Here is a 53731-nt window from a genome sequence, read left to right on the forward strand (position 1 = left end):
GCACGTCCAGGGTTACCTGGGGGTGGCAGCGGGAAAACTCGGCAAGCACCTGGGGCAGGACATGTTCGCCCAGTACCTGCGGCACGGCGAAGCGGATCCAGCCTTGTGCACTGCCGCTGAGCGCGGCCAGTTCGTCGGCGGCATCACGTTGCACATCCAGCAAGCGTTCGGCGTGTGGCAGCAGGCGCTCGCCGGCTTCGGTCAGGGTCACGGCATTGGCGTTGCGGTTGAGCAGTTTGCTCCCGGCGTTGTCTTCCAGGGTTTGTACCGCGCGGGTTACCGCGCTGGGGGAGCGCCCCAGGGCGCGGGCGGCGGCGACGAAGCTGCGCTTGTGCGCCACGCTGACGAACGCCTGGATTTCCCGCAGCATGTCCAATGCCATTGCTTGCTCCTCGTTGCAGTTTTCGCAATATGGCATTTCAACACAAGCGCGGCACTTTGATTAGCCTTGCAGGCGTCTTCACTGCCTGGAACCGCGTCATGATGGATATCGCTGTGCTTTCCGTGTTCGCCTTCGCCGCTGGGCTGATCGACGCCGCCGTGGGTGGCGGTGGGCTGATCCAGATTCCGGCCTTGTTCAACGTGCTGCCCACCGCGCAACCGGCGGCATTGCTCGGAAGCAACAAGCTGGCGTCGGTGTGTGGCACGGCCTTCGCTGCGCGTTCGTTCATCCGCAGGGTGACGCTGGACTGGGGGTTGATCGTGCCGGCAGCGCTCAGTGCGTTCGTAATGTCGTTCGCCGGTGCCGCCACGGTGTCGCTGGTGCCGCCCAGCGTGATGCGCCCGGCGGTGCTGGTGCTGATCGTGCTGATGGCCATCTACACCTTCTGCAAGAAGGACTTCGGCACGCTGCACAAACCCACAAGGATCGGCCGCAAGGAGCAGTGCCTGGCGGTGCTGATCGGTGGCGCGATCGGTTTTTACGACGGCCTGTTCGGTCCGGGTACTGGCAGCTTCCTGATCTTCCTGTTCATCCGCTTCTTCGCTTTGGACTTTCTGCACGCCTCGGCGTCGGCCAAGGTGGTGAACATCGCCACCAACCTGGCGGCGCTGGTGTTCTTCGTGCCATCAGGCAATGTGCTGTACGCCATCGCCTTGCCCATGGCGGCTTGCAACATCCTCGGCGCGCTGACCGGTACCTGGCTGGCGGTGCGCAAGGGCGCGGGCTTTGTGCGTGGGTTGTTCCTGGTGCTCTTGTGCGTGCTGATCGCCAAGTTGACGTGGGACCTGCTGGGTGGCTAGTTCACATCGCCTGGCGTTGTGGCTCGGCCTGTTCGACGCGATTGCGGCCATGGGCCTTGGCGCGGTACAGCGCCTGATCGGCGCGTGCCAGCAGTTCATCGAGGGTGGGGGCCGGCATGTCGGCGGCACAACCGGCCAGGCCGATACTGACGGTAATCTGCAGGGACTGGCCGGCCTGCATCACATGCAGGTCCTGCACCGCACGGCGCAGGCGCTCGGCAGTGAACTTGGCCCGATCTGGCGCCAGGCCCGGTAGGACCACGACAAATTCCTCGCCGCCCAGGCGAGCGAACAGTTCACCATCGTGCAACTGGTCCTGCAGGGTGCTGGCGAACTGGCGCAGCACCTGGTCACCGACCGCATGGCCATGGACATCATTGATCGACTTGAAGTGGTCGATGTCCAGCATCATCAGGGTCAGCGGCAGCGCCTGGGCGTGTTGCTGGCGGCTTTCCAGCAGCGCGTTGGCGCGGCGGGTGAAGGCGCTGCGGGTGAGCACACCGGTGAGGTGGTCGATGCTGGCCTGATGCGCCAGGCGGGCCATCAGGCTGCGGTTTGCCTGGCTGACGCAGGCCACCACCAGCGGCCCGAGCACCAGCATGGCGATGCCCAGGCGCGCCGACATCAGTGTGGTCACTCCGGGCTCGCTTTGCGGCACGCTGAAATGCATGAGGTTTTGCGCCACCGCCACGATCAGCGTGCTGCCAGCGGTGAGTGTCAGCAGAGAAACCAGGAACGGTGAGTAAGTCCAGGCGCACCACAGCAGCGCGGCAATCGGGAAGGCAATGGCCCCGGGGCCGCCGAAGGCAATGCTGAACGCCAGCGAGGCCAGCAGCACCAGCAACGGCGCCAGGCGGATGGCCTGGGCGCCACCGCGCACCAGCGCTCGTGCCGTAGGGGCTGTCAGCAGCACTGGCAGCACCAGCACGCTGGTCGAGAACTGTTCACTGAACCAGGCCAGCCAGGTGGCGCGCAACGACTGTTCGAACCACGGCGCGGCCACTGCCGCCGCCATGCTGGCAGCCACTATTGCCCCGGCGGCACTGGCGCCGAACACGCTGAGGACGCCGTGGGGAGTACGCATCCGTCGGTGCAGGCGTGGCAAGCGCGAGAGCATCAGCCAGAGGGTGACCACCACGCCCAGGTTGCACAGGTTGAACCACAGGGCAGGCACCCAGGCGCTGCCGCACAGCAGGTCGGCGCCGACCATGGCCAGCCAGACCAGGGTAAAGCCCGTCAGCGTGGCTTGGCGGGGGTAGCGCAGTAGCACCCCAGCCAGGACCGCATTGACCGGCCAGAACAGCGACAGGGATTCGATCGGGCGGGCCAGGATGCCACCCAGGGTCAGGGCGAAGGTCAGGCCGAGTAGAACGACGTAGTGCAACAAGCGCGATTGGGCTGGAAAAACCATGGGCTCGACCGGCAAGGCGGGAACGAAATCCAGGACAACGGCTTGAAGCACCTGGGGCAATTGCGCATAAGTGTGTTTCGTCAGGGGACTTGATGTCAATCTGCCGCGATCGGTCGAGATAATGCCAAATTGCCTTCATTCGTAGCCAAACCCTACAGCCCAAAGAACCACGGCACCATCAACACGGTCACCAGCATTACCAGTATGGTGAACGGCACGCCAACTTTGACAAAGTCAGCGAAGCGGTATTGCCCCGGGCCAAGTACCAGGGTGTTCACCGGCGATGACACCGGCGTCATGAAGGCCGCCGAGGCAGCCAGCGCCACGGTCATGGCAAACGGGTAGGGCGACATGCCCAGCTGCGTGGCGGTGCTGACGGCCACGGGTGCCATCAGTACCGCAGTGGCCGTGTTGGAGATGAACAGGCCGATCACCGCCGTGACCGCGAACAGGCAGGCGAGGATGGCGCTGGGGCCGGCACCGCCCAGCACGCTGACCAGGCCGCCCACTGCCAGGTCGATGCCGCCGGTTTTCTGCAGTGCCTGGGCAAAGGGCAGCATACCGACGATCAGCACCAGGCTTTGCCAGTGGATGGCCCGGTAGGCGCTGTTCATGTCGATGCAGCGGCCTGCGCCCATCAGCAGGCAGCCGATCAGCGCGGCAATGACATTGGGGACCGCGCCGCTGACCATCAGCCCGACCATCACCGCCAGGCTCAGCAACGCCTGTGGTGCGCGGGTGCGGGCGGGCGCGACCAGGTCGATTTCTGCGGGCAGGCTCAGTACCAGGAAGTCCTTGGGCTTGCTTTGCAACTGGCGCACGGCTTTCCACGGGCCGACTACCAGCAGGGTGTCGCCCAGGCGCAGCTTTTCTTCCACCAGCTGTTCTTCGATCGCCACCTGCTCGCGGCGCAAGCCGACAACGTTGAGGTCGAAGCGAGTGCGAAAGGCCAGTTCGAGGATGCTCTTGCCGAGCAGTTTCGAACCTGGTGGCAGCAATACCTCGGCCATGCCCAGCTCCTGGGACTGGTCAATGAAGTAGGCGGCCTTGAAGTGCAGCGGCTCCAGCTGCATGGTCTGGCACAGGCTGCGCAGGTCGTCGCGGTTGGCGAACAGGTCGAGCAGCAGCACATCGCCCTGGTGCAGCACGGTGCTGGAGTCGGCGGCGATCACCCGCGTGGTGAACTTGTGCTGGCGCTCGATACCGATCACGTTGGCGCCATGCCGGGTGCGCAGCTCCAGCTCGCCCAGGGTATGACCGATCAGCGGTGAATGGGGGCGGATGCGCAGGCGCCGTTCACGGCCATTGAGCTTGTAGTCCAGCACCAGGTCCAGCAGGGTGCGGCGGCTTTCCACGCGGCCGTCCTTGCGCACTTCGCCATTCAGCCAGTGCCGGGTCAGCAGCATGTAGCCGATGCCCAGCACCAGCACCACCAGGCCGAACGGGGTGAAGCTGAAGAAGCTGAAGCCCGCTTCGCCATGGCGTACCAGCTCGCTGTGTACCACCACGTTGGGCGGTGTGGCCACCAGGCTGAGCATGCCGCTGATCAGGCCGGCGAAAGCCAGCGGCATCATCAGGCGGGCGGGCGAAAGCTGCAGGCGTGCAGCGATGCTCAGCACCACCGGAATGAAAATGGCCACCACGCCGGTGGAGCTCATCATCGAACCCAGCCCCGCCACGGCTACCATCAGCAACACCAGCAGGCGTGCCTCGCTGTTGCCGGCCCGCTCGCTCATCCATTCGCCGATACGGTAGGCAATGCCGGTGCGCACCAGGCCTTCACCGATCACGAACAAGGCGGCGATCAACACCACGTTGGGGTCACTGAAACCGGCCAGCGCCTGCTCCACGGTGAGGATGCCCGACAGCGGCAGGGCGAGGATCACCAGTAGCGCGACCACGTCCATGCGTGGGCGGTTGATGACGAACAGGGTGATGACGATGGCCAGCAGGCCGAGGACCCATAGCAGCTCTTGGTTCATGGGGAGGGGGTGTTCCTTCACACGGGGGCACGATAGACAGTAGCAGCCAGTGTGCCGGATTGTGCTGAAGGGGGTGTTGATGTACTGCAGGGTTTGCAAAACAAAAGGGGCCGCATTGCGGCCCCTTTGTCACTGGAATCAGTGACGGTGACGGTGGTGCTTGCCGTTGTTGTCGCCCAGGTGGTTGCCGATGGCACCACCGGCCGCACCACCCAGGCCGGCACCCACGGTGGAGCCGGTCTTGCCGCCCACCGCGCCGCCCAGCAGCGAACCGCCCGCCGAGCCCAGGCCACCGCCAATGGCGGCTTCGGTACGGTTGCCCTTGCGTGCACCTACCGCACTGCCGGCTGCGCCGCCGAGGCCGGCGCCGATGGCCGCCCCCGTTTTGCCGCCGATCTGTTGACCGACAACGTTACCCAGAACACCACCCAGGCCACCGCCAATGGCGGCGGTACCGTCACCGGCGAAAGCGCCCTGGCACAGCAGCAGGCCGAGGGCAAGGGAAGGCAGAGTCAGACGCATGATACGAACCTCAAAGGAATCATCAGGTTAAGGTGCCGCGCAATGGGCGGCGGGCCAGGGTTGAAAAAGACGTTTCAGCGGTAGTAGCGGTCACCACGATATCGACGATAGTCGTCATCATCGTCGTCGCGGTCATGCCGATGGTGGTGGCGATGGTCACGGTCACGCCAGCCATCGTCGTCGTCATGGTAGCGATGGCTATGGCACCCGGCAGTCAGCAGGACAACAGCAATCAGTGAAAGGCTTGCAAGACGGGTCATCACGATATAGGTCCTTGATCCGCAATGGTTTACGGCACACCTCCTGAGACTGGAAAGGATCCATTTGGTTTCGCTGGCAGGCAAAAAATTGTCGTGCCAGCGAGAGCGGCGGGAGTGAAGAGTGTTGAATCAGCGGGCTGGCTGGATCGCCAGCACCACACCGTTGGTGATCTGCACCAGCACGTAGCGCCCACCCATGTTTACCCAGTGGCTTTCCTTTTCCGGTGCTGGCAGGCCCTTGGCTTTCCAGTCCTTGATAGCCTGGTCATCGCGTTTGTACTGGTCGGGTGCCTTGTCGCCGACCTTGAGCTCTCGGTTGTGGGTTTCTGGTGTGGTGACGCTTTCTTCGTTGGAGGGGGCTGCGGTGGCAGCCAGGGGCAGGCTGGCAAGGACGGCGAACAGCAGGTGGTGCAGTTTCATGGTTATCTCCTTGTGACGGAATGCCTTATCTGCGACAGCCACCTGAGCGCGACAATTCACTCGCGATGCTTGCCAGTGCTAGAGTCGCCTTCTTTTTTATCCTGAGGATGGAACATGCGTGCGATTCTGCCGATGGCCGCGGCGTTGATGCTGGTCGGTTGTGCTTCTGCGACCATGGAAACGGCCCGAGGCGGCAAGCCGACCGCGCAGCTCGACTCGCACAAGGCGCCAGAGCTGGTGGCCCAGTGCATCCAGTTCAGCTGGCAGGAAGAGAAGGTATTCGGCGACGACGCCAGTGGTTATCTGGAACCACGCAAGCAAGGTGGCTTCACCGTGTATACCCGTGAGGCCGAGGCGTTCGTGGACGTGTACCCGCAGATGGGTGGGGCGCGGGTGGATTACTACGCGCAGAAGAACGACGGTGTGGCCCTGCAGCGCCGGGCGGCGGCGGCGACCTGCCTGTAACGGCTGGCGACTTCACATGGCTGGTTGACTTGGCAGGGGCTCTGTGGGGTCGGGTGGGAGCGGGCGCGCCCGCTCCCACAGTGACCGCGCCAGCTTTACAATTTTTAGCAAGGCAGTCCTGTCGCAGGGAGATTGGTGGGGGCTAGCATGAGCCCCCACGAATCAAGGAAGACACCATGGACCGCTCACTGCAACTCAACCGCGCCAGCTGGGATGAACGTGCCCCGCTGCACGCTGCTTCCAACGACTACGAAGTCGAACGGCTCGTCCAGCATCCCGAACACCTTTCCGAGACCGTACGCTTCGACCTGCCATTGCTTGGCAATATCGACGGGCTCAACGCCGTCCACCTGCAGTGCCACATCGGTACCGATACCCTCTCGCTGGCGCGCCTTGGTGCCAAGGTCTGTGGCCTGGACTATTCCGCGGCTTCGCTGGCCGAGGCGCGTGCGTTGGCCCAGCGCTGTGCGGCACCCATCGCGTATGTCGAGTCCGACGTCTACGCCGCCGACAAGGTGTTGCCGGCCGGCACGTTCGACCTGGTCTACACCGGCATCGGCGCGCTCTGCTGGCTGCCTCGCATCGAGCCGTGGGCGCGTACTGTCGCGGCCCTGCTGAAGCCGGGTGGTCGGTTGTTCCTGCGCGACGGGCACCCGATGCTGATGGCAGTCAACGAAGACCACCAGGACCGCCTGCAACTCGAATACCCGTATTTCGAACACGAAGAGCCGACGGTGTGGCACAACGACCAAACCTACGTCGAAACCGAGCAGCGCCTTTCCCACACCGAAACCCACGAGTGGAACCACGGCCTGGGCGAGGTGATCAGCGCCTTGCTGGCCCACGGCCTGCAACTGACCGTCCTGGTCGAGCACCAGAGCATCCCCTGGGAGGCGCTGCCGGGGCAGATGGTCAAGGGCGACGACGGTGAATATCGCCTGCGCGAGCAGCCCGCACGCCTGCCCCTGAGCTACACCCTGGTTGCAGTAAAAGCCTGATCAGGACAGGTAGCCACCGTCGACATTGAGTGCGGTACCGGTGGTGTAGCTGGAAGCATCGCTGGCCAGGTATAACACGGCGCCGGCCATTTCCTTGGGGTCGGCCACGCGCTTGAGCGGGATCTGCTGCAGCGCGGCGTTGAGGATGGCGTCGTTCTTCACCAGTGCCGAGGCGAACTTGGTGTCGGTCAGGCCTGGCAGCAGGGCGTTGCAGCGGATCCCGAACTGCGCGCACTCCTTGGCGAAGACCTTGGTCATGTTGATGACTGCCGCCTTGGTCACCGAGTAGATGCCCTGGAACAGGCCGGGTGAAACCCCGTTGATAGACGCCACGTTGATGATGCTGCCGCCACCATGCTCGCGCATCAGCTTGCCGGCCTCGACCGACATGAAGAAGTAGCCCCGGATGTTCACGTCCACGGTCTTCTGGAAAGCACCCGGGTCGGTATCCAGCACGTTGCAGAACTGCGGGTTGGTAGCGGCATTGTTGACCAGGATGTCCAGCCGCCCGAATTGTTCGCGGATGCCGGCAAACACCTGCTGGATCTGCTCCAGTTCACCGATGTGGCAGGCTACCGCCGTTGCCTTGCCACCGGCGGCGATGATGGCGTCAGCCACCTGCTGGCAACCGTCGAGCTTGCGGCTGGACACGATCACATGGGCACCTTGCTGGGCCAACAGGTGGGCGATGGCCTCGCCGATACCACGGCTGGCGCCGGAAACGAAGGCAATCTTGCCGTCGAGGTCGAACAGGTGGGTCTTGGACATGCTGTTTTCCTTGTTATCCGTCGTCGAGGTCGGGGCTCAGAGGCTGGACTTGGCGATGACCTGCAAGGTCATCTGCTCCAGCAAGCGGTTCATGTGGATGAACTGGGCAAAGCGCTTGTCCTGGGTCTGGCCGTGGTAATAGCGGTAGTAGATCTGCTGGACGATGCCGGCCAGGCGGAACAGGCCATAGCAATAGTAGTAATCGAAGTTGTCCAGGCGGATGCCGGCGCGCTCGGCGTAGTAATCGACGAACTGGCGGCGGGTGAGCATGCCCGGTGCGTTGCTCGGCTGGCGACGCATCAGCTGCACTGGCGCCGGGTCGTCGGCCTCGATCCAGTAGGCCAGGCTGTTGCCCAGGTCCATCAGCGGGTCGCCCAGGGTGGCCATTTCCCAGTCCAGCACACCGATGATGCGCATGGGGTTGTCGGCATCGAGGATCACGTTGTCGAAACGGTAGTCGTTGTGCACGATGCCGGGCCGCGGGTGGTCGGCGGGCATTTTCTCATGCAGCCAGGCGGTCACCTGTTCCCAGCGCGGGGCGTCAGGGGTCAGGGCCTTTTCATAGCGGCTGGTCCAGCCCTCGATCTGGCGCTGCACATAGCCTTCCGGTTTGCCCAGGTCGGCCAGGCCGCAGGCGTTGTAGTCCACCTGGTGCAGTTCCACCAGGCGGTCGATGAAGCTCTTGCACAGGGCCTCGGTGCGGTTGGCGTCAAGGTCCAGCTCGGCCGGGATGTCCGAGCGCAGGATAACGCCCTTGACCCGCTCCATCACATAGAACTCTCCGCCGATCAGGCTGCTGTCGGTGCAGTGCACATAGGCCTTGGGGCAGTAGGGGAAGCCGCTGTTGAGCTGGTTGAGGATGCGAAACTCGCGGCCCATGTCGTGGGCCGACTTGGCCTTCTGCCCGAACGGTGGACGGCGCAGCACGAAGTCGCGGCCCGGGTAGCTGACCAGGTAGGTAAGGTTGGAGGCGCCGCCAGGGAACTGGCTGATGCTCGGCAGGCCATCCAGGCCGGGGATGTTGGCTTTGAGGTAAGGGTCGATGACAGCCGCGTCGAGTTCTTCGCCGGGGCGTACCTGGGTGGACTGGTCGGTGAGCGTCATGCGTTTTCCTTATTCTCGATCGCAAGGACTATTGGCTAATCTAATGGTCCGCCGGGGATGGGACAAGCGTGCCAGATGCCATATAGGTGAGGGTGTTGCTGTTTGATCAACTGCCTTGATAGCGCTCACTTGTTTTTGTGGAAGTGCCCACAAGCCAGGCGGCCTTGTGCGGGCTGTTGGGCACGGGCAAAAAAAAACCGAAGCCGGTCAGGCTTCGGTTTTTCGATCATCCGCTATTTCCAGCCCTCAGGACGGGAACAGCTCGCTGAGCTTCATCGACAGCATCATGTCGCCTTCAACGCGCAGCTTGCCGCCCATGAATGCCTGCATGCCGTCGGTTTCGCCGCTGACGATACCCTTCAGGGTTTCGCTATCCATCACCAGGGTGCAGTTGGCATCCGGGTTTTCGCCTTCCTGCAGGTCGCAGGTGCCGTCCTTGACGATCAGCGCGTAGCGCTTGTCTTCGTCGGTGATGTTGAAGCCGAACACCAGGTCCAGGCCGGCGGCAGCGGATGGGTTGAACTTCTCTTGCATCTTTTTGACGGCATCAGCTACGGAGGTCATGGCGCATTCCTTATAGAGTGATTTACACGTCCCCGCAGGGACACAACAAGCCGGGCTCATCGATAGGTGACAAGCTCCGGCGCCCTCAACAGCTGCACATGGGCCTGGCTGTTGAAGGAAGCCAGTGCCACGTCGCGGCCGCGGAACTTCAGCTGGCTGAGCGACGTGTTGATGATCTGCCAGTTCAGCGCGAACGCCTGTCCGGGGGTAATACGGGTAACCAGGTGGAGCAGGGCGGCAATGGTACCGCCCGAGGTGAAGATGGCGATATTGTCGCCGCTACCGGCAGCATCCAGTACGCGCTGCAGGCCGCCTTGCACGCGGGCGGTGAACGCCTGCCAGGTCTCCAGGTCATCGTCGGCATGTTCGCCATCGTGCCAGCGCTGCACCATCAGTGCGAACAGGCGCTGGAACTCGCTGCGGTGCTGCGCGCCATTGCGCAGGATGTGCAGGGCGTCGGGCTCCTGAGGCAGCAGCCCGGGCAACAAGGCGCGGATCACACCATCGGCATCGAACTCATTGAATGCTGTATCGGTCTCAACAGCCGGCACCGGGCAGCCATTGGCGTGCAATGCATCCAGGGCTAGGCGCGCGGTATCCTGCTGGCGGCGCAGGTCGCCTGCCACGCAGCGGTCCAGCCTTACACCGAGCTGGGCCAGGTGCTCACCCAGGGCCTGGCTCTGGCGCACGCCCACGGGCGAGAGGACATCGTAGTCATCGGCGCCGAAGGAGGCTTGGCCATGTCGGATCAGGTAGAGGTTGCCCACGAAAGGTTCCGGCCTGTTGGAGGTTGCTGCGAGGTTAGGATGCGGCACACGGGCTGTCAACGAAAAAACATACAAGCGTTTGAAAAGGTTGTTTGAAAGGTGTTGCCAGCGTTTGCCACGGCTGGCAGCACCTCAGGCGCAACGGTATGCTTGCTACAGTTACGCGCCGTAGTGGCGCAAGTCTTTAAGGAGTCAACGTGGAGTTTCTTGCTGAATACGCAAGCTTTCTCGCCAAAACCGCCACCCTGGTCATCGCCATCCTGATAGTGCTGTCGGCCATCGCCGGGCTGCGCGGCAAGGGGCGGCGCAAATCGGGTGGGCAATTGCAGGTCACTCGCCTGAACGAGTTCTACAAGGACCTGCGCGAGCGCCTGGAATCCGGCCTACTCGACAAGGCCCAGCTCAAGGCCCTGCGCAAGCAGCAGGCCAAGGCGGAAAAGCGGCAGAAGAAGGGCAAGGCCGAGGAAAAGGGCCGGGTCTTCGTGCTGGATTTCGATGGCGACATCAAAGCTTCTGCCACCGAAAGCCTGCGCAACGAAATCACCGCGCTGCTCACCCTCGCCACCCCGCGCGACGAGGTGGTGCTACGCCTTGAAAGCGGTGGTGGCCTGGTGCACAGCTATGGCCTGGCCGCATCGCAGCTGGCGCGCATTCGCCAGGCCGGCATCCCGTTGACCGTGTGCATCGACAAGGTAGCCGCCAGTGGCGGGTACATGATGGCCTGCATTGGCGAGAAGATCGTCAGCGCACCGTTCGCCGTACTGGGTTCCATTGGCGTGGTGGCGCAGCTGCCCAACGTCAACCGCCTGCTGAAGAAGCACGACATCGATTTCGAAGTGCTGACCGCCGGTGAATACAAGCGCACCCTGACCGTGTTCGGCGAGAACACCGAGAAAGGCCGGGAGAAGTTCCAGGAAGACCTGGACATCACCCACCAGCTGTTCAAGGACTTCGTTTCCCGCTATCGCCCGCAGCTGCACATCGACGAAGTGGCCACCGGCGAAGTCTGGCTGGGCGTCGCGGCACTCAACCGCAAGCTGGTGGACGAGTTGCAGACCAGCGACGAGTACCTCAGCGAACGCGCGCGCAACGCCAACCTGTTCCACCTGCACTACGCCGAACGCAAGAGCCTGCAGGAGCGAATCGGCATGGCTGCCAGTGGCACCGTGGAGAACACAGTGGTGGGCTTGTGGAGTAAACTCGGCCGCCTGCGCTAACACCTTGAACCCGTTGAAATTTTTTTTCGTTCAGGGGGTTGCAAGGTTAAAGGAATGAAGACATAATGGCGCCCATCGAAACGCAGCAAACTTTGAAAAAGGTTCAGCGTTTCAAGGAGATAGCGAAGCGCAAGCTGCTAGATCCGACATTTGAGGCCGAGTAGCAAAGTGGTTATGCTCCGGATTGCAAATCCGTCTACGCCGGTTCGATTCCGACCTCGGCCTCCACCATTCGAAAGCCCCGCAACCATTGAGGTTGCGGGGCTTTTTTAATGCCTGCGGATTTTGTTGACCCCGGCCATTTGGGACAATCCTGGGGCTCACGGCTGATACCTCTCATCAATCCAGCGCCCAGGCGCCAGAGCGGGTGTAGGTTCGGGTTGGGTTTCGTGCGGGGAAAGCTGGAGCTGGTTGCCGGCCTGCAGCTGGCTGTCGGGGATGCAGCTGATGCCGTCGCGCCAGTCGAAACCGAAGGTCCAGCAGGTTGCGCCGCGCTCGTCGTCCTGGAAGGCGTCAACACCTTTGCGCAATTCGCCTGCGCTGGCGCCGGTGGCCAGCAGCAGGAGGCAGAGGGCGAGGCGGGTCATTAATAGTCATCCCAGTTCAGTTCTTTGATGAAGTCGCCACCCGAGCACAGTCGCTCGTCTGCAATCGCGTCCACGCCATTGAGATCTTCCAGAGCAGTCTTGGCACGCTCCATGGCGAGCTGGGCATGTCCGAGCTGGTGCCGCTTCCTCACTTTGTAGGAATGAAGGGCCTTCGCTTTATCCGGATACGCAAACCGGCGCCTATCCCGTCAGTGCTAATCTCGTCGATATAGCGGAAGTGGTCCGGCCAAGCCGGTTGCTGTCTTCAGGCATGACTTCGTCCTTGGCCGCCATATCGCGGCAGTTGGCGAAAAAAGTTTAAGTTCTGGTGACTTTAATCTGTGGCGGGGTGTCCACCGGTCACGAGGAGTGCTTCGCTCCTCATCAGCGGTGGATCACATGAGCTCTATTAGCAAGGATCAACAGTTTCATGCGTACGAACTGCTTCGAAAGCTCGATACCTACACGGCTCAAACGATGAGTCAGGTTGTGTATGGTGTGACGTCCTCCTCCAACTGGCGATCGGATTGCGACCAGCACCGACGCATTTTTGAAGAATGGATGGCTTTTGCTGCAACGATGCACCTGCCTGAGCCGCCGGACGAAGGCTGATCGCCGCTTGTCCGATTCAGTTTTCAGTATCTCCCGCTGCGGTTGATAACCGCTTCGTGTTCGCTATTGTGAACGTTCACCTATCGCATACAACTAAAGTCGTAGGAGATCGACATGAGGATACGCGGTGAAGTTTTCTGGCAATGGGCTGATCCTTCGCTTCACCACCGCACTCATGACGAGACCCTTGGCGATGGAACGCACATAGATGTCCAGGTGCGACTGTCGCGCGCAGGTAACACGCAAATGTTCATTGGAGTCTATGCCTCGACGGGCATGGCCCTTCACGAGGAGGCGTTCGATTCCCGTCCCGGTGAATCAATGACCAGGGCTTTAGCCTGGGGCGTCGGACGGGCTCGCCGCATTGCCACAGAAACTCTCCCAAAATCCGACCAGGTAGCCTGCTCGTGATAGGGGAGAGGGGTTGCTGGTGCGTTTCGCGGTAGCCAGCCAGGAACAGCAGGTAGTCGCTGTGGGTGCGCTGGTCTTCGAAGCCATTACTGTCCTTGCGCAGTTCTTGCTCGCTCAGGCCTAGCGGGTTGAGCCTGATGAGCACATCGCGTGGGTCGGTGTTGCTGGATCGGTTTTCTGTGGGCTGGGAAAGCCTCAATTATAAGATGCGCGCCTGTCGCACGGAGGACGCGCAATGTCGGGAACTGATAGCTTTAAGAATCTGTACAAGAAGATGGATGCCACGTCGAAAACTAGGTTTCATGCCTCTCGGCGCCTGCGCCTGCATGCGAAGCTTTCGACCTATACGGTCGTCATCCTGTCTCTGGTTCTGATCCTGGTATCTCTAATGCAGGCCTACGATCTAGGCGCAAATATCAAAAGGAAGGAGGTAGTCCTTCTTCAGGTTTTTGCATCGATCGCGGTGCTTGTGTATTCGCTGCTGATCGAGAAGAACGACTTTTCCAACAGGTCAGAGAAGATGTATTCCTACGCCTCTAAGCTAGGCGAGCTGAAGCAGGAGGCTCACCCACATAAAACTGCAGGTACCTTCGACCAGAAGAAATATGACGAGAGCTGGAAGGGGTACCACGACGTCCTGAAGCTTTACGAGACCCACTCGAACAACGATTTTCGAGGCGATTACCTCCGGGCAAAGCTTGAAATGCCTGAGGACTACCCTATGGATGGGTGGCAGAAATTTACGATGTCGGCAAAGGTTTGGGGCTCTTACGTCTTGAATTTCGCAACCTACCCCATGGTTGCTGCTGTTTTGGTTCTTGCTCTTTATTGGGTCTGGGTTGGATTTGGGCCTGCAACTGGTGAGTCTGTAGCGACACTTCAGTCCCCACAGAAGCAGTCGATGTCTTCGGCTAAGTAGTCGAAATCAAAATCCGTCTGCCTGGCGCGTTGGTCCGCTGACCAGGCAAGCGACCGGTAATTAGGGCGGTCCTGTCTGAACACCTGGCCGAACCGTTCTTCGGTGCCGGACCACCAGATCACCCGGGAAGGATCTTCCTGGATGGTCCTAATCAGCTTGGCCTCGTTCTTCTTCCAGCAAAGGTCGCAGTTGCCGTAGTCCGAGTCCATGCCAAGGTCAAAAGGTTGCTCGGCCCAGAAAGCTGCCACGTCCACCTTGATGACGCCGGCGACGTAGGATGGGCATACGCATCGGCGCTGAAGCCCAGCATGGACAGGGCTTTCTTGATGGCGTCGGTCAACGACTTCTTCGGCGCCTCACCATCAGAGGTCATGCCGTACTTGGTCTTGTACTGGTGCCGGGTGCACCCGTACTGCTCGACCTCGCCGCGCTGGCCGTCCTGCATGAACCAGAGCTGGATTTTGACGGTGTGGCCGATCTCCCGGCCCAAGCAGATTCGCTTGTCGCCTTCGCCGGAAAACACCTCGTGACCGTCGTCGAATCGCTCCTCAAGCACCTTCCAGCCCCAACCGATACCGACCGGGCCGAACATTTCGGTCGCCTTCATGACCATCGCGGTGCCGTTCAGGTTGGTGATCTTCTGGCCGCCGACCTCGGCGTTCTTGGTGCAGCGGGTATCGGTGGTCTGCACCTGCTCCCAGATGCGCATGTTGGTTGTGGGCATTGGAAAACCTCGCGCCAGGCCGGCGCCGTCAGTTGAAATAGGGGAAATGCCAGGTCAAGCCCTGATGTAGGCCAAGCGGCCTGTGCGTCGGCTATGGTTGTGCGCTATGGCGGGCATTTGCGCCTCACCGGGACGCGAAGAAAAGCGGCGATAAATGCTTGCAGATGCTGCGCTATAGCGGCGGCGGATGGTTTGGTTTACGGATTTCTAAACAAAACTTGCAGGATTTTGCGTTTATTATGTCGGCATTTTTCAGTATCTTGCTCTAATTCCCACGGGTGCTTCAAATTCCCTGTATAGTGACTGCGTAGCCGTTTTCTGCGGCTTCTCACTTAAGAGGTAGCTTTTATGCACCAGGCCATATCCCCAGAGACGCAGCGTGCCCATGAGCGCTTGAATGAACAGACTGACTTGTTCATCAAGCAGGGAGGCCAAATTGAAAGCGTTCCTTCTGGAGTCAGCGGCGTGCTAGCGAGCAAGCCGAAGGTCGTTTGGACGAACCCTCACACGGCCAAGCCGATTCACAAACGATAGCGCGCCCAGATGCACTGCTTGCTCGCTCCATGGTGAACGTGAGGGTGTTGGCGCTGATGGAAAATTGACCCACCCTGCCGATTGAAATTTGACCCAGGGCGGATTGCTGATTTTGTTACCAGCAACTGTGGATAAGTCTACCAGCGCAGCTGCTGTTGCCCCCACTCCTTCGCTAGCCCAGTTCAGTTGTTTAAGACCTGCCACACGCAGCCATGTAGCAGGCCGTCGTCGCCATGAAATCAGAACGGCTCATCGTCCTCCGGTTCCTGGCCGCCCTTACGCTTTCGCTCCCGTGATTTGATCTTGGCCTGGGCCGCCAAGCTACTGTGTTGCAGGCGATAGGACTCGTTACCGGTTTCGACGATGTGGCAGTGGTGGGTCAGCCGATCCAGCAGGGCGGTGGTCATCTTGGCGTCGCCGAACACGCTCGACCATTCGGCGAAGCTCAGGTTGGTGGTGATCACCACGCTGGTGTGTTCGTACAGCTTGGACAGCAGGTGAAACAGCAACGCACCGCCAGCCTGGCTGAACGGCAGATAACCCAGTTCGTCGAGGATGACCAGATCCATGCGCAGCAGTGCCTGGGCGATCCGCCCGGCTTTGCCGTCGTGTTTTTCGCGCTCCAGCAGATTGACCAGATCGACCGTGGAGTAGAAGCGCACGCGCTTACCGTGCCGGGTGATGCCGGACACGGCCAGCGCGGTGGCTAGGTGGGTTTTACCGGTGCCTGGCCCACCGATCAGCACCACGTTCTGCGCGGTGTCGGTAAAGGCCAGGCTGGCCAGCTCGCTGATCAGGCGTGCGTCGGCGCTAGAGGCGTTGAAATCGAAGCTGGCCAGATCGCGGTGCATCGGCAGCTTGGCCATGTTCATCTGGTGGCTCACCGAGCGCATGGCGCGATCTGTGTGCTCTTGTTCCAGCAGGTGTTCGAGCAGCCACTTGGATGAGGCTGTGTTCGACTCACCCTGTGCAGTTAACTCCGCCCAGGCCGTGGCCATGCCGTGCAGGCGCAGTTCCTTGAGTTCCGCCATCAAATCACGCATGACCGATCTCCTTGGTCTGGCCACGCAGGCGGTCGTAGCGCGCCGTGTTGGCGACGGGGGCTTCCTTGAGCGACAAGTGGGTTTCGACGCTGGGCGGCGGTTCGGATGCTGTCAGCCGTGCCACGACATTGAGGATGTGTTCGGCGCTCAGGCTGCCGCTCTCCAGTACCAGCTCAACGGCTACCAGCACGGCATCGAGTCCGGCGACCGGTACGGCAGCCAGGACTTGCGCCATGATCCGGTCACCGCCGGCATGACGCCCCAGACCGTGCTTAAGCTGACGCAGCGGCGCTGGCAGATCAGTAAAGGGCGCTCCGTTGCGCAGCGCGCCGGGCTTGCGCTCAATCAGCGGGATGTAGTGCTGCCAGTCGTAGCTGACCTGTTCGCGATCCAGCAAGCGCGCATGGCTGGCAATCAGCGCATCATCGGCCACCACCTCGATGCGGGTCGGATACAAACGGCTGCTGACCCACTTACCCGCGTACTCACACGGCACCGAGTAACGGTTGCGCCCGACACTGACCAGGCAGGTGCTGGAGACCCGCGCAGGCCGCTCGACGTAACCGTCGAAGGCCGCGGGCATAGGCATCAGTTCGGCGCGCTCCAACTCCAGTACCTCGGCCACACTGAGCCCGCTGTATTGAGGGTGCGTCAGCTCGTTCCAAAGCGCGCGGCAGCGCTGGCCCAGCCAGGCATTGAGTTCCTCGAAGGAGTGAAACTGGCAGTCCTGGGCGTCTAGCCAGATACGCCTGCGGCTGTCTTGCACGTTCTTTTCAACGATGCCCTTTTCCCAACCAGCGGCGACGTTGCAGAAGTCCGGATCGAACAGGTAATGCGCGCACATCACCGCAAAGCGCGCATTCACCGCCCGGCCTTTGCCCTTATTGACCTTGTCGACGGCGGTCTTCATGTTGTCGTAGATGCCCCGGCGCGGCACGCCGCCCAAGGAGCCGAACGAGCGTGTATGGGCGTCAAATAACATCTCATGGCCCTGGCTCGGATACGCCACAAGCCAGAACGCACGGCTGGCACACAGCTTCAGATGTGCCACCTGCATACGCCGGTAAATGCCGCCGACCAGCAAGCCTTCCTCGCTCCAGTCAAACTGAAACGCCTCGCCAAGAGCAAAGGTCAGCGGCACAAAGGCCTGCGACGCCTTGCCCTGTCCCCCTCGCCAGGCACGGATAAACGCGGTGAGCTGGCTGTAGCCACCGTCATAACCTTCGGCTTTGATTTGCGCCAACAGCGCCTTGGCACTGCGCCGCTGTTGCTTGGGCCGCAGCGAATCGGCTTTTAGCGCCTGCTCCAGCGTGGCGTGAAAAGGGCTGAGTTTGTTGAAGATCGCGCGGCGTTGGTAGACCGGCGGCTTGGCCTCAGGTGCTCTGACCCACTTGCGAATCGTGTTGCGCGCCAACCCGGTGCGCTTGGCTATCTCATGCAGCGACAGCTTGTCGCGGAAATACATCCGGCGAATTTTGCCCATCATTTCCATACTGATCACCCTGTGTTCTCCTGCTCAAAAATTGAGCAGAAGCAGTTGAACACCTGGGTCAGTTTTCAGTCGGCAGAACAGCCTCTACTGGGTCAGTTTTCGGTCAGCAGCAACACGTGAGGGCACAACCTTGTTTGATGCGCCAAGTGATTCAGATATTGCCGTGCGGATTGGAGTGAGCGAGGCGGATGTAGCTCTTTACCGGGGTGATACATTTCGATTGAAAGATGGTTCGTGGCTCATCCATTTTTCCTTCGCAATGCCCCAAGAGCTACGGCAAAGCCTTACCGGCAGTTTCACCCTCCTTTTCAAAATGAAAGAAACAGGCGACAGGCGTATGAGTGAGCTGGATTGAGCATACGATCTGGATGCCAACTCAGCCCAAGCCCTGTCCCAGTGGTCCGCTTTATCTCTTCTGGAAGAGTGGGAAGCGCATACTCAAATAGCTCAGGACTTCTGAGCATTGAGAGGTGTGTATGTCCAGAGATAGGTATGGCGTAGATAGTGACAGACAGGTCAGTCAGCCAGCCGATAATGAGGGGCGGCTACAGAGATCAGTCGATCAGAGTGAGAGCGCTTTCCAAGAGAACTGTGACGACAATTTCGACAGCCCTCCCTTTCGAAGAGGGCAGAAGCAGGGCCCGCCGGACCCATCGAGGGTATCCCATGCAGAGCGTTATAGTTATCACAAGCGCCCATTGGAATAACGTTCAGCTGTAGATGGGCCTAAATGTAAAAGCCTGGCCCGGTGCCGGGCTCTTTGGGTGTTGATTTCGCGCCAAATGACCAAGTGGCGGGCCCGCTGGTAGGAGTTCACACCCGAACCTCGTAGCCCAAGGTCGACTCTCCGCAGATGCAGGCCCGGCAGTTCCAGGCCTGCGGATTTTCGATACTGGCCAGTTCGGCCTGGTGCATCGCGGCCGCGAAGGTTGGACCCTTGAACAACATCAGCACCCGGTCGCCGGGCATTGCCTGACTCTCGGGCAGTTCAGCGACCTGCTCATCAATGAGCGTGGTGATCAGTGGCGTTGTCATGCAGCCTCCTTGCGCCGAACGGCAATACGCCGAATGCGCTCGCAGTAATGTTTGAACTCGTTGGAGTCGATGACGAGGATCGAGGATGGAGAAGTAGGCGACGACCATCGTCTCCGCCTTCGCATCCTCCACCGGGCCAGACCCGGTAGAAGCATCGTCTCGATTGCTGCCTCGATGGCGCTCACCGCCACGCTGTGGGGATTCATTCCGCGTCCTCGGCCTGGGCCAGCACCGCTTCCTTGGCAAAAGGAGTGCGTAGCTGCCGAGCTATCTCTTCAAGCTGGCCCATCGCGAACTCATCCACCGCTTGGGCGAAGCGCTCGTAGGTCACGCCACGCTGGTGGAAGTTGCGCTGGAAGACTACGTTACGGCGCGCCAACAGCATCCGCGATGCCATCGTCGAACCAGCGCGCCTCAGCTTCCTCAGCCGCGCTCTCGCTCACCGGAGGCGGCAACTGGTTGTCGTACTGCCATTGTGCTGCTCGAAGTGCGCCCATGGCGGTCCTCCTACACAGATGGGGTGGATGGTAGGTTTGTTTGTGGGCGGGGTAAGTCGTGAATAGCGCTCGGATAAAGTCGCGTAGTGCGCTGATGTATGCAATTGCCTTAGAATGCTCGCCTTTCACCCCTCAAAGGAATGAATACGTGGTGAGCAATAACGCAATCTGCTGCCCGCAATGCCAAGGTCAAAACGTCCAGCTTCTGTCTATCATCCATGCTGCTGGCACTTCTCACATACAAGCAACCCACCAAGCGCAGTCCCAATCCGGATTCGGACCAAGCGTGACCGTTGAAACTTCAGGTCGGCATCAGACCAATTTGGCGGCAAGCGTCGGTCCACCTCCAGGTAAGCGCTTGCTTGGCCCGGTCATCCTTACGGGGGTTGGTGCAATCATCTTGTACGATGGCCTCAAGCTTATGAACACCTTCTGGGGCGTTGATTGGTCAAGGTTCTTCATAGGCGCGATATTTATCACCGTCGGTGTAATTGGATTCGTTCGCCACTGGAAATTCAACGTCGCACAGTACGACAAATTGGAAGAGTGGCGCCGCACTTGGATGTGCCACGCTTGTGGCACTCGATTCATTCCGTAAACGGTATTGAGAGGGCACCTGCGGGTGCCTTTTCTTTTGGCAGAGCTGTTCAGTATTGCGCTGGAGGAGAGGAACAATGCCGGACGCTATCGTCCCATGGCATCCGTATCAGCGAACCCTTGATCAGCCTAAATCCCCCTCAACGATAAGCAACTCACGACGATAGGCGCGTAATGCCATCGCCTTTGCTTGCGAATAGGCGGGATCGGCATAGCACGCCTGGGCCTGGGCATAACTGTCGAACTCGACCGCCAGCGCCCGTGTGCTGGTATGCGACTCGACCAGCGCTGTCGAATCGAGAGCCTTGAGCCTGGCGCCATAATGCTCGGCGATTGGCGCCCACAACCGGCCATATTCCTGCTGCGCCTGCGTGTCGGTAACAGCAGTCCCCAGAATGATCCAGTAACCTTTCATCAATTACTCCTGTTTGCATGTTCTGTACGAGAAGCCTGCCTCAGGGAGCCAGCCAGCAGGATTGCCACAATCCTTCATGGCGCAGGAAGCGCGCCCGTTGCTGAACGGGTCGTGTGAGATCCAGCCACTCCAGCGCTCGCGGCTCGATGCATAGGATTGCGAAGTGCTCGAAACCGCCCTGGATGCGTTCGTAGGCGACTTCAGGGCTTTCAATCACCTGCCCCGGCACAGCGCCATGACGGAACAATGCCTGTGTCTTGTCACGCGCCGCCGACCAGCAGCGTCGTCGATACTCGATGTCCTCGATCAGGGTGGCAAGCCCCTCCATGCGCACCTGGGTCAGGCCGCAAGGGCTCAGTGCCGTTAGTGCAACGCGTGGATCAACGGCAATCTGCGTGCATTTTGCCGAGCGCCTGTCCGCGTAAAAGTACAGCGCGCCTGCACGGGCATCGGCATCTCGCAGTACAACTGTCCTGGAGACGGGCCATCCTTGCTCGTCCAGGGTGGACAGTTGCATGAGCCGATAAGGGTTGCGCACCGGGCCGACCGGGATCGCCAGTTGCGCCCATATGCTCTGAAACAGATCGTCCAGCATGAAAAAACCAGGCTCCATGAAACGAGGGCCGCAGCAATGCTGCGGCCACGGACGATCAAATGCTGCGTGTTACGCCGCCATCGACCCTGATGTTCTGCCCAGTGATGTAGGCCGCGCCTTCGCTAGCAAGGAACGCAATGGTCGCAGCGATTTCTTCGCTGGTGCCGTAGCGCTTGAGCGGCACGCTGTCGCGGCGTTGCTCGGTGCTCGGCAAGCTGTCGATCCAGCCCGGGAGGACGTTGTTGATGCGCACATTATCGCCGGCGAAATTGTCGGCGAAGATCTTGGTGAACGCGGCAAGGCCCGAGCGGAATACAGCAGAAGTCGGGAACAGCTCGCTGGGTTCGAACGCCCAGGCAGTGGAGATGTTGATGATCACTCCGCTCTTCTGACGCTGCATGTAAGGCGTCACCAGGCGAGTCGGGCGAATGACATTGAGCAGGTAAGTATCCATGCCCTTGTGCCAATCCTCGTCGCTGATTTCCAGGATTGGCGCGCGCGGACCATGGCCGGCGCTATTGACCAGCACATCGATACGGCCCCACTTCTCCACGACAGCATCGACCAGGCGTTGCAGGTCTTCAACCGACTGGTTGCTACCGGTTACACCAATACCGCCGAGCTCGGCAGCCAACGCCTCGCCCTTGCCCGAAGAGGAAAGAACCCCAACCTTGAAGCCTTCGGCGGCCAGGCGTCGCGCTGCTGCGGCGCCCATGCCGCTGCCACCTGCCGTGATAATCGCAACTTTTTCTACTGACATGCTGCCTCCAATCTCCCAATGCTGATTTTTCAGGTGCATTCACCTTAGCAGCAGCCCCATTGGTGAGGGAGACAGCTAAACTTCACTATTACGATAGATTAACTATCGGCAGCTTGTTGCTTGAGCCAGCGTTGGACCACGCTCAACGAGTCCGGCTGTTTCATCTTGCGTGGCCAGACCAGATAAAACGACTTGTCGATCCTGAGTTGCTGGGTAAAAACCTGCATCAGCCGGCCTGCGGCAATGTCATCACCGACGAACGCAGGGCTGGCCAGGGCAATGCCCTGACCGCTGATTGCCGCTTCAATGGCCAATGAGGTCTGATTGAAACGCAGGTTTCTGGCTGTGGGCTGCATGTGTTGTGGGAACAGCTCTGCAAGGAACTGAGGCCAGAAATTATGGGCATCGTGCAACATGACGAAATCCTGCAATTGCGCAAAGCTTGCAGGTATTTCGCTGCCTTCGAACAGCTTTGGGCTGGCCACCGCAACGATTAGCTGCTCCATCAGCAGTTCGCTATTCAAGCCCGCTCCGAACTCGGGCTTGCCATAACGGACAGCGATATCCACACCATCGGTGCTGAAGTGCGACAGCCGATCGGTTGCCAGCACACGCAAATCGATGTCTGGATGACTCTGCGCAAAATTGCCGAGCCTGGGAATCAGCCATTTTGAGGCGAAGGTAGGTGTAACGCTGACTGTCAGGTGAGAAGTCTGTGGCCGAAGCAGGCGTGTTGCCTCGTCGATCATGGCCAGTGCACTTCGAATGCTCCCGCTATAGCCCAGGCCTGCATCAGTCAACGCCAAACCGCGGGGTAGGCGTTCAAACAAACGCAGATCCAGGCTCGCTTCCAGCCCGCGTATCTGCTGGGCAACTGCCGCCTGGGTCACACCCAGTTCCTCGGCAGCCACACGGAAGTTCAAGCGGCGAGCCACCACTTCAAAAACACGCAACGCGTTCAGTGAGGGCAAATCAGGGAAACCGTCTGGCATGGCAATGAAAATTCTATCGAGTTGTGCAGTTTTTCTGTTTCTCTGATGCCTTCACAAGGTTGATAACCTGATCGGGCTCGAAAGATTCACTGTGCCGAGGCTACTCCCCGAAAATAGCTAAAGAAACCCGTGCCAATCGAAAGCATCGCTTGGCTAGCTTGCTGAAACGTTTCTTCGAGTCTATAAAAGGGAACAACTCCAAGAAAGGCAACCTGCCATGCCCCTCCTCAAACTCTTCGTTGCGCTTGGCGCCCTGACTGCGGCTTCCAACACCCTGGCCTGGGATTACGTTCTGCTCGACACCGACAAAGCCGCCCAGAACTGGCAGATCACCAGCCAGCAACTTGGCGTAAAAACCGACAAGCCCTTCAGCGTTACCTTGCGCACCTTGCACGGCGGTCGGCAAGAGGGTGTCAGCATCGTCGACATCGATAACGGTACGATGAAACTTTCGGTCGTGCCGACCCGTGGAATGAACGTCTTGCAGGCGTCGGTCGGCAATGTGCGCATGGGCTGGGATTCGCCGGTCAAGGAAGTGGTCAACCCGTCCTTCATCGACCTCAACGGGCGCAATGGCCTGGGCTGGCTGGAAGGTTTCAATGAACTGGTCACCCGCTGCGGTTACGAATGGGTCGGCCACCCTGGCGTCGACAACGGCGAACTGCTGACCCTGCACGGTCGGGCTGCCAACACTCCTGCGAACCAAGTCACCCTGCACATTGATGAGAAGCCCCCTTACGCCATTACCTTGCGTGGTGTAATGAAAGAGCAGGCATTCAAGAAAGTCGACTTCTCCGTCGTGACCGAACTGGTCACCGAACCCGGCAGCGTGAAGTTCGCCCTCAACGACACCTTGACCAACAACGGTGACTATCCGAAGGAATACCAGGCGCTTTATCACAGTAACTTCAGCACCCCGTTTCTGGAGCAGGGCGCTCGTTTTGCCGCGCCAGTGAAGCAAGTGTCGCCATTCAACGACAAGGCAAGGGCAGATCTGCCCGACTGGCAAACCTACCGAGCGCCGACCAAGGACTATGACGAAACGGTTTACAACGTGGTGCCGTATGCCGATGACCAGGGCAATACGTTGACCGTGTTGCATGACAAGGCTGGCAATCTGGGCGTTTCGGTCGGCTTCAATACGCGGACACTGCCTGTATTCTCCCTGTGGAAAAATACCGATACACAAGGCCAGGGTTATGTAACGGGGCTGGAACCAGGGACGAGCTTTTCCTACAATCGCCGTTATCAGCGGCCTCTGAACCTTGTGCCGACAATCGGACCGAAGGAAAACAGGCAGTTCCACATCAGCTACAGCTTGCTGGTGGACAAGGTTGCAGTGGACAAGGCCTTGAAGCAGGTTGGCGAGATACAAGGAGGGCGCGAAACCGAGGTACTGCAGGCGCCATTGGTTGATCTGACCAAGGGTTGACGCCGGTCAGGGCCAAGCAGATAGCTGTGGCTTCAGGTAGTGCTGCCGGGTAGGTGGGTGCCCAGAACACTCTGGCGTGATGCTGGTCATTAAGATCTGAGGAATTGCACATGCCCTACATCATGCAAACGGTCGCCCTACTGATTCTAGGCGCGATCGTCGTTCAGTTTCTAAAACCATACCTACTACGCAAGTGGCTGGGTTTGGTTTTACTGGCAGCGGGATTGGTTGAAATCCTCAACGTCGGCCAGCAGCAGGTCCTGGGTTTTGACTTAGAGCTGCTGGCGTTGCTGGCCGTACCGTTGGGCGTGGTACTGTTTCTGACGCGGCGGCGTTTAGACCAATAATGAACCCACTCACAGGCTAGCCTTCAGGCGGGGATATCCCACAAACGAATTCATCCGATCCCAGGCGGTGCGAGCCGAACTCCACAACATAGCCTGCCCCGCGGCGCACCGCCTCGGCCCTGGCGGTCCTCTGGTCGGCAAACACATCGACGAAATGCCAGGGATGCCGGTCTCTCAGTACGCCCCATCCAAGTACCCAGCCGTCATTGTCCGGGTCGGGTGGCAGGTTTTTCGCCAAGCTGCGGATGCCCATACGTTCACTCCGATGTGCTAGCCAGTCTTCTGCTTGCGAACCGACTACAAACCACGACTTGGATAAAATCGTGTATCAAGCATAGCGCTTACCTGAAACCAGGACCTAAGGCGCGCCCATTTAAGGGTAGTGTGCGCTGCACCAACAGCCAGCGCACATGGGTCATCACCCCTCGAACTGAATCACCATCCGCCCTTTGATCTTGCCCTCCAGCATCTCATCGAAGATCTGGTTGATATCCTCGATCGGTCGCAGAGTCACCTTCGGCACCACTTTCCCTTCCGCCGCAAACTGGAAAGCTTCCTGCAGGTCCTGGCGGGTACCGACCAGCGAGCCGATCACTTCGATACCGTCCAGCACCAGGCGAGGGATGTTCAGGTTCATGGCTTCCGACGGCAGGCCGACCGCAACCAGGCGGCCACCCGCACGCAGGGCGTCAACGGCCGAGTTGAAGGCAGCCTTGGCAACGGCGGTAACCACGGCGGCATGGGCGCCACCGGTCTTGGCCTGGATGACCTTGGCGGCATCTTCGGTGCGTGAGTTGATGACCAGGTCAGCGCCCATCTCGCTGGCGAAGCGCAGTTGCTCTTCGTTGACGTCGATGGCGATCACTTTGGCGTTGAAGACGTTCTTGGCATATTGCAGGGCAAGGTTGCCCAGGCCGCCGAGGCCGTAGATGGCGATCCATTGGCCGGGGCGGATGTTGGAGATCTTCACCGCCTTGTAGGTGGTGACGCCGGCGCAGGTAATACTGCTGGCGGCAGCGGAGTCGAGCCCGTCGGGCACTTTGACCGAGTAGTCGGCCTTGACGATGCAGGCTTCGGCCATGCCGCCGTCCACGGTGTAGCCGGAGTTCTTCACTTCGCGGCACAGGGTTTCGTTGCCGCTGTTGCAATACTCGCAATGCCCGCAGCCCTGGTACAACCAGGCCACGCTGGCGCGGTCGCCCGGTTTGAGCGAGGTGACGCCTGGCCCTACTGCCTGGACCACGCCGATGCCTTCGTGACCTAGCACCACACCGGTCTTGTCACCGAAGTCGCCATTTTTCACATGCAGGTCGGTGTGGCACACACCGCAGCATTGCATCTTCAGCAGCGCTTCACCGTGCTCGAGGGGGCGCAGGGTTTTCTCCACCACTTCCACGCGACGGCCTGGTGCAACAACAGCAGCTTTCATACGAGCCTCCGTATCCTGTTCCGAATGGGCTTGCTTATCGCCGGCTAAGCATAGCCCTGGGCCGATACGGTAAAACTGCCTCAGGTCATGGTCAGAGGCACTGTGCATGCCACAAAAAGAAAAGCCCGCGGCAACGATGCGGCGGGCTGTAAGAACATAGGGAGCAGGGTTAGTGTGCCCAGCGGGATGTCAGCATTTTGTGAAGCTCAGGTGATGGACTTGTCATGCATGGCTCAGCTCGAGTGTGGTCAGCATGGGCCGGGTTCCATGTGATTTCACTGCACTGGACGCAGGGGGAGTGGCAGCAATAAAAAAGCCCGCCGGGTATGGCGGGCAAGCAACGTTTGAAGGGAGAGCCTGCAGCTTGGGTCCGGCCGGTTAACCCAGCATTAAGCGGTAATGCATTGACCTGTGCAGCCGATCCGCCTATACAGGCCTGCCACCAGCCCAGGAGTCAGCATGCGCGACGAAGATGACCTGCACGAACCCGAACATGATCACCTGCTTGATCACGAATTCCTCTACGACGACACTGAGGCAGAAGCCGATGCCCGAGGCGTCGAGGATGACATCGAGGAAGACGAAGAAACGCTGGATGACCTTGATGAAGAAGAGCGTGGTCACCCAGCCTGGTTCGACGACTGCGAAGACGACTGAGTCAGCGCCCGTCCACCGAAAAACGCCCGGGGCCGCTTACCGCCAGTAACAACATGCCGCCCATGATGCTGAGGTTTTTCAGGAACTGGGTCATGTTGGCGCTGCGCTCAGGGTCGACCATGTTCCAGAACGGGTGGCCCAGCAGCGCCGTGCCCAGCACGAACAACGCAAACAGGAAGGCCAGCGGCCGGGTGTAGAATCCGAGGATCAGCAGGATGCCAACGGCGAATTCCATGAGCACGGCTACTGCCGCTGCCAGCATGGGGGCAGGAGCGCCCAGTGAAGTCATGTAGCCGACCGTGCCTTCGAACCCGGTCAGCTTGCCCCAGCCAGACAAGACGAACAGGATCATCAGCAGCACACGGGCAATCAGGATAATGATGTCGCGTTGACCATCGAACAGGGAGTAGCGCATGGCGGCGTTCCAGTGGACGGGTTCAAGCTCCACTCTAGCAGCTGCGCAACACCTTGCAGGCGGGCAGCAAAAAGGCGCCGCGAGGGCGCCTTTTGCGAAGAAATTTGGTGCGAGTGGCGGGACTCGAACCCGCAAGGCTCACGCCGACAGATTTTAAGTCATTCTGCCCCTCATTCCGCTTACGAGAGCTGTTGAGAGCTTACGAGAGCTGAGCATGGCTTACTTGAGCTTAAAAGCTTTGAGATTCAAGGCTTTGAGGCGAGTATTGCACCGCTGCCGAGGGCTTGTGAGAGCTGAGCAGAGCTGTTGGGAGCTGAGTTGAGCTGCTGGCGCAGCTACCAAGCCAGCTACCAAGAGCTACCAAGCTATCGAGTCGGATGCATTGATCGTTATTTAGGCAGCCTCAAGGCATGTGAAGGCCCACATAGCTTAGGCACAAGAGACAGATCAGTGGGAAAGCGGCGCTGACGGATTGGTATTGCGAGGGAAGGGGTGTTTCGTGGTGCCCCGAGCCGGACTCGAACCGGCACACCTTTCGGCGGCGCATTTTAAGTGCGATGTGTCTACCAATTTCACCATCGGGGCGCGATGTGAAGCATGGGATTAGACACGAAAATCATGCGGAAATCAACGGTTTAGACCCTGGGAAGGAGTGTGGGCGTGGCATTGAAGATCAATTTTACTAAGGATGCGCTTAGAGACCTGGTTTGCCCGGAGGGTAAGTCTGAGATTTATGTGTATGACACTCATACAAAGGGCCTAGCTGTACGCGTCACTAAAGCCGGTGGGAAAACGTTTTATGTCATCCGAAAGGTTAATGGCAAAGATCAGCGGCGCAAGATTGACGTCTTCGACTACAAGTCGACGAAACTTCCAGTTATCAGGGAGGTTGCGGAAAAGACCTACGCTAACCTCGATGTGATTTTGATTGAGGAGCATAAAAAAAGTCTGAGAGAAAGCATTACCGTTAATCAGGCGTTTGAATCAATGATTGCTAATAAGGCTAAGCTTGCTAAAAGCACAATTGGCGATTATACGAAAACCTACGATAACTACATCAGACACATGTATGGTGATCTAGCGTTGATCGCTGTGACGAATGACGTTGTCCTTGAATTACATGCTAAAACAACTGCCCCGGTTATGAGGGTCAGTGGGAAAATGAGTCCGCCGCGCAACCGTTCGGCTAATAAGGCGGTTTCGTTATTGGGCGCAGTTTTCTCATATGCAATCGTTTTTTATAAGGATGAAACAGGGGCGCGTATTTACACTTACAATCCAGTGGATATCATGACTGCTCTTGGCAATTGGCATGACAACAAGCGTGACAAGATTCGTGTAAATCCAAACGAGCTTGGAGCTGTTATCTCAAATACAATCGAGATTGGTGATGCTCAGCCACAGCGCGAAGTCCCAACCTCATTTAAAACTGCATCAGCAGCTGTTCTCTTTATGCTTTTTTCGGGTGTTCGCCCTGGTGAAATCGAGAAGATTAGGAAGGACTATGTTTGCCATAAAACCAGGTCTATTGTATTCCCTCCTCGCGACAAAGCTGATGAATCTGATGCGCTAAAAAACTCCGAGGAATTCCACTTGGTACTTAATGACTCTGCGTATTGTCAATTGCTATATGCGATGAGGCAAGCTAGCGGTGATTACGTATTTGCTGGAGTCGACCAGCCTAAGATTAGTGAGTCGAATGTCAGGGATTTTTTGTCTAAAGTTTCTAAAAGTCTTATCGATAGGAAGCATCTCCCACGGAAAATTCTTCGTGCCAGTTTCATTTCTATTGCTGAGCGTGCTGAGGTTGGAGCGTTTTATATCAAAGTCCTCTGCAATCATGATGGTAAGGGGCAGTCCGTGGACGTTACCGACGGCTATAAAACTGCATATCTCTCAGAGATTCGGCGAGCTACAAGTAGGGTCGAAGATGAGATTTATTCCAACGCCAAAGTTGATAAAGAATACGTTTGTCGCGGCCTTCTGCAAACCTTGAGACCACTCGAAACTAAAATACTTGACGCAAAGTCAGTATCGCTCTAGCACCGGTTCGCACTACCTGTAAGCGAAATCGCAATAGTTGCTTGCGACGTCGCAGTATTGTCTTGTGATTTCGCACTTGGTTGCTGTTATTCCGCTTTGTGCTCTTGCGGTTTTGCACTCTTGCACTGCGATTTCGCATTCACACCTTGCGAAGGTTTGGTTATACATGAAGCTTTCTAGGATTAATTGTTGAGACACCAAAATCTCCAATTGCACAATAAGTCTAGAGCTTCTTTTAGCCAGTTGTGTCTGTGGCAGACAATTAAGGCTACTCACATCCCTTCGGGTGTTGCGTTAGAGCAAAGCTCATATAAAAACAATAAAGGTGAGCCAGATGAAAAACCAAGTTAAGCAAAACAAAGACTTAAGGGTCACGATTAGACTCACAAGGTCAGAGTTACAGATCCTTGAAGCCAAGATGACTGAAGCTGGCTACAAGTCCGCAAGCGCGTTTATAAGAGACTTTGTTGCCAATGGTCAGGTTAAGCCCAAAGTCACCCAAGATGTTGTACAGATCGCCCGCGAGCTGATGAACCTTGCATCCATGATCAACTCCGACCGCCCAGGCAGCGAACTTCGGGAAAAGGTGAAGTACATAGCCCAGGTAAACCTTGAGGGTGTGCAATGATCGGCAAGATCTTCCCAAAAAGCGCCGGCTCGTTCAAAGGCCGTATCAGGTACATCTTCGGCTGCACAAAGCACGACCATGAAATCTCCGGCATCCGAACGATAAGCTTTAACACAATGAGCAAAGACCCTCTGCCTGCTGTGCTGCAGGGGGATGAGTCAGACCTGTCCGAGATGATCAAGGAATTCGACCAAGTAGAGGCCCTCAGACGCCTGTCCATAGACTCAGAAAAGCCCATAAAGCCTGTCTTTCACGCAATGCTATCCCTACGCCCTGGAGAGTCGCTGACAGTTGCTCAGTGGCGCACAGCTGTCCAGACGTACCTAGCAGATCTGGGGTTTGACGAGACAACCCAGTACGTAGCTGTAATGCATCAAGACAAAGATCACCAGCACGTCCACATCGTCGTAAACCGCATCCGCCTCAACAACGACTTCGGAATGGTCAAAGATAGCAACGAGCGAAGCGTGAGTCTTGACTCCGTTTCTCGGATCGAAGACCGCCTTGGCCTGCATAAGGCGCCGAAACCCAAAGACACATGGGGCGTATCGATTACCCATGCCGAACTGCAGGCATCAATCCGCGACGATGATCTACCACTGAAGCATAAGATGATCGCGAAAATCGCCGGAGCAATCGAACGTACCCAGGCTACCAATGGCGACATGTTCGACTTCGTCCGGGCACTCAGAAAGCAAAAGGTATTCATCAACCTGACTCTAGACGAAGAAGGCCAACCTAAAGGCATCTCTTTCGAGTTTGACGGCAAAAATATAAGTGGCAGAAAACTAAAACGTTCAAGGCTGACGTGGCACAAGCTAACGATTCAAGAGGGAATTCACTATGATCCAGAAAGAATTCACGAACTTCAGATTGAGATTGCTAAAAGAGATAGAGAGAAGCAAGAAAGAGCTCGATTCTACTACTACGAGTTCGCAAGTAGAAGGCGAGGTAAAAGGCTATACATTAGATACACCGCTAAGCAAGTTGAAATCTTCAAGCTGATTGAGGATATGCTTCGGCTGCTTAATTTGTTCTTTGGTGAGGGTTTTAGGGCGAGGTTGATGCAGCCTGCTAGCTATTTCGTTGAGTATTACCCTGGGCGTGACAAGCAATATTATGAAGGGCTCATGTCGAGTTTTTCGCCTCACTTATAAGGTCGAGCTGTATATGAAGATGAACTTAGATTTTGATGTGGCCGGTTTCATGAGATTGAATGTATTGCTTTGTTGTGTAGCATCATTGCTTGCTTGTGTCACGGCTGTGTCGGTAAGTATTGGGGTGTATGCGCTAGTTGAGAATAAAGGTTTTGCACTGTTGTTTGCGTTCGCTGCTGTGTTGCTTGACTTGTTTAAGTGCCTAGCGTGGTCAGTTATTCCAAAACTCCGCAGCATCTTGACGATTGGCGGAATCGCGATCTCAGCAGTCATCTTGAGCGTGGTTAGTGGTTGGGCTACATATGACCGTCTGATGTCATCGATTCTGGATAGCCAGAGTCAAGTTAAGGCGTTGTCTGAACAACGAGCTAGTTTTTTGGAGAGTCGTGTGGCAAGTGATACAGCACTCATCACTCGCTTAGACTCAGAAGCCGAAAGTGTCCGCAAACAAGCCGCTGGGCTCAGGTCTACTGGGGTTGTTTCCAAAGCGCTGTCCTACGAACAGTCTTCCCATGCTCGAATTTCCAGGGAGCGAGATAGTGCTATTGAGAGAATGAATCAGGACTCATCAGAAATTGCGCGAATCCAATCTGTGAATGGCAAAGCATCATCTATTAGTCCTGAGTTTTCTACGTTGCTATGCTTGGGTTTCTCCCTGGCTCTGGAAATCGTGCCTGCTCTGATTTTGATTTCTCTTCGTGATCTGTCGAAATCCAAAGTTTCTTATAATTTCTCACCAGATCAATTTATGCAAAGTTCACAGCCAGAGCACTCTCTGGAGACGCCAGCCTTTCCGCAGTCGGACGACCTCCGAGAAACGCAAAAAACTGTAGAAACTGTACCGTTGACTAATGATGAGTTTTTGGTTTCTCTGCTAAAAGATTTGAGCATCATGGAAACTGGTACGCCGGTTCCGTTGAAAGAGTTCGCAAAAAATAACAGGATCGGAAATGTTAGAGCTGGGGTTGTTTTTAAGGCCGCAGTTGCTGAGGGTAGGCTGCGAAAAACAACGGTCGGTTATGTCGTAACCTGATTTTAAGTGAGCGAGCGATACTTAATGTTATCGCTCTCAATCTAGAGCTTTTCAAGCTGAGCTATTTATGGTTTTTGTTACTAGCTCTTCTAGCCAATCTTGATGGCCATTGATCATCGGGTTTGGATTGGTGCGAGCCAGCTCTTCAGCTGGTTTGCCGTTCTGAGTTTCTTGGGTAAGAATTCGCCCTCGGCCACCACTTAGATTCTCAATCAACCAAGCATGATGAACATCAAGGTGCGTTTCGCGTTGACCTGCCCAGCCATGCCAAGCAATTCTTCCTGGTTGTCGGTTAACGGTGAAACGTATTTGTTACATTGAGCTTCGACGGGGAAGCCAAATGTTTCGAAGCAAAAAGCGCGTTCAGTCAGTCAAACCTGGGCCATCTTGGTCATGGAAACGGATTGAGGATGGAGCAGTAACGATGAGCTTCCATCTGCATTCCGGATGGCCGATGTAGAAATGGAAGCCATCCAAATAGGCCGTTGATGTCCTCGATGCGCGGCTTGGATTGCAGGGTCGCAGCACCGGCCTCCAGCAACCGGGTTTTTGGCGACTCTGGTCGGCCTGGGGTCTCTACTGGAGACTTCGTTTCGTGAGCGGAGCAAGGCCACAGCAGAGTGCAGGCGAGGGGAAGAGGTATTGATTGGAATAGCTGTCGCATGGGAAAGGCTCTAGCTTGTTTCCTTTGAGGACAGCCATGGCCAATGAAGCGGACAGCCCAATGAACGAGTGGCTCGAGTCGATGAGGATTGTGGGCAAAAGAAAGCCCGCTGCTAGTCGGGCAAGGTCTATCACACGTAGGGATAGCTAACGTTCCCACACCGCATGTGAAAAGGACGTGAATATGCGGTGTCAGACGACAAGGACAGTGACTAGCCCTGCACGACGTTGGAAGTCAGTCGTCCGAGACATGATGCCAAAACCGACGCAACGTCGACTCCGGCATCCCTAGCTGCCTTGCAGCCTCAATCTGAGTGAGTCCTTTTGCTTTTAGCTTTTGGACTGCCTCCAGCTTTTCCCTTGCTCCTGAGATGTTCATGGGAGTCAGCCGTTCTGGCTCGGTGGGGAGAGAGGCGTCAGCTAGATCCAGGCCCTCAATCTCAGCTAGCGAAGCAAGAAGAATTTCTCGAGCCGTGCGACGGTCGTAAGAAGCAATGGTCAGGGCTACGAGGGTGACGGCCTCAATCTCAAGCCCAGCAGCGAGCTTATAGCTGGTTTCAAGGGAAACGGAGCTCTTAGCCAGCTCCAACTTACTCACTGTCTGCTGATTCACATGCTTGGTCATGGCAGGCTGAGTTATCCCTTTACGCAGGCGCATCAACTGAAGCACAGCAGCGAAGGAGTAGCGGAGCGACATTACGAATCCCCAAAAACCAAGATGTATGCCCCGTTTGCCTGCCGCCAAACAAACGTCTATAGTTGTTCCTTTGGCGGTACACTGACCTAGCCGGCAATTTATGGTTAATGAAATGCGGGGATATGCTTGATGGAAGGCCCACTCAGCCACGTGCTATTGGGGGAGGGAGGCGTTGACCTGGTCGGCTCTGAACTGCCCCTTGAAGATTTGCTCCTCGCTGCCCGAGAACATTACAAGCGGATGCCTCTTTGCGTGGTCGAGGATTGGGTGATCCTGGACGCCATTCTCACGGATGATGAGCAGGGCAAAGTAGCTGCGGCTGGATGTCAGCCCATTTTCTTGTTTGCCCACAAGGTCGTACATGACGAACAGCGGCGCTTCGAGCCTGGTCACTGGGTGCGGTCGACAATCGCTAGAACCTTCAGTGATGGCTACCTCTTCGAGACCAGGAATACGGTCTATGTGCTGAAGGGCCCTGGTTACCGTAAGTCCTCGAGCCTGCAAGGCATCTTCTCAATCTTCTAGGTGTCACGGCTCTGTTCGTGACGACTCGACTGTTTCAGAGATCAAGATATGTTTCGTTCTCACCAAGCTGACCTGGCCGGTCTCCCTGGCATGTTTGGCGACGGGCTGATGCATTGGCACGGCGTTTCCCGAGCTCTCGCTACCCACTGGTACCACGTGAGCGTTCAGCGTCTCCATGAAGGCCAATTCAGGAATTATGAGGAGATGTTCAACGATGAGGCCCGGCTCGTTGAGTTGCTGGTAGCGCAGGACGAGAGTCTGGTTGTGCAGGAAGTCCAGGCCGTCACCCCATCCTGGATGAACAAAGATGGTGGCTGGAAGATGGAGAAGCTCACGTCGCTCTCGATGGGACACAACCAGGCTGGTGTGGCCGTCTGTGTTCTGGAAGTGGAGGGTGGTGCTGTGTACATCGATACACATGAGCAGGGCCTCGGTGTCGACTCGCTGAACGGGGTCAAAGAGCTGTATCGACGGGGTATGGCTCAGGCCCATGCTTCAGAGCCTCGGAGGGCTTAGGGATGTCAGAGGTCAATACGGTGAAGGTGGACTACCACGTGAAGCGCTACAGCGATTTCGATCTGCTGCGGATCGCTCGGGCTGTGGGCCAGGGGTATGACGGCGAGATCACTGCGTTTCTGGTGAATGTCCACATTCATCGACTCAGTGCCGTTGGCGTCGTCTTCGGGCATGTGCGGCAAGGGCCTCATGGCCGATTCGCCGATGGGCACTTGATCCAGACCTCCGACATCGTGGCTATCAAAAAGGAAGGTAAGTTTTGGGTGATCACGACCATGAACTCGAAATACGTCGTGGCCACTTTTCGCCGTGATGGTGGGCGCCGGAGCCTGAGGGATTTTTGCTGCCTGGTTGGAAACCGTTTCCCCAATTTACAGCTGCACTGATTTAGATCGAGCCTGAGCACGCCGAGGTGTGCTCAAGGCTTTCCCCTGCCTGTCATTCAGGAATTGAGCAAGGAGCTGCAAGTGTTTATAAAGTTTGAATATTTGAAATTTTCAGGGTGTCTACAAGACATACGAGTTTTTGAGAGCTTCTCAGATAATGTGCAAGTCATCATGAAAATAGATGACGTTCTAATTCCCAATTTCAGAGTGCCGACTCGGATTTATGAAGAGTTGGAAAACGGTAGTCGGTATGAGTTTTATGGACTTGTTCAGAAGTCTAGAAATAAGCAAAAAAATACAGGATTTGTAATGGCTGTTAAGGCCGAAGACGGGAAAGTCCTAGAGCAGCCTAGCTTGAAGTACACAAGCCAGTTAGGCATTTGGGTGAACGGTGCGGTAATTGCGGGTGTTGTGTTTCTGTTATCGTGGATTGCGTTGTTTTTTGTAATCGGCCTGTTTGATAAAAGTGGTGGATCGTACAATGGTTTTGCTCGGATCGTATCAGATCTGACCCATTATTCTCTTACGATTGCTGGTTTGGTGTTTGCTGGTTTCGTTGGCATAGGCATCAATCTATTCCGTAAGGCAGGTGCGCTTGCAACTTGGCAGTCCATTACACCTGCAAATCTCGTTCAAAGGTTCAGCAAGATGCATCGCTGATACTTGGGCGTGCCCCTCTGGGGCCGGCTGTCGTAAACCAAGCCCCGCTGCAGCGGGTCTTGGCCCTGCGGGCTTCCATCCTCACGCCTGCGCGCTCCGCTTGCGGGTTTGGAGGCAAACCATGATTCCCAGGATGTAACGTGGTTTTTGGAATGTAACATTGACGGTGTTACATTCCAGGAAGAGCGTTACAGCCCCCGATTCTGAAGGGCGGGCCGCGCTACTGTGCCGTCGAGTTGCCGCGCTTGGATGACCTGATATTGCGAAGACTTTTGCCAGCTGATTCTGTAATCTTGCAGGTTCATTAGCCTCCTAGGGAACACGCCTACATGTCTCGTCTTGCCGAATTTCGTCGTCTTGAGCTGCAACTTGCCCAGCAGTTGGCCGAGTTGGAAGCAATGAAAAGCGACGGTGCTATCCAGGCTGAAATGGAGTTTGAAAACAAGCTTCGTGCCCTGCTTGGTGAGTACGGTTTCAGCCTTCGCGAGGTGATCAGCATTCTTGACCCTCAAGCTCGCGGTCGTGCTGCGGCTCCAGTTTCTCAGGCGAAAGCGACTCGTAAGCCACGTGAAGTGAAGACTTACAAGAACCCGCACAACGGCGAAGTGATCCAGACCAAGGGCGGCAACCATGCCATCCTCAAAACCTGGAAAGCCGAGCATGGCGCCGAGACCGTGGAGTCGTGGCGTCAGTAATCTCCGCACCTTTAGCGGAATGGCTGCGATCCGCAGCCTAAGTGTCCGGCGACAAAACCTCTCTGAGGAAAAGACCTCTTTAACGACAACCTAAATCTCGTCGTGGAGAGCCGGAGACCCCGAGCAGTACCTTATGAACCGCCCCTGTTGGCGGTTTTTTTCGCCTGGAATTCAAGTAGGTCGCGACCGGGTCGAGCGTCTGGACAGCCAATCTTCTTCGTCTACCTTGCTCATCGAACCTTTTGCCGTTTTGGGTGTGAGTAAAGATTGCGTAAGGGCGTTAAGCTTATCTAGCTTGCGGGAAGCGTTTAAATACTAGGATCTACGGCTCATTCAACGGCACGCTAAATAGCTAGGCCATACCCAACCCCCCATGCTTTGACCCAGGCGTTAAGCGGCTATCGTTCACATTGGAAATCACTGCGTGATTACGGAGATTTCGAGACCACGACCCCAAAGGACGTTATTGTGCCGGCGAGGTGATTACCTGGTACCCCGACCAGAAGATCATTCAGATGCGTGGATAGATAGTCTCAGCTACAAAGATGAGAAGGAGAACTATTCATCTCAAAATTTTTTCCTTAAGCCTAAAGAGTTAAACGATTCAGCCGATAAGCATAAACTGGTGTGTAGGACAGAGGTTTATATGAAGTTTCGTGATATTAAAATAGGGCCGCGTGCGGCGCTTATTTTTGCAATTATTGTCGCTGTGGTTGTTGTGATGGGGCTACTTTCTGCTAATAAGTTGGAGAGGCTTCGTCAAGCAGAGCAAGATGTTGAAACAAATTGGATGGCCAGCATTCGGCTAGCTGGGCTTATAAACTCAAGCGTTCTTAGGCTAAGGTTGGAAAGTCTTCGAGCAACTACTACGAATGATCCTGTAGTTCGTGATCAGACAGTGAAAACTTTTCCGGACTATCGGCGGGAATTCACAAGCCTCATAAGAAAATATGAGTCTGTGGTAGCGAGTCCTGAAGAGCAGTCACTGTACGATAAGGTCAGGGCGAGCGCTGATCGTTATGAAGGTTTCCTGAACCAGTTAGAGCCAATGCTCCTCTCTGGTGACAATGCGGCTGCTTCTGCGTTGATTAGTTCGACTATCCGCCCCCTTACCAATAGTCTCGTTGATCAAATTTCTGATTTGATGGATTACAATGATCAAGGAGCAAAAGCAGCGGGGGTGTTAACAGGTGAAATCTATCATAGCGGATTAGTCACAATCTATGGTCTGCTTTTGGCCGTGGTGACGCTTACAATTGTTTTGGGTTACATGCTGGTGCGAAGTGTGACTCAGCCTCTGGACGAAGCGCTTTCAATTGCCAAGGTTATCGCGAATAAGGATCTATCGCAGACTTTCAAGGTTTCAGGTCGAGACGAGGCAGCTGCGATGCTGGCTGCTATCTCTCAAATGCAAAATAACTTAAAAGACACATTGACCCATATTTCCGATAGCTCAACGCAACTTGCTTCGGCTGCTGAAGAAATGGCGGCGGTCACTGAAGAAAGTAGTCGAGGGTTGGTCAAGCAAAACGATGAAGTCAACCAAGCTGCCACCGCTGTCAATGAGATGAGTGCCGCAGTTGATGAAGTGGCCGTCAATGCTGCGGAAGCCGCTGATGCATCCGGGCGAGCTCAACAACTCACCAAATCTGGGCTCGAAAATGTTAAGAGAACTTTAGGAGCTATACAAGCGCTATCCTCCTATGTTGAGTCTACGGGTGAGCAGATCCAAACGCTTTCTTCGCGAGCTCAAGACATCAGTAAAGTCATCGAAGTGATTAGAGCCATCGCTGAACAAACCAACTTACTGGCGTTGAATGCCGCAATTGAGGCCGCAAGGGCTGGGGAGCAAGGTAGAGGCTTTGCAGTAGTTGCAGATGAGGTTAGGGCTCTGGCCCATCGTACTCAACAATCCACTCAAGAAATTGAGCAAATGATTGGCTCTATCCAGGACGATTCGCTTCAGGCTGTTAAGGCTATGGTCGAAAGTCAGAAAATGGCTGATGAATCTACCTCTGTAGCACAGCTGGCTAGTGAGTCGCTAGAGGAAATATCCCAGTCAATCACTATGATCAACGAACGTAATATTTTGATTGCGACTGCTTCAGAAGAGCAGGCGCAGGTGGCACGAGAGATTGATCGAAACCTCACAAGTATTCGTGATTTGTCTACTCAAACCGCAGCGGGTGCGAGCCAGACGGCGAGTGCTAGCGGGGAAGTGTCCAGCCTTGCTGTCGGCTTAAATCGTGTAGTCCAGGACTTCAGGCTTTAAGCTCTAGGTCTATATTTGTTTTTGGATTTATTTTAGCAGGGATGCTTTTTTATAATTTCGCGCAGGGGTGCAGGTGTAAGTATGGTTTGTGGTTCTGTTTTCTTGTGCGTTGTCATGTGTTGCTTTGGGGGATTTTCCAAGTTGTAAGCTCTGTTTGGGGTGCCAAGGTGTGCCGAAACTAACTCTTCTAACTTTGTAACCTGCCAGGGCTTTGGCAGAAATATAGCGAGATCAGGTAGAGACTTGATTTCAAACTCGTAGTATCCACTCATGACAATAATTTTGGCATCATGGTGTTCCTCGTTGGTAATCCAGGCAATGTCCACTCCGGTGAGCGAGCCGGGCGTCTGCACATCAGTGAGCACTAAGCGCCAGCCTGGTTTTCTTAGCTGCTCACGGGCTTCATCGGCAGTGCTTACGGCTGTAACCGCAGCACCCCAATCTTCCATCAGTAGTGTCAGTAACTCCCGAAGCGTTGGTTCGTCCTCCACAATGAGGACGTTAGGGCGGTGTATCTCCTCTACTGGAAGAAAGTCTTTCATACTAGCACTCGAACATATAGCTACGGTTACAAAAATCTGAATCCACTTGCCGCTTCAACGTATCGTGGACAGCTCGTCACGCATACGACATGTGAACTGTACAAAAAATTCACTTGATCATCAGGGGGCAATACAGCACTGATCGGTGGAAGTGCTCGCTATTCTCCTGGATGATTGGCGTGGCTTCAAGAACTGCTGCGGGGTTATGGCAAAGCCTGGACTTCAGTTTTCCTGACTATATGATCAAGTTGGCGAGTTCAATTCCGTTCGTATCTGGATAGCCGGTCGGCTATGGCTTTTATAGCGCGATAGCACAAGCTTATTCAGTTATGCAGGTGACACAGGCATCGACCCTAGCCGCTATGCGGATAGCGATGTGCTCTCAACTCACACTGAAGGCCTGACTTCCTACATGATGCGTCCTGATGGAAGCGGTAAGCCGCTGACAGCGGGTGATGTGAGGCAGCGCTTTGCCAACGTCACACGAGGTACTGATCTGATCTTGGTAGGTACGCCCGAACAAATTGCTGATCGAGTCGAGGAGCATGCTCGCATCTCGGGCACCAGTGGCTACATGCTTAACCCGCTCACAAGCCCTGGCACGCTTGAGGATTTCGCCGAGCTGGTCGTGCCAGCGCTCCAAAAACGAGGCCTCTATCGCACTCAGCCGCAAACCGGCACTTTTCGATCTCGGCTGAGGACTGACGGCTCTAGTCGGGGCTACCGCCATCCGCCTATGGGGCTTGTTTTCGGGATCGTTGATATGAAAATCCTATGATCGGATAGCCAAGCCTCGGGATGGTCACTACCGGTGTGGCCTACTGAGGAGGCGTTCGACTCGGGGCTAGGGGAATCTATGACACAGGCTCTGTCATCGTGTGTTGCGATGGCCCAGCGAACAGCTAATCAAGGAGCCTGAGTGGTTACTCGACCAGCCGCTTCTGGGTAAAAGTCTCCTGGATAGCTCGGTATCCGTCCTGAGATAGCCTTCGCCGGCTGCTTTCACGGCAGGGAGCGTAAGATGTGCGATGAGATCAGAACTACCCATTTGCTTTGATGTCATAATGATGCACAGGGACATCGGCACGTATCCTCGAGCCAGCCCTTCAGGACATCAGTCCAATGCTAAGCAACGACGATTTTCGGTACACCGCTCATAGGCATCTCCTCGAATTGGATGCTTCAAATTCCAGGCTCAGGCACCTAATTTCTCGGGGCGAAATCAACGGTGTCCTCTGGGACGATGCTGTCCGATGGCATCAACACTCATATGAAACCTGGGCCATTTTCTTGAGCCAAAATACTCAGCCTTCGTTGCCTTCCTGATCTGCAATCGCAGCGAGATCTTCGATTTTCGGCGGTTCCACTTCACATCAGTCCTCCTCCCGGTGAGGGCAACTGCGCCTCTAGAGGCTCTCTTGTGTCAGAGCCTGGAAATCACAGAGCTGTCTGCGCACCACCCTCCCAACCCGATCAAAAACTGACTGGCCGCTCAAGAAAAATTGGCCTGTGTCGATAATTGCTGATTCAGCACGTGTGGAGCCTAAAATTGTTCAACCGCAAACTCAAAAAAACGCTGCAGGAGCAGAGTGCGGAGCTACATCTGCTACGTCAGCAGGTCGAGCAAATGGACAGAGGGATGCTTTCCATAAGACTTGATGCTCAGTTCCGGATCTGTGCAGTCAATCGAATTTTCTTAGAAACCCTGGGGTACTCGAGCGACAGTCTGCATGGCCGTCCGCTTTCGGAGATCGTTCCGCCTTACGTCAAAAATCTCCCTTGCTTCCACGCCTTCAACCAAGCTGTGGCGCGATTCGAACCCGTCAATGACGAATATCGCTACCTGCGGGCTGACGGTACTCTGGCATGGTTGAAAATCTACTGGCTTCCTGTTCGAAATCAAGACGGGAGCTTGGCTCATGTCCAGGGCTACGGCAGTGAGATTACTCGTACCGTTGAGGAGGCCAAGGAGAACCAGGCTCTGATTGAAGCGCTGGTTAGGTCAACAGCTGTCATTGAATTTAAATTGGATGGCACCGTCATCACGGCGAACAAACAGTTCCTCGATGCCATGGGCTACTCACTGGGCCAGATAGTAGGCAAACACCATCGCATGTTCTGTTCCGCGCAAGAAGCGGCATCCGATGAGTACGTAAATTTCTGGAAGACACTCAACCGTGGTGAGTACGTCGCGAATCGCTTCAAGCGAGTCGACGGGCATGGCAACGATATTTGGCTGGAGGCAACCTACAACCCTGTGCATGACACCGAGGGCAACCTAGCTAAGGTCGTGAAATTTGCGAGTGTGGTTACCGAGCAGGTAGCTAGAGAACAAGAAGTTAAAGATGCCGCCGGCGTTGCTTTTGATGTCTCGCAACGAACGGACTCGAGTGCCGAGCACGGCGCTGTCGTGGTAACGCGAACGGTAGACACGATGCGAAGTATTGCTGAGCAAATGAAGCTCGCAACCGACAGCATCGAGGCGCTCGGAAAGCAATCTGCGTTGATCAGCTCAATCGTTCAAACCATTGGCGGTATTGCGTCGCAGACCAACCTTCTTGCCTTGAATGCGGCGATTGAAGCGGCACGTGCCGGAGAGCAGGGGCGGGGCTTCGCTGTGGTTGCCGATGAAGTCCGAAAGCTCGCAGGCCACACCAGCTCGGCGACCGAAGAGATTGTGAGCGTCGTTCAGCAAAACCAGGAGCTTGCTGATAAGGCCGTCGCCCAGATGTTCAGCAGTCGTGCGAAAGCTGAGGAGGGCTTGGTACTCGCCAACGAGGCGGGTACGGTTATCCTTGAGATTCAGAATGGAGCAAAGCAGGTTGTAGAAGCTGTTGGGCGCTTCGCTAGCGAGGTGAAGTAGACGCGCGTCAATTGACGGTCACTACCGATGTGCTTCAGTCACGGACTGGCCAACGCAAAAGGCACGCCCTTTGTAGTGTCTTTGCTTTGGGCAGTCATGTGGCTGCCTAAGGTGTATTCCTCTATCACTCCGTTTCTAGACGATTCCTCCAATCTTCGTTTCCCCTAGCTGGCTTTCGCAACGTCTCAAAAGCGATGCAACTATCGCACCCTGGTGTAAACCAGCACGTTCCGATCTCGACTGACATCTGATGACTCCAGCCGCCTACCGCAATCTGTAAACGGCGCAGACCCCGCCAGCGTCAGGCGGATGGGCGCTTCCGAGGTGATCTCTCATCGAAGCCATTGCTAATTTCGCGGGTTCCGCTAACTTATACAAAACCTGTACAAGATTGAGGTGTTGTACATGTATTGCCAGTGGCCTTTGACCCTTTATTTTGACGGTGCCTGCCCATTGTGCGCCAGGGAGGTGGCCTTCCTGCGCAGGCGTTCAACTGCAGCAAAGCTCATCCTGATCGATATCGATGGCGATGACTTCGATCCCATAGCTCTTGGCCTGTCGATTGAGCAAATGAGATCGTGCTTGCACGCAAGGTTCGCGAACGATCATTGGGTAACAGGCTTGGACGCTACCCTTTGGAGCTGGCGTGCTGCCGGTGTTGGGATGTGGGCCGCTCCACTGGCTTGGCGTCCGCTACGTCCTTTGCTTTCAGTTCTGTACAGGTTGTTCTGTCGTTTGAGGCCAAGTTTGGCCTGGTTACCCCATCCCGAGGGTAGGCAACGTTGCAAAGGTGAGGAATCCAAATGTCACATTCGCTAGCCGAGCATTATCGTGAAATCCTTGTTGGCGTTGGTGAAAACCCGCAGCGAGAAGGGCTCTTGGATACCCCCCAACGTGCTGCCAAAGCGATGCAATATCTATGCAATGGCTATACCCAGAGCCTAGCTGAGCTAGTCAATGGCGCTTTGTTCGAAAGTCAGAATGATGAGATGGTGGTCGTTCGCGATATTGAGTTGTACTCATTGTGCGAGCATCACATGTTGCCGTTTATTGGGAAAGCGCATGTCGCCTATCTGCCAACAGGACGAGTATTAGGGCTTTCCAAAGTGGCGCGTTTAGTCGATATGTTTGCCCGCCGTTTGCAGATTCAAGAGAATTTGACTAGACAGATTGCGTGTGCCATGCAGGAAGTGACTGATGCGGCAGGTGTTGGCGTCGTTATCGAGGCCAAGCACATGTGCATGATGATGCGAGGTGTAGAAAAGCAGAACTCAGTGATGATTTCATCGGTAATGCTGGGTGAGTTCCGAGACTCCCCGACTACCCGGCACGAATTCCTTAACCTCATTGGGCGACATACCTGAAATATGATAATAGCCGCATAGGAAGAACGTGGCCATGAGTGCAGTTTTCAATACGTTATCTCCAAGTCGTTTTAAAGTCTTGGGCTATAGTGGCTTGCTGCCGTTTGTTGGTGTGGCACTGCTGATTTGTTTAGCGACTGATTACCGAGATTTTCTATTTGTTGCTTTGGTGGGCTATGGGGCTGTGATACTGAGCTTTGTCGGGGCCTTGCATTGGGGTTTCGCTATGACGCTACAGGGCTTGTCTGCAAATGGACGACAGGAGAGGCTCGTGTGGAGTGTTATTCCCGCCCTCATCGGTTGGGTTAGCATGTTGCTACCTGTGTCATGGGGCTGCTTGGTATTAGCCTGCGGTTTCATTGTACATCTGTGGCAAGATCGCAAATTGGTCAATATTTTGCCTGGGTGGTACTGGTCTATGCGAGTACGTTTAACCATAGTCGCAAGTGTGTGTTTGCTAATTGGTGTGCTTGTACTGTCTTTTTTTGATTGAGCTCATTATCCCGATGGCAGCGGCTGGGCAACCATTGAGGCGGTACCACCTAGACTAGGTCAGCCCTGTGCGTGACGGCTTTTAGGGCTTTCGCTTGCCAGAGGCGCTTGCTAACTAATCGGTCTAGCTCTTGGCGGGTTTTGCAGCCCATCAATGAGTGACCTTTGATGTGTAATTCGGCAGCTCGGGATGATCCAATGCCGAGTATGCTGGAGAAATAATTAGTAAAATTTTTCCTCTTGCAAGGTTGTTTGATTGGATAAAATCTTAATGTGTGACGCCGGGCCCCTCTGACGGTTAATTAGCCGCCATGTCGGAGTCATAGTTGTTGAACTACGACTATATAGGAGGGGCTCATGACTGCCCTAAATGCGTATCTCTCTCAGGATGTCCTGGGCACTGATCTGTGGCTCTGGCTTTCCTTTTTTGCTGTGGTTTTAACTCTGCTAGCGCTTGACTTAGGGGTTCTCCATCGAGGGAATCGAGAGATTGGCGTCAAAGAGAGCTTGCTGCTGTCAGCTGGTTACATCAGCATGGGCCTACTGTTCGCTGTTTGGGTTTACTTCCAGAAAGGCAGCGACGCAAGTATGGACTATGTGACTGGTTTCCTGATTGAGAAGTCCCTGTCGATGGATAACGTATTCGTTATCGCATTAATATTTAGCTTCCTGGCCATCCCTAGAGAGTTTCAGCATAGAGTGCTGTTCTGGGGGATTATGGGAGTCATCGTCTTGAGGGCCATTATGATAGGCCTGGGGGCCGCGCTCATTGCGCAGTTCAGCTGGATACTTTACTTTTTCGGAGCTTTCTTGGTTTTCACTGGGATAAAGATGCTATTCGCTCGTGTGGATCATGCGCCTGATCTGGAGAATAACCGGTTCGTCAAGTATCTCCGTAGTCATTTGCCCATAACCAAGGAATTGCATGGTCAGAATTTCTTGGTGCGGCTGCCCAATGACTCAGGTAAAAAGGTGTTATGGGTAACACCGCTATTTCTTGCTTTGATTCTTATTGAGTGTGCTGACTTGGTCTTCGCTGTTGATAGCGTTCCCGCAATCTTTGCTATCACTCAGGATCCCTTCATTGTCTATACCTCTAACATTTTTGCCATACTCGGATTGCGGGCGCTGTATTTTGCGCTGGCGGCGATGATAAGCCGCTTCGCTTATCTTAAGTATGCCTTGGCCTTGGTGCTTGTCTTCATAGGTACGAAGATTTTCCTTCACGATATCGTGGGCAAGGTACCCGCAGAGATTTCTCTGAGCGTTACAATTGGTCTTCTGATTGGCGGTGTATTGCTGTCGCTTTGGAAGACAAGAGAGCCCGTCAAGTTTTAACGTACTAGCTTTTATCGTTGCTTTTAGCGAGAGGAAAGCGCGGAAGCGTTATGAATTACAGGACAATGCAGTAAACCTGTAGATCTAGGATTGGGCGTCCGCCATTACACCGCTTAAGCTTCCGCGTGTAATGGCTGGATGTCTACATTCCTTGAGCACAAGCGCCCAGGCTAGCCGCTATTGCAGCAGGCTCTCCAAGCGATCCGTGACCATGAGCAGGCGGTGGATGAAGGGAGGCCAGCCGAGGAGATCGAAAGGCTCCGTCACGAGGCTGATCATCTGTATCAAACCGTCATCGACTACCTGTTACACAAGGCCGGTACGCTAGGCCGATAAATCCACTGAGATGGATTGGGTAGGGGGAGATTGGCTTGAGATGCAGATTCAAGCATTCTGCAAAGCCATACTCCGTAACCTCGACGATATCCCATGAGCAAACCTGTTTTCCCTCAGCCCTTTTTAGCGATTGGATGCTCCCAATGTCGTGACCTTGCTAGCCTGAATTTCGAAATTACCATGGCGTTCCAGCCCATAATCCATGTGCCTTCAGGTAGGCCGTTCGCCTATGAGGCACTGGTTCGCGGACTGAACGGTGAAAGCGCTGCGGACATTTTGGCCAAGGTATCGCCCGACAATCTGTACCGTTTTGATCAGGCCTGTCGCGTGAAGGCCATCGAACAAGCGGCTGGGCTGGGCTTGGGTCGGCAGAAAGAGTGTAAATTGAGCATCAATTTTCTGCCCAACGCCGTATACCGTGCTAGCACCTGTATCCGGGCTACCTTAGAGGCTACTCGAAGATTCGACTTCCCCGCCAATCTGCTCATGTTCGAAGTGACCGAGGGCGAGCGGATAGAAGACACTGAACACTTGAAATCGATCTTCAAGGAGTACGAGCGGCAGGGCTTCACCACTGCAATAGACGATTTCGGCTCGGGGTACTCAGGGCTGAATCTACTCGCAGAATTTCAGCCTGCTGTACTCAAGCTGGATATGGCTCTCACTCGGGGAATTAACCAGGACTCGGTTCGCCAGGCCATCGTCGCCGGTATCGTTTTGGTGGCCGAGCGGTTGGGCATTACGCTTATTGCCGAGGGGATTGAGACTGACGAAGAATGCCAAGCGCTGTTGGCGCTGGGGATTGATTTGATGCAAGGGTATCTATTCGCTCGACCGCAAGTAAACGGATTGCCTTTGATTGAGCGGCTTTCTTGACCTTGACCTGATAACGCCCCCTTATCCTAGCCTTCGTGAACCCCGTGCGGATTAGTCACCAGTCTCTTGGCTTCAGTTGTAATGGAGCAGTCCCAAGCAAGCGGAGCGCGCCGGCCCCGGACGGGCCAGAGGCGTGAGGATGGAAGCCCGAAGGGCCGCAACCTAGCGAAGCCAGGGTGCGGTGTGCGACAGCCGTACCCCGGAAGGGGGAGCGTCCAGGGTGGTGTCTACCTCCCTTTGATCGCTTACATTTTCAACGGCAGGCTATCGATTGATGACATGGGTTTGACCATTCTCGAATGTCAGGTGCGGAGTTTGAGCTAAGCCGATACCGCTAGGACGTCTAAGCTCCTCCAGACCCGGTACGCCACCGTCACCATCCAGGTTCTCAATTTCCAAACGAAGTTGTTCGATAAGCTCCGCTGATGATTTCCCGGTGTCCAAACTGAGAGTAAGCGTCAGCAACGTCAGTGGGCTCAACTCCAGGCGCTGACTCACCTGATCGAGCTTATCCAGAGTCAGGCTGGATTTACCCCCTTCGAGTTTTGACACGAATGTCCGACTCGTATCACCGAAATCCCGCTGCGTGATGTTTCGCTTGCTGCGAAGCGCACGGAGAACAATGGAGAACGACGACTTAAGTGACATGTGCGACCTCTGCGAGTGGACGTGCCTTTGATAAAATCACGGAACATAGACTGGCCATCAGGTAATAGCTTCCCTATCCCAGGTCTGGCGTTGAGCAGGGGCCGCCCACCCCGTCGATTCGCTGTTAATGTATCCAGTATATCCCGCAGAGCTCAGCAGGAGAACATTTGTACTTCTCTAGGCAAGACGAGCGATATGGGCTTTCATTTTCCCGCCTGTGTTCCGCTTCCCTAGTCTTTTTACTGGGGTCTTGGTGTGCAAGTGACTAAGGCAGCGAAGGAGGGTGTGGAGCGGGTGCACCGGGAGTGCTTTCGCTGCAGCAAGGCAGAGGTTCTGCTGCTCGACCTCAGTCAGCCCTGGTCAAGAGATCATGGAAAGACTCTGCTCCTAAACCGTCTGAAAAGGCAGGATCTGATCTCTGCCAGTAAGCCTCGACCCGACCCCGCCGCTGTGCGACCGCCGTATCTACACAGCGTGCCGGCGCCAGGTAGGTGAATTCGTGAACCGGTCAAGGTTCGAAAACGGCACCGGGATAGATTGTCATTGTGGCAAGCGCGGTCGCTTGGGTGCGCGAGAACGGCGAGGCAATGATTAGGTCAGGAGCGTTCGCATGGAAATGAGCGACTATTTGGGCTTGCTCCAAGCCTTTTGCCGTTAAAGGGAGGCTTGTGTGATCCCTGGTGGCCCCGCCAGCGTTGGCGTATCAGCCTGACGTTCTCCATGCACTATCCTTACTCGGCTCACGTTGCTTGGATTGCGCATGCTGGCATGGCAGCGAGTGAGATAGCCACGTCGAAAGGAAGAGATCGTGAAAAGAGATCTGAGCAAGGTACTGATGCCCGACGACCCCTTGTACACCGAGGCTGTGGAAGCGCTGAAGGTTTACCATCAGGCCCAGGCTGATGGAGTCGTGGGGATTGAGCTCGAGCGTCTGAGGTTGATGGCTGAGCATCGTTTTCAAACCGTCACTGATTATCAGCTTCGAGCCCTTGGCGGGCCGGCAGAGAAAGGCCATTGAGTCTGTGGCCGACCACGTCTCGCCTATCAACGATTCAAGGCCTGCTGTACGGCGTCTACCGTACCGATCCAGTGACGGCCATTGTCGCGTGGACTGAAGCCCAACCTTTCGGCGAACGCTGATGCGTTGGCATTGGCAGACTCGATGGCCAGGTAGCGATAGCCGAATTGGGGAGCCAGCTCCACCAGGCGCTGCACCAACGCTCGACCATGCCCAGCACCTTCCTTCGTGAAGCCGATCCGAGCCAGGACGGGGCGCTCCGTTGGCCAGTAGTCATTTGGCTACACAAAGATGCGGATGTAGATGTCGAACTGCAGACTCAGGGCCGACACGGTCGCGAAAGTTCGCCATATCACGGGGCTCTGGTAGGGGACAAAACAGGAAAGTATTGCCAAATGTTACAGCCCGACGAGGCTGAAACCTGCATGCTTGAAGGGCTGTGCATCCATACAGCACGATTTTGGGATCCAACTAACAATTTGCGCACAAGTTATCCACAAGGGGGATACCTTGCATTGCCAAAACGACCCCATTATCTTGTATCTCGTTCCGCCAGAAACCCCACATCTTGTGTTTTTGGCGGGCACGCTGCGGATTCAGAAATGCAGCGGGTATGCGTGCAAAGTTTGGTCGCCGAGCACGCATAACCGCCTTCCCTGAGCCAATGCGGACATTGGTGGGACGCGCATTAGAGAAAAACCGAGTCTGGTTGTCAACCATCCAGCCCGGTTTTCCGCTCAAGGGTTGCTCCTGCCTATTTGATCCAATATCGATACAGGAGCACTTCATCGTGCCGAAAAATACGAAGCAAACCTCCTCCACTGTAGCCACCCTGGCTTCCGAAGTCCTTCGCAGCGGCAGTTCGTCTGCGATCCAGAAGGAGCTGGCCGGCTCGGCTATGTCGCAGGCATCCACTGGTAAGCAAACCAGTGCCGAAATGGAGACCAAAGCCAGTCGGGTTCTGGAAAGCGACAAGTACAACGCCACCACCAAAGCCCTTGCGGGGTCGGTGCTTTCTCAGTCGAACAAAGAGCGAGGCAACTGACATGGCCCAGTATTTCGTGAACCGGAACAAGCAGGCCAATGGTGACCATGAAGTGCACACCAGTGTCTGCATCTATCTGCCAGCGCCTCACAACCGTCTTGACCTGGGCTACCACTTTACGTGTGCCACCGCTGTGCGCCAGGCTCGGAATGTCTATCCCCAATCCAACGGCTGCAAATACTGCTCTACCTTGTGCCATACGCAGTAGTCCTGGCCTAGCTGAAGACCAAACCAGGTGCTGCCCGCTTCATGGCGGGCCCACCTTACGGCAGTCGAGCTCACCGGGGAGAAAAATCCATGAGCTATCTCGTGTATTGCACGTTCGATCTGAAGAATGCGTCATCGAAGGACTACGAAAAAGCTTACGAAGAGTTGAAGGGGATAGGGCTCGCCAAGGTGGTCAAGGCGGATGCCGGCCATAATGTGGTGATTCCAACCACTTCGACGATGGGCTTCTTTGACGGATCGGGAGCGGGCGCAGTCCGCGATTCAGTGCGCAACTCCGTAAAGAAGGCCTTTGCCAATCGGGGGCTCACCTCCGAGATTTTCATTGTCGTGGGCGGTAACTGGGCTTGGGGTGGGGCCACTACTTAACGGTTCATGGCCCTACGGATGGGGCCCTACCAAAGCAGGCTTGGACACCTCGCATCGCTATACCGAGTCTAATGAGGCGCTTGAGCTCCGGAAAGGCGGGCCTCAAAATGCTGGTTCGCCGGGGGCATCAATGAGCGCCTGTGGCTCAAGGAGAAAGGCATGAGGCCCACTGACGCGATACGAGGAAAGGAAGGGGACATCCGACGCCTGATCGAGACCTATGGCTTCACTGAGCCCAAACTCTTCGGGTCTGTCGCTCGAGGCGATGATCACGAAGGGAGTGACCTCGATCTGCTCGCCACCATCCCTCCAGCAATGGCCGGCAGGATTACCTTGTTCGACATCGCCGAGCTCGAGGACGAGCTCCAGGCCATGGTGGGGGTGCCAGTCGACTTCCACGTCTGCAACAACATGCCCGAGCACCTCAGGCAATCCATTGAGCGTGAGCTGGTTACGCTCTAGCTGTGAACATGCTTGCGATGATCCTGGCGTCCAGCAGGGCATGGTGAGGCAATTCCTCCCCATCGTTCGTCGCAGTTAGGGTCGTGGCATCAGTGGGGAAATTCCTCACGTTCTGGGGCCATTTCCCATCGTCATAGGCGAGCTCGCAGAACAGCTCCCAGTCGTAGGCAGGTGCGTCAGTGACAATCTCGAGCTCTTCGTCATAGGTTGCCAGGAACCCTAGGAGCGCCGCTCTGGCCTCGATAATCAGCATGGCGTACTCGCCTCCCCAGAGCTGCGGCAGTACGATCTCCTTCACGAACTCACTGCAGTCTTCTTCTCGCCACGCGTCCATCACTTCCACGTAGAATTCCCGGCGATCCTCGGCGACCAATGCCAGGGAGATCAGCTTTGCCTGCGCGGTGAGCTGAGTGAACTCACAATCGAGAAAGAGCCTCATCTTTTGGAACCTCTGCAATGACTAGGGCCCGCCTGAAGTTGTCCCAGGAAGGCTGCCTGTGGGAAATCGCCTTGGCGTATTTCGGCCCCGAAAAGCTGTTGGAAACGATTGTAGATCTGTGGGACGGTGCGAGCGCTCCCGCAAGGCCGACCGTCGAGCACCTGTCGACCGAAACGCTACACGCAGATGTCGTGAATATACTGAAAATTGCACAGGTGCGAGTCGGGGCCCTCGTTCCCGGTCGCGTGCCTGTACCCGGTGTTGTCACGTTGTACGCCCGGCACGCCAATGACCTCGCCGATGGAATCCTGGCAAGCCTGCCGAGAGACGAGCTCACCCGTACCTTGCGGGGATCGCAGTTAGAAGTCGAACTTGGCCTGTGACGTCCACCTGCGGCAGGGAGAAGTGATGTGACGATTGATCATCGACTGCGCAGCCTGGAGACCGCGAGGCGCAGAGCGCTGTGGGCACTTGCCGATCTTCAGCCTGGAGATGCACGCGCTGAAAAGGTGCTGGCCGAACTCGACGAGGTTGACCAGGGCCTGCAGGACATCGTGAGTGCTAATCAGCTCTCCAGCCAGGAGCTCGTCGATGTCGTCATCACGAAGCTCCACAACGGCGTTCAGCTAGTTGTCGAGGAAAGTATCCCTGAGCCGTGGCTGCAGCGCTTCCAAGCGGCGAGTGTTGGATCTACCCGCCTGGTAGAAGGGCCCTATCTGCGCGACTTCGAGAAACTCGTGGAGGTGTGGCACCAAGAGCTTCAGCACCTGAACGCCCATCGGGCCCACAGATCCAGTACGAGGTCGCAGTGAAAAGAACGATCCTGGGTATGGCAGAAGCCGGCGAGCCGCTATTGCAGCAGGCTCTCCAAGCGATCCGTGACCATCAGAGGGCTGTGGACGAGGGGCAACCAGCCGATGTGGTGGAGCGGCTTCGCATCGAGGCTGATCACCTGTATCAAACCGTCATCGACTACCAGCTGCACAAGGCCGGCACGCTTGGGCAGTCAGTTCACTGAATGCAGTGATCTCTAGACGCGACGGACTCGTTTAGTGAAGAGATCGGCTTGATCTCGTCCCCGCTTTGGCCACGTAGTCCAACGTATAGGTAGGTGAACGATGTCCTGTGCACGGCGATCTATCATGCTCATTTTCAGGTTGCCCAGGTGCACCCCATGAATGACACGGGCTTCAGTCATTGGCTGCAAGCGGAGCGCGCCGGCCCGGAGGGCCAGAGACGAGAAGATGGACGCCCGCAGGGCCAAAACCCGGCGCAGCCGGGGGTTTGGTTCACGACAGCTGTGCCCGCAGGGCCGAACTAGCAATTTTGCGGATTCAAGGAATCCCTGGGATCCTCGGCACGCCTGGCTTACAGGGCGAAAGACCCCTAGTTTTTTCGGATTTCTTTGCGGATTTTCCGAACACTGCGCGCAGGTCAAGGCGCATCAGGCGGCACTAGGTTACAGACCGGCTTTCCATTCCTAGTGATCACGAATGAATGGCCTTCCTGGAGGAGCCTCACGAGCCGCCTGAAGCGCCTTCTTGCCTGCGTTAAGCTGATCACCTGCATCTCGACCTCTTCTAGGATGATGTGCTAATTCCAAACTTTAGAGTCGCCTGCAAAGGTATCTGAGGAACTCGATAAAGGCGAGCATTAAGAACTTTACTGGATAGTAAAAATCAAGAAGTAAAGTTAAAAGTAAGGGCTTTGAGTATGCTGTTAAGCCTGCTGGCGGTGACGTCATAAATGTGTCGAGCCTGCGGCATACTCACAACTTGGCATCTGGGCCAGCGCGGCGATAATCTCCGGAGTGGCTTTTATTGTAGCTTGGGTCGCGTTTTTCTATGGCCAGGGCTCGATTGTCGATGGTTGTAATTATGGCTTGAACGGGTTCGCGGAATATACTGGAGATGTGGCGCGTTGCGCATTCACGCCTACCTACTTAATTGCGGTGTTTTTTGTAAGGGTTGAAATTTATATATTCTATAAACCACCGTACTTGAAGCGTGGCAGTCGATTGCTCCTGCAAGGTTAGTAGAGCACTTCAGTAAGCTGCATCGATAAGCTATTGCGACCGCTTCGCGGAAGGCTAGCGTGAACCAAATCCCGCCCAAGGCGGGTTTTGGCCCTGTCGGGCTTTCATCCTGCCGCCTGCGCGCTCCGCTTGCTTGTGAATATCGTGTGTGTGGCCATCGAGACTTAAGGCAGTGCGGCTGCCGGTTATTTTGGTTTAATGAAACACTATAAATAGCCATGACAGCTATTGCTGTCATGGCTAGGTTAAAGCAAAAGTATCTATAGATCTCGACTCAAAGATTGTCCAGTGTTCGCATATGCCGCCTTAGAGTCGCTCTCAACAACTCCTGCCCAGACAGAATATTTGTAGCGGGGCAGAATATTTCGTCTTGGATAAGAAGGTAGTTTACGAACGCCCCCGAGATTTTGCTCCAGTCATCTCTGTCGAGTTTTCGGGCGGCAAAAAGTCCGCGCAAAGTAGCGAGGTGCTCGCCGGCCCGTATTGGCGTCGCAAGACCAACATGTTCAATGTAGGTAATGTCATCGGAACCAAGCTCAATATGAATTAAGCCGGATGGGCTAATTTTAATCTTGGTGTTTTCATCCAGTGCCTCGCTTGTTGGGTCATAAGCCTCAACCAGTCTGTAGGAAAATAATGCCTCTAGGTGCCTGATAATAACTTTTCTAGGGATGCCAATCGGCTCTAAATAAATGACTAGCTGATTGACTTCGATGAATTTTGCCTCCGCATCCTCGGATTGGAAATATTGCTGCTTTAGTGCCTGAAGAATGCTGAGTCTAGCAAGGGGGGTCGAGATATGATCTGAGTACGTATGATAGAGACTTAGGATGAAGTTATTGTCGTCTTGGGAGAATTGAGAGTAGTCTCCCAAAAATACAGCCTTCTTTATCTTTTGGGGTGCTATCCTCAGCTTGTTAGCTTGAGACAGGTAAGTTTTTACTAGGTCGTCCACAGCGATGTGTGGGGATGTGAGCGTTCTTTTAGTAAGTTCAAGGCTACGACGAATATCGTGGTTGCATAATGAGCTGATAAGGCGTGAAATGAAGTCCGTGTCAATGAAGATGCTTTCAATGCAAGCAACGAATGCATTCAGGTCTTGAACACTAACTCGAATTCCTTTTGTCAGGAAGTATTGATCTTGATTTGTGTTGATCGTGTGATCGATTTTCGACTGCAGGAAAATCGCCC

62 protein-coding genes, 2 tRNA genes and 9 pseudogenes (2 of these 73 only partly in view) are annotated in these 53731 nt (G+C 55.9%); 39 read left to right on the plus strand and 34 right to left on the minus strand.

Going from position 1 to position 53731, the window contains the following annotated elements; translation table 11 throughout:
- Positions 1-382 carry the beginning of a LysR family transcriptional regulator gene (locus IMX18_RS07545; RefSeq protein WP_100412884.1) on the minus strand. The gene continues 524 nt to the left of window position 1, outside the view, so the window shows 382 of its 906 coding nt (coding positions 1-382); the start codon lies at positions 380-382; its stop codon lies off the left edge, out of view.
- 98 nt (positions 383-480) lie between these two features.
- Between IMX18_RS07545 and IMX18_RS07550 the strand changes: the two genes are divergently transcribed.
- Positions 481-1242 (plus strand): sulfite exporter TauE/SafE family protein, encoded by a 762-nt coding sequence (locus IMX18_RS07550; protein WP_015270913.1) that lies wholly within the window; start codon positions 481-483, stop codon positions 1240-1242.
- Position 1243: 1 nt separating this feature from the next.
- Here IMX18_RS07550 and IMX18_RS07555 read toward each other — a convergent pair whose 3' ends face one another.
- The 5 genes from IMX18_RS07555 to IMX18_RS07575 all read right to left on the minus strand — a co-directional run bounded on the left by IMX18_RS07555 (position 1244) and on the right by IMX18_RS07575 (position 5837).
- The gene (locus IMX18_RS07555; protein ID WP_015270912.1) at positions 1244-2668 is read right to left on the minus strand and encodes a GGDEF domain-containing protein; all 1425 of its coding nucleotides are present in this window, start codon (positions 2666-2668) and stop codon (positions 1244-1246) included.
- Between the two features lie 137 nt (positions 2669-2805).
- Positions 2806-4635 carry an SLC13 family permease gene (locus IMX18_RS07560; protein WP_039614496.1) on the minus strand — a complete coding sequence of 610 codons (1830 nt, stop codon included), beginning with the start codon at positions 4633-4635 and terminating at the stop codon, positions 2806-2808.
- Positions 4636-4773: 138 nt separating this feature from the next.
- Positions 4774-5157, minus strand: a complete 384-nt coding sequence (locus IMX18_RS07565; RefSeq protein WP_013973215.1) for a glycine zipper domain-containing protein — start codon at positions 5155-5157, stop codon at positions 4774-4776.
- Between the two features lie 74 nt (positions 5158-5231).
- Positions 5232-5417, minus strand: a complete 186-nt coding sequence (locus tag IMX18_RS07570) for a hypothetical protein (protein WP_217190161.1) — start codon at positions 5415-5417, stop codon at positions 5232-5234.
- Between the two features lie 129 nt (positions 5418-5546).
- Positions 5547-5837 carry an RcnB family protein gene (locus IMX18_RS07575; protein ID WP_100412883.1) on the minus strand — a complete coding sequence of 97 codons (291 nt, stop codon included), beginning with the start codon at positions 5835-5837 and terminating at the stop codon, positions 5547-5549.
- Positions 5838-5951: 114 nt separating this feature from the next.
- Here IMX18_RS07575 and IMX18_RS07580 point away from each other — a divergent pair, with 114 nt between their 5' ends.
- Both IMX18_RS07580 and IMX18_RS07585 read left to right on the plus strand, forming a co-directional pair.
- Positions 5952-6302, plus strand: a complete 351-nt coding sequence (locus IMX18_RS07580) for a hypothetical protein (RefSeq protein ID WP_100412882.1) — start codon at positions 5952-5954, stop codon at positions 6300-6302.
- Positions 6303-6478: 176 nt separating this feature from the next.
- A complete protein-coding gene (locus IMX18_RS07585) occupies positions 6479-7300 on the plus strand; it encodes a class I SAM-dependent methyltransferase (protein WP_061304094.1) in 822 nt (273 codons plus the stop codon).
- Here IMX18_RS07585 and IMX18_RS07590 read toward each other — a convergent pair whose 3' ends face one another.
- The 4 genes from IMX18_RS07590 to IMX18_RS07605 form a co-directional block, all read right to left on the minus strand.
- Positions 7301-8068 carry an SDR family oxidoreductase gene (locus IMX18_RS07590; RefSeq protein WP_015270905.1) on the minus strand — a complete coding sequence of 256 codons (768 nt, stop codon included), beginning with the start codon at positions 8066-8068 and terminating at the stop codon, positions 7301-7303.
- A 36-nt stretch (positions 8069-8104) separates the two neighbouring features.
- Positions 8105-9172 carry a phosphotransferase family protein gene (locus IMX18_RS07595; protein WP_061304092.1) on the minus strand — a complete coding sequence of 356 codons (1068 nt, stop codon included), beginning with the start codon at positions 9170-9172 and terminating at the stop codon, positions 8105-8107.
- A 246-nt stretch (positions 9173-9418) separates the two neighbouring features.
- Positions 9419-9736, minus strand: coding sequence for an SCP2 sterol-binding domain-containing protein (locus IMX18_RS07600; protein WP_102083443.1), 318 nt, complete (start codon positions 9734-9736; stop codon positions 9419-9421).
- Positions 9737-9792: 56 nt separating this feature from the next.
- Entirely contained in the window at positions 9793-10503 is a 711-nt protein-coding gene (locus tag IMX18_RS07605) for a histidine phosphatase family protein (RefSeq protein ID WP_015270903.1), read from the minus strand.
- Positions 10504-10700: 197 nt separating this feature from the next.
- Between IMX18_RS07605 and sohB the strand changes: the two genes are divergently transcribed.
- Complete coding sequence (sohB, locus tag IMX18_RS07610) at positions 10701-11720, plus strand: protease SohB (RefSeq protein ID WP_015270902.1); 1020 nt, start codon at positions 10701-10703, stop codon at positions 11718-11720.
- A gap of 154 nt (positions 11721-11874) precedes the next feature.
- Positions 11875-11948 (plus strand) — tRNA-Cys (locus IMX18_RS07615).
- A gap of 92 nt (positions 11949-12040) precedes the next feature.
- On the opposite strand, the gene IMX18_RS07620 is transcribed toward IMX18_RS07615, so the two are convergent.
- Positions 12041-12307 (minus strand): hypothetical protein, encoded by a 267-nt coding sequence (locus IMX18_RS07620; RefSeq protein ID WP_139657808.1) that lies wholly within the window; start codon positions 12305-12307, stop codon positions 12041-12043.
- Between the two features lie 399 nt (positions 12308-12706).
- Between IMX18_RS07620 and IMX18_RS07625 the strand changes: the two genes are divergently transcribed.
- From IMX18_RS07625 to IMX18_RS07630, 3 genes are all read left to right on the plus strand, one after another.
- Positions 12707-12919, plus strand: a complete 213-nt coding sequence (locus IMX18_RS07625) for a hypothetical protein (RefSeq protein WP_139657807.1) — start codon at positions 12707-12709, stop codon at positions 12917-12919.
- Positions 12920-13033: 114 nt separating this feature from the next.
- Positions 13034-13330 carry a hypothetical protein gene (locus tag IMX18_RS27955; protein WP_043935719.1) on the plus strand — a complete coding sequence of 99 codons (297 nt, stop codon included), beginning with the start codon at positions 13034-13036 and terminating at the stop codon, positions 13328-13330.
- Positions 13331-13565: 235 nt separating this feature from the next.
- Positions 13566-14249 carry an SLATT domain-containing protein gene (locus tag IMX18_RS07630; protein ID WP_015270898.1) on the plus strand — a complete coding sequence of 228 codons (684 nt, stop codon included), beginning with the start codon at positions 13566-13568 and terminating at the stop codon, positions 14247-14249.
- Between the two features lie 283 nt (positions 14250-14532).
- Here the strand turns inward: IMX18_RS07630 and IMX18_RS07635 are convergent.
- Positions 14533-14973: pseudogene (locus IMX18_RS07635) on the minus strand (Rad52/Rad22 family DNA repair protein); the annotation flags it as partial.
- 348 nt (positions 14974-15321) lie between these two features.
- Here IMX18_RS07635 and IMX18_RS28395 point away from each other — a divergent pair.
- Positions 15322-15507, plus strand: coding sequence for a hypothetical protein (locus IMX18_RS28395; protein ID WP_015270896.1), 186 nt, complete (start codon positions 15322-15324; stop codon positions 15505-15507).
- Positions 15508-15746: 239 nt separating this feature from the next.
- Here the strand turns inward: IMX18_RS28395 and istB are convergent, their stop codons facing one another.
- The 8 genes and pseudogenes from istB to IMX18_RS07675 all read right to left on the minus strand — a co-directional run bounded on the left by istB (position 15747) and on the right by IMX18_RS07675 (position 22933).
- Positions 15747-16550, minus strand: coding sequence for an IS21-like element ISPst3 family helper ATPase IstB (gene istB / locus IMX18_RS07640; protein WP_011911830.1), 804 nt, complete (start codon positions 16548-16550; stop codon positions 15747-15749).
- Positions 16543-18042, minus strand: a complete 1500-nt coding sequence (gene istA, locus IMX18_RS07645; protein WP_116826081.1) for an IS21 family transposase — start codon at positions 18040-18042, stop codon at positions 16543-16545. Before istA ends, istB begins: the two co-directional genes overlap by 8 nt.
- 813 nt (positions 18043-18855) lie before the next feature.
- The gene (locus IMX18_RS07650; protein ID WP_015270895.1) at positions 18856-19077 is read right to left on the minus strand and encodes a hypothetical protein; all 222 of its coding nucleotides are present in this window, start codon (positions 19075-19077) and stop codon (positions 18856-18858) included.
- A gap of 202 nt (positions 19078-19279) precedes the next feature.
- Positions 19280-19574, minus strand: a pseudogene (locus IMX18_RS07655) (hypothetical protein).
- A 721-nt stretch (positions 19575-20295) separates the two neighbouring features.
- The gene (locus tag IMX18_RS07660; RefSeq protein WP_015270891.1) at positions 20296-20586 is read right to left on the minus strand and encodes a DUF1330 domain-containing protein; all 291 of its coding nucleotides are present in this window, start codon (positions 20584-20586) and stop codon (positions 20296-20298) included.
- 40 nt (positions 20587-20626) lie between these two features.
- Entirely contained in the window at positions 20627-21181 is a 555-nt protein-coding gene (locus IMX18_RS07665) for a pyridoxamine 5'-phosphate oxidase family protein (RefSeq protein ID WP_217191291.1), read from the minus strand.
- A 55-nt stretch (positions 21182-21236) separates the two neighbouring features.
- Complete coding sequence (locus IMX18_RS07670; protein WP_015270889.1) at positions 21237-21941, minus strand: SDR family oxidoreductase; 705 nt, start codon at positions 21939-21941, stop codon at positions 21237-21239.
- A 98-nt stretch (positions 21942-22039) separates the two neighbouring features.
- The gene (locus IMX18_RS07675) at positions 22040-22933 is read right to left on the minus strand and encodes a LysR substrate-binding domain-containing protein (protein ID WP_054572100.1); all 894 of its coding nucleotides are present in this window, start codon (positions 22931-22933) and stop codon (positions 22040-22042) included.
- A gap of 217 nt (positions 22934-23150) precedes the next feature.
- Between IMX18_RS07675 and IMX18_RS07680 the strand changes: the two genes are divergently transcribed.
- Together IMX18_RS07680 and IMX18_RS07685 are read left to right on the plus strand one after the other, a co-directional pair.
- Complete coding sequence (locus IMX18_RS07680) at positions 23151-24365, plus strand: aldose 1-epimerase family protein (protein ID WP_191472421.1); 1215 nt, start codon at positions 23151-23153, stop codon at positions 24363-24365.
- 110 nt (positions 24366-24475) lie between these two features.
- On the plus strand, positions 24476-24712 hold the full coding sequence (locus IMX18_RS07685; RefSeq protein WP_137137584.1) for a hypothetical protein: 237 nt from the start codon (positions 24476-24478) through the stop codon (positions 24710-24712).
- 16 nt (positions 24713-24728) lie between these two features.
- On the opposite strand, the gene IMX18_RS07690 is transcribed toward IMX18_RS07685, so the two are convergent.
- Complete coding sequence (locus IMX18_RS07690) at positions 24729-24965, minus strand: hypothetical protein (protein ID WP_013973199.1); 237 nt, start codon at positions 24963-24965, stop codon at positions 24729-24731.
- 165 nt (positions 24966-25130) lie between these two features.
- Positions 25131-26141 carry an alcohol dehydrogenase AdhP gene (gene adhP, locus IMX18_RS07695; protein ID WP_217191293.1) on the minus strand — a complete coding sequence of 337 codons (1011 nt, stop codon included), beginning with the start codon at positions 26139-26141 and terminating at the stop codon, positions 25131-25133.
- Between the two features lie 459 nt (positions 26142-26600).
- Between adhP and IMX18_RS07700 the strand changes: the two genes are divergently transcribed.
- Positions 26601-26798: a hypothetical protein gene (locus IMX18_RS07700; protein ID WP_015270883.1), complete on the plus strand. Its 198-nt coding sequence runs from the start codon at positions 26601-26603 to the stop codon at positions 26796-26798.
- Position 26799: 1 nt separating this feature from the next.
- Here the strand turns inward: IMX18_RS07700 and IMX18_RS07705 are convergent, their stop codons facing one another.
- Positions 26800-27213 carry a DoxX family protein gene (locus IMX18_RS07705; RefSeq protein ID WP_015270882.1) on the minus strand — a complete coding sequence of 138 codons (414 nt, stop codon included), beginning with the start codon at positions 27211-27213 and terminating at the stop codon, positions 26800-26802.
- 500 nt (positions 27214-27713) lie between these two features.
- Positions 27714-27798, minus strand: a tRNA-Leu gene (locus IMX18_RS07710).
- 75 nt (positions 27799-27873) lie between these two features.
- On the opposite strand from IMX18_RS07710, the gene IMX18_RS07715 reads away from it, so the two are divergent.
- The 4 genes from IMX18_RS07715 (at position 27874) to IMX18_RS07730 (ending at position 32074) form a co-directional block, all read left to right on the plus strand.
- Positions 27874-29256: an integrase family protein gene (locus IMX18_RS07715; RefSeq protein WP_217191294.1), complete on the plus strand. Its 1383-nt coding sequence runs from the start codon at positions 27874-27876 to the stop codon at positions 29254-29256.
- Between the two features lie 334 nt (positions 29257-29590).
- A complete protein-coding gene (locus tag IMX18_RS07720; RefSeq protein WP_217191295.1) occupies positions 29591-29884 on the plus strand; it encodes a plasmid mobilization protein in 294 nt (97 codons plus the stop codon).
- Positions 29881-31041, plus strand: coding sequence for a relaxase/mobilization nuclease domain-containing protein (locus IMX18_RS07725; RefSeq protein WP_217191296.1), 1161 nt, complete (start codon positions 29881-29883; stop codon positions 31039-31041). Before IMX18_RS07720 ends, IMX18_RS07725 begins: the two co-directional genes overlap by 4 nt.
- Positions 31042-31054: 13 nt before the next feature.
- Positions 31055-32074, plus strand: coding sequence for a hypothetical protein (locus IMX18_RS07730; protein ID WP_217191297.1), 1020 nt, complete (start codon positions 31055-31057; stop codon positions 32072-32074).
- Between the two features lie 403 nt (positions 32075-32477).
- Here IMX18_RS07730 and IMX18_RS28255 read toward each other — a convergent pair.
- Positions 32478-32738: pseudogene (locus IMX18_RS28255) on the minus strand (DUF1264 domain-containing protein); the annotation flags it as partial.
- A gap of 234 nt (positions 32739-32972) precedes the next feature.
- Complete coding sequence (locus IMX18_RS07735; RefSeq protein ID WP_217191298.1) at positions 32973-33434, minus strand: PI-PLC domain-containing protein; 462 nt, start codon at positions 33432-33434, stop codon at positions 32973-32975.
- A 129-nt stretch (positions 33435-33563) separates the two neighbouring features.
- Here IMX18_RS07735 and IMX18_RS07740 point away from each other — a divergent pair, with 129 nt between their 5' ends.
- The 7 genes and pseudogenes from IMX18_RS07740 to IMX18_RS28405 all read left to right on the plus strand — a co-directional run bounded on the left by IMX18_RS07740 (position 33564) and on the right by IMX18_RS28405 (position 38488).
- Positions 33564-33959, plus strand: coding sequence for a DUF6957 family protein (locus tag IMX18_RS07740; protein WP_217191299.1), 396 nt, complete (start codon positions 33564-33566; stop codon positions 33957-33959).
- A 48-nt stretch (positions 33960-34007) separates the two neighbouring features.
- Positions 34008-34475: a hypothetical protein gene (locus IMX18_RS07745; protein WP_217191300.1), complete on the plus strand. Its 468-nt coding sequence runs from the start codon at positions 34008-34010 to the stop codon at positions 34473-34475.
- A gap of 2 nt (positions 34476-34477) precedes the next feature.
- Positions 34478-34861, plus strand: coding sequence for a hypothetical protein (locus IMX18_RS07750; RefSeq protein WP_217191301.1), 384 nt, complete (start codon positions 34478-34480; stop codon positions 34859-34861).
- A gap of 171 nt (positions 34862-35032) precedes the next feature.
- Positions 35033-35521 carry a hypothetical protein gene (locus IMX18_RS07755; protein WP_225903923.1) on the plus strand — a complete coding sequence of 163 codons (489 nt, stop codon included), beginning with the start codon at positions 35033-35035 and terminating at the stop codon, positions 35519-35521.
- Positions 35522-35850: 329 nt separating this feature from the next.
- Positions 35851-36216 carry a histone-like nucleoid-structuring protein, MvaT/MvaU family gene (locus IMX18_RS07760; RefSeq protein WP_217191304.1) on the plus strand — a complete coding sequence of 122 codons (366 nt, stop codon included), beginning with the start codon at positions 35851-35853 and terminating at the stop codon, positions 36214-36216.
- A gap of 646 nt (positions 36217-36862) precedes the next feature.
- Positions 36863-37585 (plus strand): annotated as a pseudogene (locus IMX18_RS28400) (MCP four helix bundle domain-containing protein); the annotation flags it as partial.
- 198 nt (positions 37586-37783) lie between these two features.
- Positions 37784-38488 carry a methyl-accepting chemotaxis protein gene (locus IMX18_RS28405; RefSeq protein ID WP_425355285.1) on the plus strand — a complete coding sequence of 235 codons (705 nt, stop codon included), beginning with the start codon at positions 37784-37786 and terminating at the stop codon, positions 38486-38488.
- Between the two features lie 32 nt (positions 38489-38520).
- Here the strand turns inward: IMX18_RS28405 and IMX18_RS07770 are convergent, their stop codons facing one another.
- Positions 38521-39030, minus strand: coding sequence for a response regulator (locus IMX18_RS07770; RefSeq protein WP_217191306.1), 510 nt, complete (start codon positions 39028-39030; stop codon positions 38521-38523).
- 319 nt (positions 39031-39349) lie between these two features.
- Here IMX18_RS07770 and IMX18_RS07775 point away from each other — a divergent pair.
- The 6 genes and pseudogenes from IMX18_RS07775 to IMX18_RS07795 form a co-directional block, all read left to right on the plus strand.
- Positions 39350-39792 (plus strand): annotated as a pseudogene (locus tag IMX18_RS07775) (LLM class flavin-dependent oxidoreductase); the annotation flags it as partial.
- Positions 39793-40669: 877 nt separating this feature from the next.
- Positions 40670-41308 (plus strand): annotated as a pseudogene (locus IMX18_RS28410) (PAS domain-containing protein); the annotation flags it as partial.
- A 147-nt stretch (positions 41309-41455) separates the two neighbouring features.
- Positions 41456-41893 (plus strand): annotated as a pseudogene (locus tag IMX18_RS28415) (methyl-accepting chemotaxis protein); the annotation flags it as partial.
- Between the two features lie 405 nt (positions 41894-42298).
- Positions 42299-42712 (plus strand): thiol-disulfide oxidoreductase DCC family protein, encoded by a 414-nt coding sequence (locus IMX18_RS07785; RefSeq protein WP_207852488.1) that lies wholly within the window; start codon positions 42299-42301, stop codon positions 42710-42712.
- Positions 42697-43257: a GTP cyclohydrolase I FolE gene (gene folE, locus IMX18_RS07790; protein WP_028614330.1), complete on the plus strand. Its 561-nt coding sequence runs from the start codon at positions 42697-42699 to the stop codon at positions 43255-43257. The genes IMX18_RS07785 and folE overlap by 16 nt, the downstream gene beginning before the upstream one ends.
- Before the next feature lie 34 nt (positions 43258-43291).
- Positions 43292-43750 carry a DUF3429 domain-containing protein gene (locus tag IMX18_RS07795; protein ID WP_217191307.1) on the plus strand — a complete coding sequence of 153 codons (459 nt, stop codon included), beginning with the start codon at positions 43292-43294 and terminating at the stop codon, positions 43748-43750.
- Between the two features lie 49 nt (positions 43751-43799).
- On the opposite strand, the gene gvpC is transcribed toward IMX18_RS07795, so the two are convergent.
- Entirely contained in the window at positions 43800-43901 is a 102-nt protein-coding gene (gene gvpC / locus IMX18_RS28420) for a gas vesicle protein GvpC (RefSeq protein ID WP_191472450.1), read from the minus strand.
- Between the two features lie 205 nt (positions 43902-44106).
- Here gvpC and IMX18_RS07805 point away from each other — a divergent pair, with 205 nt between their 5' ends.
- Together IMX18_RS07805 and IMX18_RS07810 are read left to right on the plus strand one after the other, a co-directional pair.
- Complete coding sequence (locus IMX18_RS07805; protein WP_021782226.1) at positions 44107-45087, plus strand: TerC family protein; 981 nt, start codon at positions 44107-44109, stop codon at positions 45085-45087.
- Between the two features lie 429 nt (positions 45088-45516).
- Complete coding sequence (locus tag IMX18_RS07810) at positions 45517-46299, plus strand: EAL domain-containing protein (RefSeq protein ID WP_217191308.1); 783 nt, start codon at positions 45517-45519, stop codon at positions 46297-46299.
- 264 nt (positions 46300-46563) lie between these two features.
- Here IMX18_RS07810 and IMX18_RS07815 read toward each other — a convergent pair whose 3' ends face one another.
- Positions 46564-46947: a helix-turn-helix domain-containing protein gene (locus IMX18_RS07815; RefSeq protein ID WP_217191309.1), complete on the minus strand. Its 384-nt coding sequence runs from the start codon at positions 46945-46947 to the stop codon at positions 46564-46566.
- Between the two features lie 261 nt (positions 46948-47208).
- Between IMX18_RS07815 and IMX18_RS28425 the strand changes: the two are divergent.
- Positions 47209-47304, plus strand: a pseudogene (locus IMX18_RS28425) (DUF4113 domain-containing protein); the annotation flags it as partial.
- On the opposite strand, the pseudogene IMX18_RS28430 reads toward IMX18_RS28425, so the two are convergent.
- Positions 47300-47647 (minus strand): annotated as a pseudogene (locus IMX18_RS28430) (histidine phosphatase family protein); the annotation flags it as partial. The pseudogenes IMX18_RS28425 and IMX18_RS28430 sit on opposite strands and share 5 nt — an antisense overlap.
- Before the next feature lie 108 nt (positions 47648-47755).
- Here IMX18_RS28430 and IMX18_RS07825 point away from each other — a divergent pair.
- A complete protein-coding gene (locus tag IMX18_RS07825; protein ID WP_217191310.1) occupies positions 47756-47965 on the plus strand; it encodes a hypothetical protein in 210 nt (69 codons plus the stop codon).
- Between the two features lie 26 nt (positions 47966-47991).
- On the opposite strand, the gene IMX18_RS07830 is transcribed toward IMX18_RS07825, so the two are convergent.
- Complete coding sequence (locus tag IMX18_RS07830; protein ID WP_217191312.1) at positions 47992-48150, minus strand: hypothetical protein; 159 nt, start codon at positions 48148-48150, stop codon at positions 47992-47994.
- A 605-nt stretch (positions 48151-48755) separates the two neighbouring features.
- Here IMX18_RS07830 and IMX18_RS07835 point away from each other — a divergent pair.
- From IMX18_RS07835 to IMX18_RS07845, 3 genes are all read left to right on the plus strand, one after another.
- Entirely contained in the window at positions 48756-49010 is a 255-nt protein-coding gene (locus IMX18_RS07835; protein ID WP_023128610.1) for a hypothetical protein, read from the plus strand.
- Between the two features lie 297 nt (positions 49011-49307).
- Positions 49308-49604, plus strand: a complete 297-nt coding sequence (locus IMX18_RS07840; RefSeq protein WP_186681065.1) for a hypothetical protein — start codon at positions 49308-49310, stop codon at positions 49602-49604.
- A 159-nt stretch (positions 49605-49763) separates the two neighbouring features.
- Positions 49764-50066: a nucleotidyltransferase family protein gene (locus IMX18_RS07845; RefSeq protein ID WP_217191314.1), complete on the plus strand. Its 303-nt coding sequence runs from the start codon at positions 49764-49766 to the stop codon at positions 50064-50066.
- On the opposite strand, the gene IMX18_RS07850 is transcribed toward IMX18_RS07845, so the two are convergent.
- Positions 50056-50505, minus strand: a complete 450-nt coding sequence (locus IMX18_RS07850) for a 3'-5' exoribonuclease (RefSeq protein ID WP_217191315.1) — start codon at positions 50503-50505, stop codon at positions 50056-50058. The genes IMX18_RS07845 and IMX18_RS07850 overlap by 11 nt on opposite strands.
- 17 nt (positions 50506-50522) lie before the next feature.
- Between IMX18_RS07850 and IMX18_RS07855 the strand changes: the two genes are divergently transcribed.
- From IMX18_RS07855 to IMX18_RS07865, 3 genes are read left to right on the plus strand one after another with little or no spacing between them, the layout of a single operon-like run.
- Complete coding sequence (locus IMX18_RS07855) at positions 50523-50888, plus strand: hypothetical protein (RefSeq protein WP_217191316.1); 366 nt, start codon at positions 50523-50525, stop codon at positions 50886-50888.
- Positions 50889-50915: 27 nt separating this feature from the next.
- Complete coding sequence (locus IMX18_RS07860; protein ID WP_217191318.1) at positions 50916-51317, plus strand: hypothetical protein; 402 nt, start codon at positions 50916-50918, stop codon at positions 51315-51317.
- On the plus strand, positions 51314-51523 hold the full coding sequence (locus tag IMX18_RS07865) for a hypothetical protein (RefSeq protein WP_027615248.1): 210 nt from the start codon (positions 51314-51316) through the stop codon (positions 51521-51523). The genes IMX18_RS07860 and IMX18_RS07865 overlap by 4 nt, the downstream gene beginning before the upstream one ends.
- A gap of 416 nt (positions 51524-51939) precedes the next feature.
- On the opposite strand, the gene IMX18_RS28435 is transcribed toward IMX18_RS07865, so the two are convergent.
- Both IMX18_RS28435 and IMX18_RS07875 read right to left on the minus strand, forming a co-directional pair.
- On the minus strand, positions 51940-52074 hold the full coding sequence (locus tag IMX18_RS28435) for a type II toxin-antitoxin system prevent-host-death family antitoxin (RefSeq protein ID WP_217191320.1): 135 nt from the start codon (positions 52072-52074) through the stop codon (positions 51940-51942).
- Positions 52075-52814: 740 nt separating this feature from the next.
- On the minus strand, positions 52815-53731 hold the end of the coding sequence (locus IMX18_RS07875; protein WP_217191322.1) for an AAA family ATPase. Its footprint extends 1498 nt past the window's final position; only the last 917 of its 2415 coding nucleotides appear in the window; its start codon lies beyond the right edge, outside the window — the gene reads right to left on this strand; its stop codon occupies positions 52815-52817.

It is taken from the genome of Pseudomonas shirazica (assembly GCF_015168335.1).
Taxonomy (GTDB): domain Bacteria; phylum Pseudomonadota; class Gammaproteobacteria; order Pseudomonadales; family Pseudomonadaceae; genus Aquipseudomonas; species Aquipseudomonas asiatica.

What these genes read in the sequence shown, in the direction of transcription:
- IMX18_RS07550 (WP_015270913.1), top strand. Translation starts at nt 481, where the DNA reads ATGATGGATATCGCTGTGCTTTCCGTGTTCGCCTTCGCCGCTGGGCTG.
- IMX18_RS07560 (WP_039614496.1), bottom strand. Translation starts at nt 4,635, where the DNA reads ATGAACCAAGAGCTGCTATGGGTCCTCGGCCTGCTGGCCATCGTCATC.
- IMX18_RS07565 (WP_013973215.1), bottom strand. Translation starts at nt 5,157, where the DNA reads ATGCGTCTGACTCTGCCTTCCCTTGCCCTCGGCCTGCTGCTGTGCCAG.
- IMX18_RS07570 (WP_217190161.1), bottom strand. Translation starts at nt 5,417, where the DNA reads ATGACCCGTCTTGCAAGCCTTTCACTGATTGCTGTTGTCCTGCTGACT.
- IMX18_RS07575 (WP_100412883.1), bottom strand. Translation starts at nt 5,837, where the DNA reads ATGAAACTGCACCACCTGCTGTTCGCCGTCCTTGCCAGCCTGCCCCTG.
- IMX18_RS07580 (WP_100412882.1), top strand. Translation starts at nt 5,952, where the DNA reads ATGCGTGCGATTCTGCCGATGGCCGCGGCGTTGATGCTGGTCGGTTGT.
- IMX18_RS07585 (WP_061304094.1), top strand. Translation starts at nt 6,479, where the DNA reads ATGGACCGCTCACTGCAACTCAACCGCGCCAGCTGGGATGAACGTGCC.
- IMX18_RS07590 (WP_015270905.1), bottom strand. Translation starts at nt 8,068, where the DNA reads ATGTCCAAGACCCACCTGTTCGACCTCGACGGCAAGATTGCCTTCGTT.
- IMX18_RS07595 (WP_061304092.1), bottom strand. Translation starts at nt 9,172, where the DNA reads ATGACGCTCACCGACCAGTCCACCCAGGTACGCCCCGGCGAAGAACTC.
- IMX18_RS07600 (WP_102083443.1), bottom strand. Translation starts at nt 9,736, where the DNA reads ATGACCTCCGTAGCTGATGCCGTCAAAAAGATGCAAGAGAAGTTCAAC.
- IMX18_RS07620 (WP_139657808.1), bottom strand. Translation starts at nt 12,307, where the DNA reads ATGACCCGCCTCGCCCTCTGCCTCCTGCTGCTGGCCACCGGCGCCAGC.
- IMX18_RS07625 (WP_139657807.1), top strand. Translation starts at nt 12,707, where the DNA reads ATGAGCTCTATTAGCAAGGATCAACAGTTTCATGCGTACGAACTGCTT.
- IMX18_RS27955 (WP_043935719.1), top strand. Translation starts at nt 13,034, where the DNA reads ATGAGGATACGCGGTGAAGTTTTCTGGCAATGGGCTGATCCTTCGCTT.
- IMX18_RS07630 (WP_015270898.1), top strand. Translation starts at nt 13,566, where the DNA reads ATGTCGGGAACTGATAGCTTTAAGAATCTGTACAAGAAGATGGATGCC.
- IMX18_RS28395 (WP_015270896.1), top strand. Translation starts at nt 15,322, where the DNA reads ATGCACCAGGCCATATCCCCAGAGACGCAGCGTGCCCATGAGCGCTTG.
- istB (WP_011911830.1), bottom strand. Translation starts at nt 16,550, where the DNA reads ATGCGTGATTTGATGGCGGAACTCAAGGAACTGCGCCTGCACGGCATG.
- istA (WP_116826081.1), bottom strand. Translation starts at nt 18,042, where the DNA reads ATGGAAATGATGGGCAAAATTCGCCGGATGTATTTCCGCGACAAGCTG.
- IMX18_RS07650 (WP_015270895.1), bottom strand. Translation starts at nt 19,077, where the DNA reads ATGACAACGCCACTGATCACCACGCTCATTGATGAGCAGGTCGCTGAA.
- IMX18_RS07660 (WP_015270891.1), bottom strand. Translation starts at nt 20,586, where the DNA reads ATGAAAGGTTACTGGATCATTCTGGGGACTGCTGTTACCGACACGCAG.
- IMX18_RS07665 (WP_217191291.1), bottom strand. Translation starts at nt 21,181, where the DNA reads ATGCTGGACGATCTGTTTCAGAGCATATGGGCGCAACTGGCGATCCCG.
- IMX18_RS07670 (WP_015270889.1), bottom strand. Translation starts at nt 21,941, where the DNA reads ATGTCAGTAGAAAAAGTTGCGATTATCACGGCAGGTGGCAGCGGCATG.
- IMX18_RS07675 (WP_054572100.1), bottom strand. Translation starts at nt 22,933, where the DNA reads ATGCCAGACGGTTTCCCTGATTTGCCCTCACTGAACGCGTTGCGTGTT.
- IMX18_RS07680 (WP_191472421.1), top strand. Translation starts at nt 23,151, where the DNA reads ATGCCCCTCCTCAAACTCTTCGTTGCGCTTGGCGCCCTGACTGCGGCT.
- IMX18_RS07685 (WP_137137584.1), top strand. Translation starts at nt 24,476, where the DNA reads ATGCCCTACATCATGCAAACGGTCGCCCTACTGATTCTAGGCGCGATC.
- IMX18_RS07690 (WP_013973199.1), bottom strand. Translation starts at nt 24,965, where the DNA reads ATGGGCATCCGCAGCTTGGCGAAAAACCTGCCACCCGACCCGGACAAT.
- adhP (WP_217191293.1), bottom strand. Translation starts at nt 26,141, where the DNA reads ATGAAAGCTGCTGTTGTTGCACCAGGCCGTCGCGTGGAAGTGGTGGAG.
- IMX18_RS07700 (WP_015270883.1), top strand. Translation starts at nt 26,601, where the DNA reads ATGCGCGACGAAGATGACCTGCACGAACCCGAACATGATCACCTGCTT.
- IMX18_RS07705 (WP_015270882.1), bottom strand. Translation starts at nt 27,213, where the DNA reads ATGCGCTACTCCCTGTTCGATGGTCAACGCGACATCATTATCCTGATT.
- IMX18_RS07720 (WP_217191295.1), top strand. Translation starts at nt 29,591, where the DNA reads ATGAAAAACCAAGTTAAGCAAAACAAAGACTTAAGGGTCACGATTAGA.
- IMX18_RS07725 (WP_217191296.1), top strand. Translation starts at nt 29,881, where the DNA reads ATGATCGGCAAGATCTTCCCAAAAAGCGCCGGCTCGTTCAAAGGCCGT.
- IMX18_RS07730 (WP_217191297.1), top strand. Translation starts at nt 31,055, where the DNA reads ATGAAGATGAACTTAGATTTTGATGTGGCCGGTTTCATGAGATTGAAT.
- IMX18_RS07735 (WP_217191298.1), bottom strand. Translation starts at nt 33,434, where the DNA reads ATGTCGCTCCGCTACTCCTTCGCTGCTGTGCTTCAGTTGATGCGCCTG.
- IMX18_RS07740 (WP_217191299.1), top strand. Translation starts at nt 33,564, where the DNA reads ATGGAAGGCCCACTCAGCCACGTGCTATTGGGGGAGGGAGGCGTTGAC.
- IMX18_RS07745 (WP_217191300.1), top strand. Translation starts at nt 34,008, where the DNA reads ATGTTTCGTTCTCACCAAGCTGACCTGGCCGGTCTCCCTGGCATGTTT.
- IMX18_RS07750 (WP_217191301.1), top strand. Translation starts at nt 34,478, where the DNA reads ATGTCAGAGGTCAATACGGTGAAGGTGGACTACCACGTGAAGCGCTAC.
- IMX18_RS07755 (WP_225903923.1), top strand. Translation starts at nt 35,033, where the DNA reads ATGAAAATAGATGACGTTCTAATTCCCAATTTCAGAGTGCCGACTCGG.
- IMX18_RS07760 (WP_217191304.1), top strand. Translation starts at nt 35,851, where the DNA reads ATGTCTCGTCTTGCCGAATTTCGTCGTCTTGAGCTGCAACTTGCCCAG.
- IMX18_RS28405 (WP_425355285.1), top strand. Translation starts at nt 37,784, where the DNA reads ATGAGTGCCGCAGTTGATGAAGTGGCCGTCAATGCTGCGGAAGCCGCT.
- IMX18_RS07770 (WP_217191306.1), bottom strand. Translation starts at nt 39,030, where the DNA reads ATGAAAGACTTTCTTCCAGTAGAGGAGATACACCGCCCTAACGTCCTC.
- IMX18_RS07785 (WP_207852488.1), top strand. Translation starts at nt 42,299, where the DNA reads ATGTATTGCCAGTGGCCTTTGACCCTTTATTTTGACGGTGCCTGCCCA.
- folE (WP_028614330.1), top strand. Translation starts at nt 42,697, where the DNA reads ATGTCACATTCGCTAGCCGAGCATTATCGTGAAATCCTTGTTGGCGTT.
- IMX18_RS07795 (WP_217191307.1), top strand. Translation starts at nt 43,292, where the DNA reads ATGAGTGCAGTTTTCAATACGTTATCTCCAAGTCGTTTTAAAGTCTTG.
- gvpC (WP_191472450.1), bottom strand. Translation starts at nt 43,901, where the DNA reads ATGGGCTGCAAAACCCGCCAAGAGCTAGACCGATTAGTTAGCAAGCGC.
- IMX18_RS07805 (WP_021782226.1), top strand. Translation starts at nt 44,107, where the DNA reads ATGACTGCCCTAAATGCGTATCTCTCTCAGGATGTCCTGGGCACTGAT.
- IMX18_RS07810 (WP_217191308.1), top strand. Translation starts at nt 45,517, where the DNA reads ATGAGCAAACCTGTTTTCCCTCAGCCCTTTTTAGCGATTGGATGCTCC.
- IMX18_RS07815 (WP_217191309.1), bottom strand. Translation starts at nt 46,947, where the DNA reads ATGTCACTTAAGTCGTCGTTCTCCATTGTTCTCCGTGCGCTTCGCAGC.
- IMX18_RS07840 (WP_186681065.1), top strand. Translation starts at nt 49,308, where the DNA reads ATGAGCTATCTCGTGTATTGCACGTTCGATCTGAAGAATGCGTCATCG.
- IMX18_RS07845 (WP_217191314.1), top strand. Translation starts at nt 49,764, where the DNA reads ATGAGGCCCACTGACGCGATACGAGGAAAGGAAGGGGACATCCGACGC.
- IMX18_RS07850 (WP_217191315.1), bottom strand. Translation starts at nt 50,505, where the DNA reads ATGAGGCTCTTTCTCGATTGTGAGTTCACTCAGCTCACCGCGCAGGCA.
- IMX18_RS07855 (WP_217191316.1), top strand. Translation starts at nt 50,523, where the DNA reads ATGACTAGGGCCCGCCTGAAGTTGTCCCAGGAAGGCTGCCTGTGGGAA.
- IMX18_RS28435 (WP_217191320.1), bottom strand. Translation starts at nt 52,074, where the DNA reads ATGCAGGTGATCAGCTTAACGCAGGCAAGAAGGCGCTTCAGGCGGCTC.